Source organism: Aeromonas sp. 603607 (assembly GCF_049171595.1).
Classification (GTDB): Bacteria; Pseudomonadota; Gammaproteobacteria; order Enterobacterales; family Aeromonadaceae; genus Aeromonas; species Aeromonas veronii.
The window spans coordinates 1-56,752 of record NZ_JAAKOV010000013.1 but is presented as its reverse complement, the minus strand read 5'-3'; the positions used below and the strand labels follow the sequence as shown (position 1 = coordinate 56,752).

General features: G+C 59.7%; 52 protein-coding genes (1 of these 52 cut by a window edge). 33 read left to right on the top strand and 19 right to left on the bottom strand.

Translation table 11 applies throughout. The annotated features are described in order from the left end of the window. Positions 1 to 125, bottom strand: partial view of an RNA 2',3'-cyclic phosphodiesterase gene (gene thpR / locus G5315_RS13425; RefSeq protein WP_421333195.1) — the 5' end (the start) only. It extends 418 nt beyond the left edge of the window; the window shows 125 of its 543 coding nt (coding positions 1-125); its start codon is at positions 123 to 125; the stop codon falls past the left edge of the window. A 178-nt stretch (positions 126 to 303) separates the two neighbouring features. On the opposite strand from thpR, the gene hrpB reads away from it, so the two are divergent. The 3 genes from hrpB (at position 304) to G5315_RS13410 (ending at position 5,604) form a co-directional block, all read left to right on the top strand. Next, the gene (gene hrpB / locus G5315_RS13420; protein ID WP_421333194.1) at positions 304 to 2,751 is read left to right on the top strand and encodes an ATP-dependent helicase HrpB; all 2,448 of its coding nucleotides are present in this window, start codon (positions 304 to 306) and stop codon (positions 2,749 to 2,751) included. Positions 2,752 to 2,824: 73 nt separating this feature from the next. Next, positions 2,825 to 5,143, top strand: a complete 2,319-nt coding sequence (mrcB, locus tag G5315_RS13415) for a penicillin-binding protein 1B (protein WP_421222837.1) — start codon at positions 2,825 to 2,827, stop codon at positions 5,141 to 5,143. Between the two features lie 59 nt (positions 5,144 to 5,202). Continuing rightward, a complete protein-coding gene (locus tag G5315_RS13410; RefSeq protein WP_421333193.1) occupies positions 5,203 to 5,604 on the top strand; it encodes a VOC family protein in 402 nt (133 codons plus the stop codon). A 78-nt stretch (positions 5,605 to 5,682) separates the two neighbouring features. Here G5315_RS13410 and G5315_RS13405 read toward each other — a convergent pair whose 3' ends face one another. Continuing rightward, positions 5,683 to 6,003, bottom strand: coding sequence for an SMR family transporter (locus G5315_RS13405; RefSeq protein WP_421333192.1), 321 nt, complete (start codon positions 6,001 to 6,003; stop codon positions 5,683 to 5,685). Beyond that, a complete protein-coding gene (locus tag G5315_RS13400; protein ID WP_421333191.1) occupies positions 6,000 to 6,386 on the bottom strand; it encodes a DMT family transporter in 387 nt (128 codons plus the stop codon). Before G5315_RS13400 ends, G5315_RS13405 begins: the two co-directional genes overlap by 4 nt. Positions 6,387 to 6,544: 158 nt before the next feature. Between G5315_RS13400 and G5315_RS13395 the strand changes: the two genes are divergently transcribed. The 3 genes from G5315_RS13395 to ppa all read left to right on the top strand — a co-directional run bounded on the left by G5315_RS13395 (position 6,545) and on the right by ppa (position 9,864). Beyond that, positions 6,545 to 7,426, top strand: coding sequence for a LysR family transcriptional regulator (locus G5315_RS13395; protein ID WP_421333190.1), 882 nt, complete (start codon positions 6,545 to 6,547; stop codon positions 7,424 to 7,426). Between the two features lie 110 nt (positions 7,427 to 7,536). After that, positions 7,537 to 9,117, top strand: a complete 1,581-nt coding sequence (locus G5315_RS13390) for a DUF3369 domain-containing protein (RefSeq protein ID WP_421333189.1) — start codon at positions 7,537 to 7,539, stop codon at positions 9,115 to 9,117. Positions 9,118 to 9,333: 216 nt separating this feature from the next. Continuing rightward, positions 9,334 to 9,864, top strand: a complete 531-nt coding sequence (gene ppa / locus G5315_RS13385; RefSeq protein ID WP_005335667.1) for an inorganic diphosphatase — start codon at positions 9,334 to 9,336, stop codon at positions 9,862 to 9,864. Between the two features lie 26 nt (positions 9,865 to 9,890). On the opposite strand, the gene G5315_RS13380 is transcribed toward ppa, so the two are convergent. Then, positions 9,891 to 10,238, bottom strand: a complete 348-nt coding sequence (locus G5315_RS13380; protein ID WP_076492509.1) for a hypothetical protein — start codon at positions 10,236 to 10,238, stop codon at positions 9,891 to 9,893. 139 nt (positions 10,239 to 10,377) lie between these two features. Here G5315_RS13380 and G5315_RS13375 point away from each other — a divergent pair, with 139 nt between their 5' ends. The 12 genes from G5315_RS13375 (at position 10,378) to G5315_RS13320 (ending at position 21,263) form a co-directional block, all read left to right on the top strand. Further along, a complete protein-coding gene (locus G5315_RS13375) occupies positions 10,378 to 11,268 on the top strand; it encodes a hypothetical protein (RefSeq protein ID WP_047439570.1) in 891 nt (296 codons plus the stop codon). A 220-nt stretch (positions 11,269 to 11,488) separates the two neighbouring features. Beyond that, positions 11,489 to 12,031 (top strand): YtfJ family protein, encoded by a 543-nt coding sequence (locus G5315_RS13370; protein ID WP_005335681.1) that lies wholly within the window; start codon positions 11,489 to 11,491, stop codon positions 12,029 to 12,031. A gap of 44 nt (positions 12,032 to 12,075) precedes the next feature. Continuing rightward, positions 12,076 to 12,375: a DUF2607 family protein gene (locus tag G5315_RS13365; RefSeq protein ID WP_100645133.1), complete on the top strand. Its 300-nt coding sequence runs from the start codon at positions 12,076 to 12,078 to the stop codon at positions 12,373 to 12,375. Positions 12,376 to 12,407: 32 nt separating this feature from the next. Beyond that, complete coding sequence (locus G5315_RS13360; protein ID WP_421333188.1) at positions 12,408 to 12,998, top strand: DUF2796 domain-containing protein; 591 nt, start codon at positions 12,408 to 12,410, stop codon at positions 12,996 to 12,998. A 4-nt stretch (positions 12,999 to 13,002) separates the two neighbouring features. Then, positions 13,003 to 13,692 (top strand): ABC transporter ATP-binding protein, encoded by a 690-nt coding sequence (locus tag G5315_RS13355; RefSeq protein ID WP_005335686.1) that lies wholly within the window; start codon positions 13,003 to 13,005, stop codon positions 13,690 to 13,692. Continuing rightward, positions 13,686 to 14,933 carry an ABC transporter permease gene (locus G5315_RS13350; protein WP_323970186.1) on the top strand — a complete coding sequence of 416 codons (1,248 nt, stop codon included), beginning with the start codon at positions 13,686 to 13,688 and terminating at the stop codon, positions 14,931 to 14,933. The genes G5315_RS13355 and G5315_RS13350 overlap by 7 nt, the downstream gene beginning before the upstream one ends. Positions 14,934 to 14,964: 31 nt before the next feature. Next, positions 14,965 to 15,438, top strand: coding sequence for a DUF3299 domain-containing protein (locus G5315_RS13345; protein ID WP_026034852.1), 474 nt, complete (start codon positions 14,965 to 14,967; stop codon positions 15,436 to 15,438). Between the two features lie 104 nt (positions 15,439 to 15,542). Next, entirely contained in the window at positions 15,543 to 16,403 is an 861-nt protein-coding gene (locus G5315_RS13340; RefSeq protein WP_421333187.1) for a TIGR03899 family protein, read from the top strand. A gap of 276 nt (positions 16,404 to 16,679) precedes the next feature. Next, positions 16,680 to 18,317, top strand: a complete 1,638-nt coding sequence (locus tag G5315_RS13335; RefSeq protein WP_421333186.1) for a PAS domain-containing methyl-accepting chemotaxis protein — start codon at positions 16,680 to 16,682, stop codon at positions 18,315 to 18,317. A gap of 550 nt (positions 18,318 to 18,867) precedes the next feature. After that, positions 18,868 to 19,833, top strand: coding sequence for a hypothetical protein (locus G5315_RS13330; RefSeq protein WP_421333185.1), 966 nt, complete (start codon positions 18,868 to 18,870; stop codon positions 19,831 to 19,833). 423 nt (positions 19,834 to 20,256) lie between these two features. Further along, positions 20,257 to 20,664, top strand: a complete 408-nt coding sequence (locus G5315_RS13325; RefSeq protein WP_275057476.1) for a hypothetical protein — start codon at positions 20,257 to 20,259, stop codon at positions 20,662 to 20,664. 275 nt (positions 20,665 to 20,939) lie between these two features. After that, complete coding sequence (locus G5315_RS13320; protein ID WP_421333184.1) at positions 20,940 to 21,263, top strand: hypothetical protein; 324 nt, start codon at positions 20,940 to 20,942, stop codon at positions 21,261 to 21,263. Positions 21,264 to 21,559: 296 nt separating this feature from the next. On the opposite strand, the gene cysC is transcribed toward G5315_RS13320, so the two are convergent. The 6 genes from cysC to cysG form a co-directional block, all read right to left on the bottom strand. Continuing rightward, positions 21,560 to 22,150 (bottom strand): adenylyl-sulfate kinase, encoded by a 591-nt coding sequence (cysC, locus tag G5315_RS13315; RefSeq protein ID WP_204381558.1) that lies wholly within the window; start codon positions 22,148 to 22,150, stop codon positions 21,560 to 21,562. A gap of 248 nt (positions 22,151 to 22,398) precedes the next feature. After that, complete coding sequence (locus G5315_RS13310) at positions 22,399 to 24,123, bottom strand: SLC13 family permease (RefSeq protein ID WP_421333183.1); 1,725 nt, start codon at positions 24,121 to 24,123, stop codon at positions 22,399 to 22,401. Positions 24,124 to 24,127: 4 nt separating this feature from the next. After that, complete coding sequence (locus G5315_RS13305; protein WP_421333182.1) at positions 24,128 to 25,933, bottom strand: SLC13 family permease; 1,806 nt, start codon at positions 25,931 to 25,933, stop codon at positions 24,128 to 24,130. Positions 25,934 to 25,937: 4 nt separating this feature from the next. Beyond that, positions 25,938 to 27,380, bottom strand: a complete 1,443-nt coding sequence (gene cysN / locus G5315_RS13300; RefSeq protein ID WP_421333181.1) for a sulfate adenylyltransferase subunit CysN — start codon at positions 27,378 to 27,380, stop codon at positions 25,938 to 25,940. Positions 27,381 to 27,392: 12 nt separating this feature from the next. Beyond that, positions 27,393 to 28,325 (bottom strand): sulfate adenylyltransferase subunit CysD, encoded by a 933-nt coding sequence (gene cysD, locus G5315_RS13295; protein ID WP_339385037.1) that lies wholly within the window; start codon positions 28,323 to 28,325, stop codon positions 27,393 to 27,395. Between the two features lie 72 nt (positions 28,326 to 28,397). Beyond that, the gene (gene cysG / locus G5315_RS13290; RefSeq protein WP_421172720.1) at positions 28,398 to 29,834 is read right to left on the bottom strand and encodes a siroheme synthase CysG; all 1,437 of its coding nucleotides are present in this window, start codon (positions 29,832 to 29,834) and stop codon (positions 28,398 to 28,400) included. Positions 29,835 to 30,031: 197 nt separating this feature from the next. Here cysG and G5315_RS13285 point away from each other — a divergent pair, with 197 nt between their 5' ends. Then, positions 30,032 to 30,955 carry an SPFH domain-containing protein gene (locus tag G5315_RS13285; RefSeq protein WP_005335703.1) on the top strand — a complete coding sequence of 308 codons (924 nt, stop codon included), beginning with the start codon at positions 30,032 to 30,034 and terminating at the stop codon, positions 30,953 to 30,955. Continuing rightward, positions 30,952 to 31,407: an NfeD family protein gene (locus tag G5315_RS13280; protein ID WP_005335704.1), complete on the top strand. Its 456-nt coding sequence runs from the start codon at positions 30,952 to 30,954 to the stop codon at positions 31,405 to 31,407. The genes G5315_RS13285 and G5315_RS13280 overlap by 4 nt, the downstream gene beginning before the upstream one ends. Positions 31,408 to 31,476: 69 nt before the next feature. Here the strand turns inward: G5315_RS13280 and G5315_RS13275 are convergent, their stop codons facing one another. Further along, positions 31,477 to 33,582, bottom strand: coding sequence for a methyl-accepting chemotaxis protein (locus G5315_RS13275; protein WP_421333180.1), 2,106 nt, complete (start codon positions 33,580 to 33,582; stop codon positions 31,477 to 31,479). Positions 33,583 to 33,721: 139 nt separating this feature from the next. Between G5315_RS13275 and nadA the strand changes: the two genes are divergently transcribed. After that, positions 33,722 to 34,795, top strand: a complete 1,074-nt coding sequence (gene nadA, locus G5315_RS13270; RefSeq protein WP_005335706.1) for a quinolinate synthase NadA — start codon at positions 33,722 to 33,724, stop codon at positions 34,793 to 34,795. 70 nt (positions 34,796 to 34,865) lie between these two features. Here the strand turns inward: nadA and G5315_RS13265 are convergent, their stop codons facing one another. Together G5315_RS13265 and gap are read right to left on the bottom strand one after the other, a co-directional pair. Further along, positions 34,866 to 35,732 (bottom strand): D-hexose-6-phosphate mutarotase, encoded by an 867-nt coding sequence (locus G5315_RS13265; protein ID WP_421333179.1) that lies wholly within the window; start codon positions 35,730 to 35,732, stop codon positions 34,866 to 34,868. 86 nt (positions 35,733 to 35,818) lie between these two features. Continuing rightward, positions 35,819 to 36,814 (bottom strand): type I glyceraldehyde-3-phosphate dehydrogenase, encoded by a 996-nt coding sequence (gene gap, locus G5315_RS13260; RefSeq protein WP_005335708.1) that lies wholly within the window; start codon positions 36,812 to 36,814, stop codon positions 35,819 to 35,821. Positions 36,815 to 37,161: 347 nt separating this feature from the next. Between gap and malQ the strand changes: the two genes are divergently transcribed. The 4 genes from malQ (at position 37,162) to msrB (ending at position 44,222) form a co-directional block, all read left to right on the top strand. After that, the gene (gene malQ, locus G5315_RS13255; protein ID WP_266135428.1) at positions 37,162 to 39,351 is read left to right on the top strand and encodes a 4-alpha-glucanotransferase; all 2,190 of its coding nucleotides are present in this window, start codon (positions 37,162 to 37,164) and stop codon (positions 39,349 to 39,351) included. A gap of 82 nt (positions 39,352 to 39,433) precedes the next feature. Next, the gene (gene glgB, locus G5315_RS13250) at positions 39,434 to 41,611 is read left to right on the top strand and encodes a 1,4-alpha-glucan branching protein GlgB (protein ID WP_421333178.1); all 2,178 of its coding nucleotides are present in this window, start codon (positions 39,434 to 39,436) and stop codon (positions 41,609 to 41,611) included. Then, complete coding sequence (glgX, locus tag G5315_RS13245) at positions 41,611 to 43,767, top strand: glycogen debranching protein GlgX (protein ID WP_421333177.1); 2,157 nt, start codon at positions 41,611 to 41,613, stop codon at positions 43,765 to 43,767. Before glgB ends, glgX begins: the two co-directional genes overlap by 1 nt. A gap of 68 nt (positions 43,768 to 43,835) precedes the next feature. Further along, positions 43,836 to 44,222, top strand: coding sequence for a peptide-methionine (R)-S-oxide reductase MsrB (msrB, locus tag G5315_RS13240; protein ID WP_047439612.1), 387 nt, complete (start codon positions 43,836 to 43,838; stop codon positions 44,220 to 44,222). A 74-nt stretch (positions 44,223 to 44,296) separates the two neighbouring features. On the opposite strand, the gene chrA is transcribed toward msrB, so the two are convergent. Together chrA and G5315_RS13230 are read right to left on the bottom strand one after the other, a co-directional pair. After that, complete coding sequence (gene chrA / locus G5315_RS13235; protein WP_216949341.1) at positions 44,297 to 45,448, bottom strand: chromate efflux transporter; 1,152 nt, start codon at positions 45,446 to 45,448, stop codon at positions 44,297 to 44,299. Between the two features lie 82 nt (positions 45,449 to 45,530). Further along, a complete protein-coding gene (locus G5315_RS13230; RefSeq protein WP_421333176.1) occupies positions 45,531 to 45,977 on the bottom strand; it encodes a nucleotide triphosphate diphosphatase NUDT15 in 447 nt (148 codons plus the stop codon). Between the two features lie 207 nt (positions 45,978 to 46,184). Between G5315_RS13230 and G5315_RS13225 the strand changes: the two genes are divergently transcribed. Continuing rightward, on the top strand, positions 46,185 to 46,412 hold the full coding sequence (locus tag G5315_RS13225; RefSeq protein WP_335819967.1) for a hypothetical protein: 228 nt from the start codon (positions 46,185 to 46,187) through the stop codon (positions 46,410 to 46,412). Positions 46,413 to 46,557: 145 nt separating this feature from the next. Further along, positions 46,558 to 46,875 (top strand): hypothetical protein, encoded by a 318-nt coding sequence (locus G5315_RS13220; RefSeq protein WP_005343224.1) that lies wholly within the window; start codon positions 46,558 to 46,560, stop codon positions 46,873 to 46,875. A 134-nt stretch (positions 46,876 to 47,009) separates the two neighbouring features. On the opposite strand, the gene G5315_RS13215 is transcribed toward G5315_RS13220, so the two are convergent. Then, positions 47,010 to 47,486 (bottom strand): Lrp/AsnC family transcriptional regulator, encoded by a 477-nt coding sequence (locus G5315_RS13215; protein ID WP_005304871.1) that lies wholly within the window; start codon positions 47,484 to 47,486, stop codon positions 47,010 to 47,012. 311 nt (positions 47,487 to 47,797) lie between these two features. Beyond that, positions 47,798 to 48,421: a helix-turn-helix transcriptional regulator gene (locus G5315_RS13210; RefSeq protein ID WP_421333175.1), complete on the bottom strand. Its 624-nt coding sequence runs from the start codon at positions 48,419 to 48,421 to the stop codon at positions 47,798 to 47,800. A 106-nt stretch (positions 48,422 to 48,527) separates the two neighbouring features. Between G5315_RS13210 and G5315_RS13205 the strand changes: the two genes are divergently transcribed. Beyond that, entirely contained in the window at positions 48,528 to 49,757 is a 1,230-nt protein-coding gene (locus tag G5315_RS13205) for an MFS transporter (RefSeq protein WP_421333174.1), read from the top strand. A gap of 110 nt (positions 49,758 to 49,867) precedes the next feature. Continuing rightward, complete coding sequence (locus G5315_RS13200) at positions 49,868 to 50,686, top strand: Cof-type HAD-IIB family hydrolase (protein ID WP_111900214.1); 819 nt, start codon at positions 49,868 to 49,870, stop codon at positions 50,684 to 50,686. Positions 50,687 to 50,737: 51 nt separating this feature from the next. Here the strand turns inward: G5315_RS13200 and G5315_RS13195 are convergent, their stop codons facing one another. After that, positions 50,738 to 51,301, bottom strand: coding sequence for a DUF2799 domain-containing protein (locus G5315_RS13195; RefSeq protein WP_069554893.1), 564 nt, complete (start codon positions 51,299 to 51,301; stop codon positions 50,738 to 50,740). Between the two features lie 206 nt (positions 51,302 to 51,507). Between G5315_RS13195 and G5315_RS13190 the strand changes: the two genes are divergently transcribed. Next, complete coding sequence (locus tag G5315_RS13190) at positions 51,508 to 52,347, top strand: isopenicillin N synthase family dioxygenase (RefSeq protein ID WP_421333173.1); 840 nt, start codon at positions 51,508 to 51,510, stop codon at positions 52,345 to 52,347. A 211-nt stretch (positions 52,348 to 52,558) separates the two neighbouring features. Next, positions 52,559 to 53,872 carry a sodium-dependent transporter gene (locus G5315_RS13185; protein ID WP_064341676.1) on the top strand — a complete coding sequence of 438 codons (1,314 nt, stop codon included), beginning with the start codon at positions 52,559 to 52,561 and terminating at the stop codon, positions 53,870 to 53,872. 3 nt (positions 53,873 to 53,875) lie between these two features. Here the strand turns inward: G5315_RS13185 and G5315_RS13180 are convergent, their stop codons facing one another. Beyond that, positions 53,876 to 54,595, bottom strand: a complete 720-nt coding sequence (locus G5315_RS13180) for a substrate-binding periplasmic protein (RefSeq protein ID WP_201933481.1) — start codon at positions 54,593 to 54,595, stop codon at positions 53,876 to 53,878. 431 nt (positions 54,596 to 55,026) lie between these two features. Here G5315_RS13180 and G5315_RS13175 point away from each other — a divergent pair, with 431 nt between their 5' ends. Together G5315_RS13175 and G5315_RS13170 are read left to right on the top strand one after the other, a co-directional pair. After that, positions 55,027 to 56,340, top strand: coding sequence for a sodium-dependent transporter (locus tag G5315_RS13175; RefSeq protein ID WP_201907564.1), 1,314 nt, complete (start codon positions 55,027 to 55,029; stop codon positions 56,338 to 56,340). A 76-nt stretch (positions 56,341 to 56,416) separates the two neighbouring features. Then, positions 56,417 to 56,548 (top strand): hypothetical protein, encoded by a 132-nt coding sequence (locus G5315_RS13170; RefSeq protein WP_421333172.1) that lies wholly within the window; start codon positions 56,417 to 56,419, stop codon positions 56,546 to 56,548. Positions 56,549 to 56,752 lie beyond the last annotated feature (204 nt).

The window sequence follows — 56,752 nt, the reverse complement described above, 5'->3', positions numbered from 1 at the left end:
AATGCCAGGGTCAGGTGGAGGTTGGCTTGCTGCACCGGCTGACCGGGCCAGGGCTGCTGATCGCGCCAGGCGATGAGCTCAGGGGCGAGCTCCTTGACGGGCAGGGCAAAGAAGAGTTTGGCCATGTGGTGATAATGCCTTTTTCACGCTCATTGGATGAGCCCATTCTATGGCAGCCATCCGGCCATGTCTCGCCAGCCTCCCGCCCGAGTGGCCATCTGCGCACATCCACTCACGGTGGCGCGGGTGGCTGTGGCAGAATAGGCGCCGTTTTACCGGTTGCTACAGAAGGTGCTCATCGCGTTGTCCCAGCTCCCCATCGTTTCGGTATTGCCCGAACTCTTTGCCGCCCTCGACAGCCACACCAGCGTGATCCTGCAGGCGCCACCCGGCGCGGGCAAATCGACCCTGCTGCCGCTGGAGCTGGTGCGTCAGAACCGGCTGCCCGGCCGCATCATCATGCTGGAGCCACGGCGCCTGGCTGCGCGCAATATCGCTACTTTTCTGGCGCGCCAGCTCGAGGAGAAGGTGGGCGAGCGCATCGGCCTGCGGGTACGCGGTGAGAGCCGCACCAGCTCAGCGACCCGGCTCGAGATCGTCACCGAAGGGGTGCTGACCCGGATGTTGCAACAAGACCCTGAGCTGACTGGCGTCTCGCTGGTGATCTTCGATGAGTTCCACGAACGCAGTCTGCACGCCGATACCGCATTGGCCTTCGCCATCGAGAGCCAGCAGGGATTGCGCGATGATCTCAAGCTACTGGTGATGTCCGCAACCCTGGATGGCATGGCACTCGAGACCTTGTTGCCGGATGCCCCTGTGGTTCGCTCCGAGGGGCGCGGTTTCCCCATCGACTACCACTACCGCCCCGCCAATCGCCAGCAGTGGCTGGGGCCGCAGGTCGGCGCCGTGGTGCTCGAAGCGCTGGCCGAGCAAGATGGCAGCCTACTGGTCTTTCTGCCGGGACAGGGTGAGATCGAGCGACTGGCGCAATGGTTGGCAGACAAACTGCCGGACGACGTGACCCTCGCCCCCCTCTACGGCCGCCTCGACATGGCGGCGCAGCAGGCAGCCATCGAACCAGCGCCTGCCGGCCGCCGTAAGCTGGTGCTCACCACCAATGTGGCGGAGACCTCCCTCACTATTGAGGGGATTTCGGTGGTGATCGATAGCGGGCTGGAACGACGGGCCTCCTATGATCTGAAAAGCGGTGTCACCCGACTGGAGACCCGCCAGATAGCCAAATCCTCCGCCACCCAGCGGGCAGGCCGCGCCGGTCGTCTCGGCCCTGGTATCTGCTACCGGCTCTGGAGCAGCGAGGTGCAGGAGCGACTCGCCGAGCAGAGCCCGCCAGATATCCTCACTCAGGAGCTGACCGGCCTGCTGCTGGATGCCGCCCAGTGGGGGGCAAAGGTGGAAGATCTGCCGCTGCTGGACATGCCCCCCGCCGCTGCGGTGGCCAGCGCCCAGCGGCTGCTGGTGGATCTTGGCGCCATGAAGCCGGAGGGTGAGCAACAACTCACTGCCGCTGGCCGCGCCATGGCGGCCTTCGGTACCCACCCTCGGCTCGCCCGCATGCTGCTGCGCGCCCGCGAGCTGGAAGCTGAAGGTCTGACAGGGATTGTCGCCGATGCCGCTTATCTGGTGGCGTTGCAGGAAGAAGATCTGCGAGGATCGGAGCGCCTCTCTGTGCTGTTCCACCGCCGTCAAAACGCTCTGCGTCAGGGGGCGCTCCGCTGGTTTGAACGGCTTGGCGTGCGCCCTGCCAATGCACAGGGTCAGTGGCTGGGGCTGATCTGTGCCCTCGCCTGGCCGGATCGCATCGGCAAACTGCGTAGCGGCAGTCGCTATCAACTCAGTGGTGGGGTGAGCTGCGATCTGGTAGAAGGTCATCCCTGTCAGGGACAAGCCGCCCTCATCGCCATTGAGATGGGGCAGAACGATCGCGGCAGCCGCATCTTTATCGCCGAACCGGTCGATCTGGACGAGCTGGTACGCCTGCTGCCGGAACTGGTGAGCGAACGGCAGTGGTTCGACTGGGATGAACGTGAAGAGCGGGTGCGCGCCGAACGCCAGCAGGTGATCGGCGAGCTGGTGCTGAGCCAGCGACCGCTGACCGAACTCTCTGACGAGCAGAAAGGGCGCTGCCTGCTGCAAGGCATTCGCCGCAAGGGGCTGCATGTGCTGCCGTGGGACGAGAGCAGCGAAGGGCTGCTGGCCCGTCTACGCTGTGCCCGCGACTGGCTGCCCGATGAGGGGTGGCCAGCCATGGATGACGACAGCCTGCTGGCCACCCTCGAACAGTGGCTGCTGCCAGCGGTGAGCGGCATGACCCGGCTTGAGCAGTTGAAAAAGCTCAACCTCGGCGACATCCTGCGCCAATCTCTGCCCTGGCCACTGCCCAAACGGCTGGACGAGGCGCTGCCGAGCCACTTTGCGGCACCGACCGGCAGCCGGGTGCGGATCCGCTATCAACCGGGGCAGGCACCGGTAATCCCGGTGCGCATTCAGGAGATGTTCGGGCAAGGCTCGACCCCCTGCGTGGCCGATGGCCGAGTACCGCTGGTGGTGGAGTTGCTCTCCCCCGCCCAGCGACCGCTGCAGATCACTGCTGATCTGGCCGCTTTCTGGGCTGGCTCCTACGAACAGGTGAAAAAAGAGATGAAGGGGCGCTATCCCCGCCACTACTGGCCGGATAATCCGCTGGAGGCGATGCCGACCAAGGTTACCAAAAAGAAGATGGGCATCTAGGTTCGATGGGTTAATCCCGCTCGGACGTTCGCGAATGCGACATAACAAGTAGAAAGGAAAGCAAAGAGGATTTATGGCAACCCAACGACGCAAGCGTGCCCCCAAGAAGGCTGCGCCCAAACGCACCATCTGGCGCAAGCTGTTCTGGCTTGGCTTCAAGCTCTCCCTGGTGGTGGCAGCCTTTATGGTGGTGTTTGGCATCTACCTCGATACCAAGGTGCGCGAGCGCTTCGATGGCGAGAAGTGGCAGCTGCCGGTGATGGTCTACAGCCGCCCGCTGGAGCTCTACCCCAGCCAGCGCCTGTCGCGGGACCAGATGCTGCGCGAGCTCAATATGCTGAGCTACAAGCAGGTGCGCCAGCCTCACACGCCGGGTGAATACACCATCAACGGCAACCGCATCGAGCTGATTCGCCGTCCGTTCGAGTTCTATGATGGCGCCGACGGTGCCCGTGGCCTGCGCCTCACCTTCAACGGCCCGCGCCTTGAGGGGATCCAGTCGCTGGAGAACCAGCGCCAGCTCGGTTACGCCCAGATGGACCCGGTGCTGCTCGATCGCCTCAATACCGAAGATCGGGAAGATCGCCTGCTGGTGCGTATCGCCGAAGTGCCCGACAGCCTGCTGGTGACCCTGCTCACCACCGAAGATCGCGACTTCTACCAGCATGGCGGCGTCTCGCCAGTGGCCATCATGCGCGCCATGTTCGCCAACCTGATCGCGGGTCGCACCGTGCAGGGGGGCAGTACCCTGACCCAGCAGCTGGCCAAAAACTTCTTCCTGACCCGTGAACGCAGCCTGTGGCGAAAACTGCAGGAAGCCTATATGGCGGTGCTGATCGACTATCGCTACAGCAAGGACGAGATCCTCGAGTCCTACCTCAACGAGGTCTATCTGGGGCAGAACTTCTCGCAAGGGGTCTACGGCTTCGGCCTCGCCTCCTACTTCTACTTCGGCATTCCAGTCAACGAGCTGGATATCGATCAGGTCGCCCTGCTGGTCGGTCTGGTAAAAGGCCCCTCCTATTACGATCCCTGGCGCTTCCCGGAGCGGGCCAAGACCCGCCGTGATCTGGTGCTGAAGCTGCTGATGGATCACGGCAGCCTGACCCAGGCCGAGTATGAACTGGCCAGCCGTCAACCCCTCGGCATCATCGCCCGTGGCCAGATGAGTTATGGCCGCACCCCGGCCTTTATGGGACTGCTCAAGCGAGAGATCCAGAGCCGCTTCGGCGCCGATCTGCTCAAGCAGTCCGGCCTCAAGATCTTCACCAGTCTCGACCCCATCGCCCAGCACGCGGCCGAGCGGGCGGTCGAATCGGGCCTCGCCGATATCGAGAAACTGCGCGGCAAGAAAAAGCTGGAAGCGGCCATGGTGGTCTCCGACTGGCATAAGGGCGAAGTCGTCGCGCTGGTGGGTGGCCGCGATCCCCGCTACGCCGGGTTCAACCGGGCGCTGGATGCCCGCCGCCAGATCGGCTCTCTGGTGAAACCGGCGGTCTACCTCACCGGTCTCTCCAACGGCCTGACCCTGGCGACCCCGCTCAAAGATCAGCCGATCCGTATTCGCGGTCAGGATGGTCAGGTCTGGACGCCGCAGAACTACGATCGCAAGTTCCGCCAGAGCGTGCCGCTGATGGATGCGTTGGCCAGCTCCCTCAACGTGCCGACCGTCAATCTGGGTCTGCAGGTGGGGCTGGAGAAGGTAGTCGACACCCTGCACAAGCTGGGAGTCCAGCAGGAGATCCAGCCCTATCCGTCGCTGGTGCTGGGGGCGGTGGCCCTCTCCCCGCTGGAGGTGAACCAGATGTATCTGCCCATCGCCAATCAGGGACTGACCCAGCCGCTGTCGGCCATTCGCGCCGTGGTGAACGGGGATGGCAGCCTGCTCTATCAGCATGATCAGACCGCCAAGCGGGTCACCGACCAGCAAGCAAGCTGGCTGACCCTGTTCGCCATGACCAAGACGGTGAGTCAGGGCACGGCCCGCGCCCTCAGTGCCAAGTTCCCGGGCGCCACCATGGCGGCCAAGACAGGCACCACCAACGAGCTGCGCGACTCCTGGTTTGCCGGGATGGACAACAACGAACTGGTCAGTATCTGGGTCGGTCGCGACGACAACACCCCGGCGGGCTTGACCGGTGCCAGCGGTGCCCTGCAGCTCTTTAGCGGCTACATGAGCCAGCGCGGCGTCAACAGTCTGGGATTGAAGATGCCGGAAGGGGTCACCTGGGCCAACTTCTCCCGCGCCAGTGGCACCCGCGTCACCAGCGACTGCCCGGGCAGCCTGCAGGTACCGGCCAAGACCTCGACTATGGGCTCCCCGACCAGCTGCGCCGGCAGTACGACGCCACGCAGTGCCCTGGATGAGTGGTTCGGTGGATTCTTCAACTGACATCGCGAGAGGAGCTGCACGGGCGGCCCCTCTCCCCAGCCTGCTTACAAGGAGTCATCATGAGCCAGCCGTTGTTTGAGGCTATTCACCACATTGCCATTATCGCCAGCGATTACCCACGCTCGCGCCACTTCTACCACGAGGTGCTGGGGCTGCCCATCATCGCCGAGACCCTGCGCGAAGAGCGCCAGTCGTGGAAACTGGATCTGGCCCTGCCGGACGGCAGCCAGCTGGAGCTGTTCAGCTTCCCCTCGCCTCCCGAGCGTCCCTCCCGCCCCGAGGCGTGCGGCCTGCGCCATCTCGCCTTTCGGGTCAGCGACCTTGACCGGGTCATCACCCATCTGCATGCCCATCGAGTCGATGTTGAACCAGTGCGGGTGGATGAACTGACCGGCAAGCGCTTTACCTTCTTCGCCGACCCGGACGGTCTGCCGCTGGAGCTCTACGAAACGCCGCGCTGAGCCTGCATCGACCAAGCAATCAGCCAAACAAAAGCCTCCCGGTTGCTACCGGGCGGCTTTTCTTATTGCTTCAGGTTATCAGGCGGTCGTCAGCATAACGACAGCCAGCGCCATCACCATCATGCCGGCCCAACCGATGGGCTTGAGCCGCTCACCGAAGAAGAGCAAACCGCCCAGTGCCGTACCGACGATGCCGATGGCCCCCCAGGTGGCGTAGGCCACGGCAAGGTCAATCTTGCCGCCGCTTACCGCTTCCGAAAGCAGGGTAAAGGCGCCGAGTACCAGCATGATGCCGAAGACCCCCCACCCCTTGTAACGAAACCCCTTGGAGCGGTTGATGGCCATGTTGGCGCCGATATCGATCAGTGCTGCCCCCAGTACAATCACAAACGGACTCATGCTGTGGCCTCCGCTTCTACTGACTTGTCTGCGGGCTCATCATGGGTCTCCCCCATGGTCACCATAACAATCCCCACTATCGCGAGAGCCAAGCCAATCAGCTCCTGAACGGTCACATCGTAACCAAGGAACATGACCGACACTATGGTGATCAAGGTGATCCCGAGCCCCTCCCAGAGCGCAAACGCAATACCAATGGAGATTGTTTTGGCGGCTTTTGCCAGCAACCAGTACGAGAAACCGATCAACAGCCACATCGGGATGTAATTCATCCAGCCAGCCCCCTGCTCGGGGATCATGGTCATGCTGGAGGTGCCGGCGACCTCGGTCAAGATGGCGCCGGTCAAAAACAGCCGGGCCAGAAACATACGACTTAATAACATATAGGATGCCTTTGTTGCTTCGACGGGAGAGATGGTAAACGGGGAGAAGCAACTCGCGACAATCGCTCAGCGTCGATTATTCCGACGCCACAGGTTTGCCTTGCCTTGGTTCGGCACGCTAAGGTGATGGTGAAAAACTCCGCCATGGTCTGTAAAACATGAAGCTATATCAGATAGAACTCTTTGTAGAGTCAGCCAATAGCGGCTCTATAGCCAACACCGCCCGTCGTCTCGGCAAAAGCCGCAGCGCCGTCAGCACCGCCATCGCAGCACTGGAAGTTGAGCTTGGCGTCGAACTTTTCGAACGAGGAGCCAATCAGAGTCGTCTGACCGAGATCGGCGAGCTGGTACTTGATGATTGCACTCGCCTGCTTCAGGCGGCCAACAGCTTGCAGCAGAAGTGCAAACATTACGCCTCGGGTGCCGAAGTGGCGCTGCGGGTTGCCCGCGATGACGCCATCCCCGAGCAAGTGTGGCGCGAGATGCTGGCCAGCCTGCACAACCAGTTTCCCGGTACCAGTATCTCTCTGGTGCTCGCCTCTCCACCCGAACTGCCGGCGCTGGTTGAAGAGGGATTCGTAGATGCCGCATTTGGCCTTATTACCGAAGATCAGGAGCGCAGCGGCCTCAACATCGATCTGCTCAACCCGATCCGCACCCTGATGGTGGTGGCGCCCAGCCATCCGCTGGCCGGACTGAAGCGGGTCAAACAGCAGGATCTGACCGATCACACCCAGGTCACTCTCTCGTATGTAGATGAATTTTCTGTAAAAAGCCTGCTACCTGTGGGAGGCCAGCATATCGGTCTCTCCAGCTTCGAGTTGATGCGCAATGCGGTCCTCGATGGGCTGGGCTGGGCAGTTCTCCCCTCGCCACTGATCCAGAGCCAGCTGCGACAAGGCACCCTGCTGACCCTGAAGCACAAGTTCAGCCTGCAGTGGCGAGACTATGGCGTCTATCTGGCAGAAAATGCCTATCACGGCAAAGTATTGGCCTGGTTGAAAAAATCGATCCAGAGTTATCTTGAGCCTTTCGAGTAAAGATGAAAGAGGCGGTGCCAGCTCACGATATCTGCTTATCCTGATGCTCCTGACAGAGGTGATCGTGCATACTGTTCACATACTCATTGAGCGCCGGAGGCGTAACCGATATGAGCAGTGCCCAAGACAAGGACGATATCTGGCTGGATGACGACATCATCGAACTCGATGATGAAGAGGTCGTGGTCCCCAAGGCACTCAATCCCTGGCAAGTGCTGATCGTGGATGATGAGCCGGATATTCATCACGCCACCCGGCTTGCCCTCTCCAATATTCAGTACAAATCTCGCCCGCTCGAGCTGCTCAACGCCTACAGCGGTGCTGAAGCCGCCACCATGCTGGAGGCCAATCCCAAGATAGCCCTGATCCTGCTCGATGTGGTGATGGAGACCGAAGATGCCGGTTTGCGGCTGGTGCACCGGATCCGCAACGAGATGCGCAACTCGCTGGTGCGGATCGTGCTGCGTACCGGCCAGCCCGGTCAGGCACCGGAACAAAGGGTGATCCTCGATTACGACATCAACGACTACAAGACCAAGACCGAGTTGACGGTACAAAAACTCTTCACCACCGTCATCGCCTCCCTTCGCTCCTACGAAACCCTCAGCGCCATCGACAAGAGCCGACAGGGACTCGGCAAAATTCTGGAGGGCGCGGGCGATCTCTACCATCTCCATTCACTCAAGGAGTTTGCTTCCGGCGTGCTCAAACAGATCAGCGCCATTCTCGATGTGGGCACCGAAGGGGCCATCTGTGCCGAACGCCGCCCAGGCGAACATGGGCTTGAGATCCTGGCGGCAACCGGAGACTACGAGGCGCTGCTGGAGGAGAAGAGCCTTGATGAATTTTCTGCCCTGAAAGAGTCGGTCATGAAGGCGTTAAACGAGCGCTGCAACCGCTTTGAACACCCGCAGGACTCTCTCTATATTGCAGCCCAGAATGGCCGCGAGTTCGTGTTGAGCTTCACCCCGACCCAGCCTCTGGATCCTCTCGAGTGCGATCTGCTGGATGTCTTCTGCCAGCGCATCTCGGCAGCCTACGACAATCTCTACCTCTACAACCAGCTGCTTCGTGCCCAGGAGGCCACCGTGGTGGCGCTGGCGGCGCTGGCGGAGTTTCGTGATTCCGATACCGGCGAGCATGTCTTGCGGGTGCAGAAGCTCTCGGATGCCATCGTGGCCGAATTGAAGCAGATGGCGGTCTACCCGGAGCAACTGACTCCGGAGTTTGTCGAAATGATCGGTATGGCTTCCATCCTGCACGATGTGGGCAAGGTGGGCACCCCGGACCATATCCTGCACAAGCCCGGCCGTTTCGACCCGGAAGAGCGGGCCATCATGGAGCAGCACGCCGGCATCGGCGCCAATATCCTGCACAAGGCGGGCGAAATGGTGGAGGGAACCAGCTACCTCTCTCTCGGCGCCGAAATCGCCCGGGGCCACCACGAGCACTTCGATGGCAAAGGATACCCGCAGCAGCTGGCTGGTCAGCAGATCCCCCTGTCGGCGAGGATTGTGGCGGTGGTCGATGTATTCGATGCCCTGCTCAGCAAACGCCCCTACAAGGAGCCCTGGACGCTGGCACAGACCATGGAGTATATCCAGTCCCGCTCCGGCACCCAGTTTGACCCTCATGTAGTGACAGCCCTGTCGCGACTGGTCAACGAATCGAGACTCCCCTACTCGCTCTGACCCTCTTTGCTCGCAACTCCACATGCCCTGCCGGTGACCAAGGTCAGCTGCAGGGCATCAAAACAGCCATTTTGTTGCATCCCGCACACATCAACGCGCCGCAAAGCGGAAACATCCCCCTTCTTTGTTAGCGATGCCCGCTGAAATATGGTCATTTAACATCACATCGCTATAATATCGGCCTGCAAACCTGATACTAACAACGAAGGAATTATCATGAGCCTGAACCTGGTACCGGCCGGCAAGAGCCTGCCCGACGATATCTATGTCATCATCGAAATCCCGCAGAATGCCGACCCGATCAAATACGAAGTCGACAAGGACAGCGGTGCTATTTTCGTCGATCGCTTCATGTCTACCCCGATGTTCTATCCGTGCAACTACGGCTACGTGAACGCGACTCTCTCTCTGGATGGTGACCCCGTCGACGTACTGGTTCCGACCCCCTACCCGCTGCTGGCCGGTTCCGTCATTCGCTGCCGTCCGGTTGGCGTGCTGAAGATGACCGACGAATCTGGCGAAGATGCCAAGATCGTTGCCGTACCGCACTCCAAGCTGACCAAGCAGTACGACCACATCCAGGATGTGAACGATCTGCCGGAACTGCTGAAAGCCCAGATCCAGCACTTCTTCGAGCGCTACAAAGAGCTGGAAGCGGGCAAATGGGTCAAGGTGGAAGGTTGGGGCGACAAGGCTGCTGCCGAAGCCGAGATCAAGACCTCTGCCGAGCGTTACGCTGCCAAGTAAGCGTCACCCGGAATAAAAAAGGCGCCTTATGGCGCCTTTTTTGTCGGTGTTTGCGGCAGCTGACCTGCCGCATCTCCGGCAGGATTGCCCTGAATGTATATTTCACGACCATCTTTCTGGTAGGGACGATAGTAATCACCGCCACAGCGATAGCCACCGCCCGGCTGGCTCATCAGCTCGCAGTTGACCGGCAATACCTCCAGCCACTTGATAGCCTGCTGGTAGCGCAGCCACTCCTGCCATTCGTGTTCGCGCGCCAACTGATCGCGCAGGGCAAAGGTATCCGCAATGGACATCCCCTTGTTGACGATCACCTGACCCGCCATGGCTGGCAGGCTGAGCAGCCCAAACAGCACTATGATCCAAGGCTTCATAACCCCTCCAGAGTGACTTAATTTCACAATTAAATTAAAAGTCACATCAATCTGTTATCCAGATCACAAAACGAAACATCACCAAAGTGGTGCCGGCTCACCTAGTTGTTAATTATCGTCCACGGCAGGAAGCACCACCATGAAGCTGACCCCCGCGCTGTTGCTCAGCCTCACTCTCAGCACCACCCTTGGCGCCACAAGCAACGCCAGCGAGATCAACATGAGCTGGCAGTGGCAATCCACCGATGGCCAGCGCAAGCACTTCCAGCTGACCACCGACGATCAGGTGATGGCCGCCAGTCGCCACGAGATGAGCCTGCTGAAGGCCTCTCTCACCAATCCGCTGGAGACCCTTTACGCCTACATCAGCCCGCGGCTCTACAACAGCATCAACCTGATCAACCAGAGCAGCCCCGAGACCGCTACCAAGTTTCGCAATCTGGAGCAGGCCTTCACCCTGCGGGACGACAGCATGGAGTCGATGCTGTTCTGGCAAGCCTACCAGCAGTATCAGGAGGATGCCTTCTACCAGATGAGGGTGATCCCCTGCGTCCATCCGGCCAATCGCAAACTGCCTTGCGTGCGACCCGATTACTCCCAGCTCTTCTACCACTTCAAGGGGCATCTCAAGCCACTGGCGCAGCAGTTTGCCGCCAAGGATCTCGCCACCAGCGTCAGCCTGCTGCAGGAGTGGCTGAACGCCATCCCCACCCAGCCGGAGCAGCTGGATCACTTCGCGCCGCCGCTGCAGGCACTGCAGGATAACAAGGCCGACAGCGACGAGAAGGCGCTCTTGATGGCCAGCCTGCTGGCGGAGCTGGCGCCGCAATATGTGCTCAGCATCATCTATCCGGATATCAGCATCGGCAGCGTCTCCCCTGCCTGGCTGGCCATTACGGCAGACAGTGGCGTACCCGGTGATGTGGTGGTGATCAACAATCAGCGCCATGTGCTGCTGACCGGCTCGTCCCTGCTGGCCCAGCAGATGACCATGGCCAAGATCCCCCTCATCAGCGAATCGCTCTACTGACGCAGACAGCTCAGACCAGCAGCCAATTCATTGATTTTTATCGATGTCATGCCATCCTAGCCGCCCTTGCCAGCCAACCCCCTGACTGGCGGGGCGCCGACGCTTCTGAATTGCGATCTTATTTAACACTTTTTAAACAGATCCGATCAGTTTAGGATGAAGCTCGCCCATTCCCTCAATCCGAAACTCGTTATAACATAACAAATGGAGTGTCATCAGGATGAAACATCTCGTACTTACTTTGGCGCTGCTGCCATCTCTGGTCTTTGCTCACAACTTCAAGGATGGCAACCCGGTGCCTCTGGTCAATGTCAGCGACAAGGGTGAGCTGGTACTGAACGGCAAGGAGATCGGCTACCAGCCGTGGCAGAGCACCTCGCTCACCGGCAAGGTGTTCCTGATCCAGCATATTGCCGGTCGCTCCAGTGCCAAGGAGCTGAACGCCCCGATGATCGAGGCGATCAAGGCCGCCAAACTGCCGCAAGACAAGTACCAGACCGTTACCGTCATCAACAGCAATGACGCCATCTGGGGCACCTCCGGCTTCGTGAAGAGCAGTGCCGAGGACAGCAAGAAAGAGTTCCCCTGGTCCGCCATGGTGCTGGATGCCAAGGGCATGGCGCGCAACGCCTGGGATCTGACGCCGGAAAGCTCGGCGATCATCCTGCTGGATAAAGAGGGCAAGGTGCTGTTTGCCAAAGATGGCCAGCTCGATGCCAACAACATTGCTACCGTGATGGGGCTCATCAAGTCCCATCTCTAAGTCAGAGAGAAAGGGCGCTGATGGCGCCCTTTCCATAAGGGTCTATGGGTCGTATCAAGCTGAAAATCTGGATCTTGCTGCTGGGCTGGTTATGGCTGCAGCCTGCCCTTGCCCGGCACCAGTTTGAATCCGCCCTGCCCGGCCACGACGACCATCACTGTCTGGTCTGCGCCCTCCATTTGGATGGCAAACAGGTCATCACCGCCACCCCCTATTGTTTCCCCGGTTCGACCTCTGTTTTGCCCGCTGTTGCAACCATGCAACGCTCGGCGGATACCGCCACGCTTCACAGCTATGCCATCCGTGCGCCGCCCGCCTCTGCTTTTCTCTATCCCTTTGTTTAATTTCGCTATTTGTTTTGAAAAAAGGATTAAAGATGAAAGCAGTTACTCTGTTGCTGGCCGCTGCGGCCTTTGGCGCACACGCAAATCACGACGAACACGAGAGCCACAGCCATGGCGCCCACGAGCATGGCCACGGCCACCTCAATCTGGTGGTCGATGGCGACCAGCTGATGATCGAACTGCAGGCACCTGCCGCCGATCTGGTAGGCTTCGAGCACACAGCCAAGAGCGATGAAGAGAAGGCGCAATACGCCAAAGCCATCGCCCGCCTCCAGCAGCCTGATGCCCTGTTCCGCTTCGACCCGGCCGCTGGCTGCAAACTGACCCAGCAGGAGTTGCAAGCCGCCAAAGAAGAGCATGATCACGACCATGACCATGACCATGACCATGACAAGGCTGCCAGCGACAAACATGAAGACCACCATGATCATGACGAAGCGGGTCACGCCGATATGGGCGCCATGTACACCTACACCTGCGCCACGCCGACCAAACTGACCGGCCTTGAGGCGACCCTGTTCAGCGTCTATCCGAGCCTTGAGAAGCTGAGCGTGCAGGGGATCCTGCCCACTGGCCAGACCGCTGGCGAGCTGACCCCGTCCGCTAACAAGCTGAGCTGGTAACGCCATGAAAAAAGCCGTGGTTGAGATCCGCGATCTGGCCTTTGCCTGGCCAGGTGGCGACGCTGTACTCGATCTGCCCGCCCTCACCATCCGCGAGGGTGAGCGGGTCTTTATCAAGGGCCCGTCGGGCTCCGGCAAATCGACCCTGCTCGGGTTGCTGGCCGGGATCCAGACCGCCAACCACGGCACCCTGGAGGTGCTGGGCCAACCGTTGGCCCGGCTCTCTGGCCGTGCCCGTGACCACTTCCGGGCGGCCAATCTGGGTTATATCTTCCAGCAGTTCAATCTGCTGCCTTTTCTCTCGGTGCAGGACAACGTGACCGCGGCCCTCACCTTCTCGCCCGCCAAACGGGCCCGCCTGCAAGGGAGTCCGGAGCAGGAGGCGCGCCGTCTGCTGGCGGAGCTGCAACTGCCGGATGACGCACTGCATCGTCCCGTCCATGCCCTCAGCATTGGCCAGCAGCAGCGGGTGGCTGCCGCACGAGCGCTGATCGGCTCGCCGCCACTGGTGATCGCCGACGAGCCCACCTCCGCCCTCGATACCGACAACCGGGCGGCCTTTATCAAGCTGTTGTTCGAGGAGTGCGACAAGCAGGGCTCGACTCTGATCTTCGTCAGTCACGACCCTTATCTCGAACCCCTGTTCCCGCGGGTCGAAAACCTGCAACAGCTCAACCGGAGGGCATCATGCTAAAGCTAGCCCTGCAAAGTCTCTGGGCCCGCCGCCTCACCGCCGGGCTCACCCTGCTGGCCGTCGCCATCAGCGTCACCCTGCTGCTCGGGGTGGAGCGGGTGCGCACCCAGGCCCGTGAAAGCTTCTCCAACACCGTCTCGGGGACCGATCTCATCGTCGGCGCCCGCTCCGGCCAGGTGAACCTGCTGCTCTACTCGGTGTTTCGCATCGGCAACCCCACCAACAACGTGGGATGGGACTCCTATCAGGCCATCAAGCAGAAACCGGGCGTCGCCTGGACCATCCCGCTTTCCCTTGGTGACTCCCACAAGGGATTTCGGGTGCTCGGCACCAATGGCGACTACTTCACCCACCTGAAGTACGGTCAGCAGCAGTCGCTGCAACTGCGCGAAGGACGGCCTTTCGACACGCCGTTTGAAGCGGTACTCGGCGCCCAGGTGGCCGAGAAGCTCGGCTATCACCTTGATCAATCCATCGTCATCGCCCACGGCGCTGGCAACACCTCGTTCAGCCAGCACGACAATCTGCCATTCAAGGTGGTGGGTATTCTGGCGCCGACCGGTACGCCCATCGATCGCACCATCCATGTGCCGCTGGCGGGGATAGAGGCGATCCATCTGGGCTGGGATACCGGCCGCCACAGCAAGAACGTAACACCTGAGCAGGCGCTGGCGCAGGATCTCACCCCGAAAACCATCACCGCCTTTATGGTGGGCTTGAGCAACCGGATCCTGGCGTTCCAGCTGCAACGCAGCGTCAACACCTATCCCAAGGAGCCGCTGATGGCGATCCTGCCGGGGGCCGCCCTGCAGGAGCTGTGGAGCCTGATGAGCGTGGCGGAAACCGCGCTGTCGGTGATCGCCGGTTTTGTGGTAGTCGCGGGCCTGATCGGCATGCTGACTACCCTGCTGGCGGGGCTTAACGAGCGGCGCCGGGAGCTCGCCATCTTGCGATCCCTCGGCGCAGGCCCTGCCCACCTGTTCCTGCTGCTGGCGCTGGAGGCGATGGCGCTGACCACGGTCGGCATTACTCTCGGGGTCGCCGTGCTCTATCTGGGGCAGGGGCTTGCCTCGCCCTGGCTGCTCAGCCACTATGGCCTGCAACTGAGTCTGGGGCTTCCGAGCGCCTACGAGTGGCAGTTGCTGGGGGTAGTCTGGCTGGCAGGCATGGTGATTGGCCTGCTCCCTGCTGCACGCGCTTACCGCTACAGCTTGAGCGATGGCATGAGCATTCGCGTCTAGCGAGACGCCCAAAATCGAAACAGAAGGACAGATGATGAAGTGGAAAATTGTGGCGCTGCTCGCCAGCCTGCTGGTGCTGCCCGCCCTGGCCGCCGATTACAAGACCATCGACTGGGATGTGCTCATCCCGGAAGGGGAGAAACTGCTGCCACCGCCCCAGGTCAATCACGAAGATCCCATGTCGGTTCCGCAACCGGTGGGTGGGGTAAACAAGAAGCTGGACAACCAGGATGTGCGCATTCCGGGCTTCGTAGTGCCGCTGGAAGGGGATGCCAAGAAGATCACCGCCTTCCTGCTGGTACCCTACTTCGGCGCCTGCATCCATGTGCCGCCGCCCCCCACCAATCAGGTGATCTATGTGAGCTACCCCAAGGGTGCGCCGGTGGATGATCTGTGGGATGCCATCTGGGTAAAGGGCAAGATGCGCACGGTCAGCTCCAGCCACGAGATGGCCACCGCCTCCTATTCGATGGAAGCGGTCGAGGTGAGTGTCTACGAGGAGTAATCCTCCCGTTGCAAAAAAAGCGGCCTCCACGGAGGCCGCTTTGTTATCTTGGCATCCCGGTTGGAGTAACATTCAGCTCCAGAACCTGTGCGAATGGAGTCAGCATGGCAGACCTCCCCCCCCCGAAAAAAGAGAGTTCGATCCTGAGCAGCCAGGAGCAGACCCTGCGCCTGGCCCGCAGCCGCGGCATCGACGGCATGCTCACCCGCAATACCGACAGCACCTTCGAGCAGCGCGCCACCTTTCGCCATCTGGCGGATCAGGCCGCCCGCCAGCGCAATCTGGAAGCCATCATGGTGATGGCCTCCCGCCACTGCGAAGAGACCGCGGCTGGCGGCGAGATGGACAGTGATTGGCTGACCCGCTTCCTGCAACTGGCGGAAGATATCAGCATGGTGCCGATGCAGCAGCTGTGGGGGCGGATCTTCGCGCTGGAAGTCGCCACCCCGGGCCGCTTCTCCATTCGGGCGCTCGCCACCCTCAAAGAGATGACCCAGCGCGAGGCCCAGCTGTTCCAACGTATCTGCTCACTGACTTGCCACTACACCGGCAGCGACGAGCAGCGACTGCTGCTGGGGCTGCACAAGGGGGCCAGCCTGCTGAGTCGTGCCAAGGCAACGCGCCTTGGCCTTGGCAAATACCGACTGCCCTACAACGCCCTGCTGCAACTGTTTGAGCTCGGGCTGCTGCATCGCGCGGAGCTGGAGTCCGGCCCGCTGCCCGCCGATGGGGTCGAGCTGGAGTTCGGCAACCAGCGCTGGCGACTGCAGTGCAAGCAGAACAACATCACCCTGCTCTACTACCGCCTCACCCCGGTGGGCAACGAGCTCGCCCAGCTGCTGCAAGAGTCGCCACTGGAGGAGTACCTGCAGGATCTGAAAACCGTGCTGGTGCAGGGGATCCAGATTGAAGTGATGCAGCTCGTCAGCGCCCCCTCCTCACCCGCTCCCGACACTCTCCCCTGATCTCTGGCGGGGCAGCGGATGCCCCGTCGGTTCGTGGCTCCTTCGCATCAAGCTGCTGGCTCCAAGCTTATGGGCTTGTCCAGAATAGGTTGCAAATTGCAGATGCCGCAGAGGCACACCCCGTCTGCTCCGTTGCATATTGCAAACAGCAACGATCTTTTCCTGCCAAAACGGCACTAATAACACATCAATCATTAGTTTTTGCCAGCTGGCCCGCCCCTTGCACATGTCTTGATGCAGATCAAAATTTAACCACCACAGCTCGGGAGCAAGGCCATGAGAATCAATCAACCGGTTACCCAAAGAGAACGTCTCTATCCAGACCACCAGAGCCTGATCTCCACCACGGATCTGGAGAGCCGCATCACCTACGCCAACGATGAGTTCTGCGATATTGCAGGCTTCTCGCTCGACGAGCTGAAGGGGGAACACCACAATCTGGTGCGCCATCCTGACATGCCGAAACAGGCCTTTGCCGATCTGTGGGGTCACATCAGGGATGGCAAGAGCTGGATGGGACCGGTGAAAAATCGCTGCAAGAACGGTGATCACTACTGGGTCAGCGCCTTTGTCACCCCCATCAAGGATGCCAGCGGCCGGGTGGTGGAGTATCAGTCAGTGCGCACCGCCCCGAGCGAGGAGATCAAACAGCGGGCCGAGAAGGTCTATGCCGACCTTCGCAACAACAAGCTGCCGCTGGCGCTCAAGTTGCCCACCTTCTCCCATACCCTGGCCATCAACCTCTGTCTGCTGCTGAGCCTGCTCGCCATGTTTGCGCTGGGCTACAACCACGACATGAACTGGCAACTGGCGCTGGTCGCCCTGCCGCTGGCGATAGCGGCCATCACCCTGAATGCCCTCTCCCGCCGGCTCGGCAAGCTCAACAAGATGGCCCGCAGCCGCTTTGACAACCCGCTGATGCAGCTGCTCTACACCAACAAGGTGGACAACATCGCCGCCATCGAACTCTCGATGGTGATGAATCAGGCCGAGTTCAACGCCGTGCTGGCCCGCACCCAGCAGACTTGCAGCAAGATCCTGCAAGCCGCCGAAGGGGATCTGCGCAACGCCGAATCCATCACCGACAACCTGCAACAGCAGCAGGCCGAAACCAATCAGGTCGCCACTGCCGTGACCGAAATGTCGGAATCCATTCGCGAGGTGTCACAAAGCTCGACTGACTCCTCCAGCCTGCTGGATGAAACGGCCGTGCTGTTCAAAAGCGGCAACAGTAGCGTGGCCGAAACCGTGGCTGCCGTGGCAGGCATGAACAGCGAGCTGATCACCTCCAAGAGCGTGATCAGTGCGCTGGTCGGCCACTGCCGCGATATCGACGGCATCCTCGATGTGATCAACAACATCGCCAACCAGACCAACCTGCTGGCCCTCAACGCCGCCATCGAAGCGGCCCGGGCTGGCGAAGCGGGTCGCGGCTTCTCGGTGGTGGCTGACGAGATCCGCACCCTCGCCATCAAGACCCAATCCTCGACCAGCGAGATCCAGAAGATGATCACCGAGCTGCAAAACAGCTCTGGCGAGGCTGAGCAGGCGATGGAGAAGGGCTGCCAACTTGCCGACAGTTGCCAGCAGAAGGCCACCGCGACCGGCACCATACTCCAGCAGATCAATAACATGTTGCAGCAGGTCGCCTCCGGCAGTAGCCAGATTGCCCAGGCGGTGCAGGAGCAGTCCCACGTTACCGCCGAGATCAACCGCAACGTGCTCAGCATCAAGACCCTGGCCGATGACTCCAGCGTCGGCAGCCAGCACGCCGTACACGGCATCACCCAGCTGGTCAACCAGTTAAGCGATCTCGACCGGCTGGTACGCCAGTTCCAGAAAGGGGCTCCGACAAGCCAAAGCCGCTACGAAGTGGCCGCTACCCGCGCCGTGCCGGTTCGCCAAGCCAGATAACCACTACCCAAACAATCACCGCAGAAAAACCCTATGGGCCTTTGGGCCCATAGGGTTTTTTAATGCCCGCCAGCAAAAGGCGACACTGCCGTTTCACTGTCCGATTTCCCTCTGCACTGATAGGCGGCTGTTCTTGCACGAGCACATCGCTGCCCGTTATTGATTAATTTATTGATCTTGCTCAGGAAACGGCCCGCTTGCGCTTTTCACCCCAGCCCCGTTCGGTAACATAGCCGCTTGGCAACCTCTCGCAGGAGTCAGCCATGAGCCAAGCCAGTACCAAAACGCAGGTAACAAGCAGCAGACTGGAGGCTGAAATTCAGGGGCGGTAGCGTGGTTTTTGTAAGTTGGCACAGCGCGTAACTAAGTCCAACAAACGAGAATTATTACGCCAACCTGAGCTAGATATATTTGGATTGGGTTGTTCGGTAAAAAGATTTAGAGATACGTTTCACGGTAAACGTTGGGCTTCACTTCGTTCAGCACCAACCTACGATGTTTAGCCCAACATACTAGATAAAATAAAGTATTATGTTTTCGGAGGTGCATCATGAGTAAGTGGCTATTAGATAGACTATTTGAAACTGGTGACCAAGCAGAACCCCGTTTTGCGTTTCAGGGAACTGTAAATTGGATGAGAGCTCTTGCTGAGGTCGTTAATAATGGTGCTTGTGCGGATGGTGAATTAAATAATTTATATGCTCGGGTACAACGTAGACCCGTCAATCGTGAAGCGGATACACTTGTGTTCGAGAATACATTAATGGCTTTACATAATCTATCATCCTTGAAGAGCATGAATGAAAATATCGAAGATAAATATGACATATGTCGCTCCGCAATTGTTTCTTGGTATTACAGCATCTATTTTTCCGCTAGTGCGATGGTTGCAGCATCTTCTGGTTCTATTCAAGAAACACATACAGCCACCGCAAAAGTTTGGCATTCGGATATAGCTGAGAAAGAACTGATTCCATATCCATTCAACCTTATTTTAACTAGTTTGGTTACCAACACTGCTGATACTGAGATCGCTGCTTATAGAGGCGAAAACTCGTTCGATTTAAATGACAGAGCTTATGATAATGAAACTGCTCATGGTGCACTGGTTTCCTATCTTAAGGGAACCCATGGCTATCAAAAGGGGGAAACAGAAAAGAGAGTAAGGACTTCTCGTGAATTCAAAGCTCTTGGTGTTGATAACTTTCGCACAAGAGCTGCTCGTGAAGTTCGCGATCATGCACTAGAAAAAGGACAAGTTAATTTCCTTATTCAGTCTTTTAGATACCGTGGCAAAGCGAATTATCGTGACTCTATATTTTTATCGTACGGCGATAATAACAAAGCTACGATAGAAGAGTTTATCCAAGATTTATACGACGTAGCCACAGGATTCATTAGAGCCGCTTCACATTATTGCAGTCGAAGAGTCGAGAGAGGTTCTTGGGCTGAGTTGGTAGATGATATTTCCAATAACTCAAAGTTGTCTATTGACCCTATAGTGCTTGAAATATAATGGACGACTTAAGAACCCGTAGGTTCGAATAGCGCAACGTATTCGGACAATCGCGAATAACCCCGCCGCGATATAAGCAAGGACCGGAATATCCTCTTGTGGGGTTGCACTCGGCAGCCGTGGAGAGGCTCTCGTCAGCGCTACTATAAGTTGGATTTATGGGGTTTCCGATAATAACCCAATATTTGCTTATAGTGGCTCCCGCCAGCTCACAAGCGCTTGTCATGACGGTCAACTAAATCCGTCTATTTTTCTGACTTGACGAATGAGTCATTGCCACTGGTGGCACTTTATTGCGACCTCCATTCGGATTATATGAGGCAACAATGGCTGGCAGCAAAAAGCCTATCAGAATGAAAGTAGTGATAGCCTGAGTTTACTACGGATCCAATAAATTAATTAATTATTTATCATGGAACAGATATGATAATTGAATGCCCAAAGTGTTCTAAAAAAAATGATTTACATATAGAAGCAAAGGTAAAATGTGGCCATTGTCAAGAGGAACTAACAGGGCACACTTTCAAAAAAAAGATTATGTCAGGTGGCACAATATTAGCGATTGGCCTCATAGGTGGGCAAGTTGCTGATTACGCTTTACTTGATAATCGCTACCCTATGTCAGTAGAGTATTCTATTGTTGATTCATGCACAAACGCAGATCAGGAGTTGGTAAGTAAAACTATTTATCTTCACAGAAAAGACGTTTGTTTATGCGCAATGAAAGATACCATGAATGAAATTTCATACATTCGATACAATGTTGATAAAAAAAGTTTCTTATCAGCTTTTCAAAAAAATACTAATGAGTGTATAAGGCGGGAAGGCTAGCTTCACCGCCCCTTTTTATTTAGAGTTACTTGCCACTTTTTGAGGGTGCGTTTCCTCTTCCTCCCCCAGAGGGGTTACCAGTCGTTGAAGGCCAATTACCACCGGTTCCTGTGTGTGAAGAAGGACCTCGACTACTACCGCCCTTACCTGAATTACCTGTATGTGAAACACTACCTTTTGCCATTTTTAAACACTCCATATATTAGTTAACATATCCAGAATCAGTCTGGACATGTAAATGTTAGCGATAATTGGGGGGACATTTGGGGACAAAGATGAAACCAGATAACTTCGCCATAATAATCAAAGCGGAAATGTCAAAAATCGGATGGAGTCTTAATGATTTCGTTATAGAGTATGATAAGCACCACTCATATAAATCAAAGCTGACGGTTGAGTCACTAAAAAAGCAGCTGTCAAGAAAAACAACCAACCAAGCTTTACTTAAAAACTATCTTGATTTCATCTATAAACATGATGCATGGAGGAAATCAGATAATATCAAACCCTCGTTTTTAAATAATCATCTTGAGAAAGAATTTGTTTTCGAAATGACTAAAATATCTCAAAGCATTACAAATAAACTCAAAAAAATCTGATTTTCGCCCCATAGTCTTGGGCGCAATACAGTCAACGACTTCGAATAGTGCCACACATTCGGATAATCGCGAATAACCCCGCCGCGATATAAACAAGGATCAGAAGATCCCTTTGCGAGGTTGCTATCGGAGGCTTTGGAGTGGTTCAAGGCTCGCCGGTGCCACTATAAGCTGGATTTATGGGTTTTCCGATTATGATCCAACTTTTTCTTATAGTGGCTGCCGCCTGCCCAGCAGCGCCCGTGGTAGCCAACTGACCGGCTGCCGGGCGCTTGTTATAGGTTCTTCCGATCCAATTACAGATAGTTCCCCTGCCGCAGGGCGGTCAGCAGCTCATCCACCAGTGCAGCGACCGGCTTGCCGGCGTTAAGCAGATGGATTTCCGGCTGTTCCGGCGCCTCGTAGGCAGAGTCGATACCGGTAAAGTTGCGAATTTCCCCTGCCCGCGCTTTTTTATAGAGCCCCTTGGGGTCGCGCTCTTCGCAGATTGCGAGCGGCGCATCGACAAACACCTCGACAAACTCACCTTCACCCAAGAGGCTGCGCACCAGCGCCCGCTCGGCACGAAATGGCGAGATAAAGGCGGTGAGCACGATAAGGCCCGCATCCACCATCAGTTTCGCCACTTCGCCGACCCGGCGGATATTCTCCTGCCGCGCTGCATCATCGAAACCGAGATCCCCGCACAGGCCGTGGCGCACATTGTCCCCATCCAGCAGATAGGTGTGCTTGCCTTGTGCCGCCAGCGCCTGCTCCAGCGCCCCCGCCAGGGTCGATTTACCCGCCCCGGAGAGCCCGGTAAACCAGATCACCAGCGGTTTTTGCCCTTTCAATTCGGCCCGGCTCTGTTTGTCGACGGCATGTTTGTGCCACACGATATTGCTCATCCCACACTCCTTGATTGGCGCTCACGCCTCAAAACTAAAACTGTCCGGCACCACTGGGAGCCACCTCGGACTATCAGCCGACAACGTGCTGGTGCCATGGCATTGCTCATCCCACACTCCTTGCTTGGCACTTACGCCTCAAAACTTAAACGGTCCGGCACCACGGGGAGCCGCCTCGGACTATCAGCCGTCAGCTTGCTGATGCCATGGTATTGCTCACCCAACACCCCTTGATTGGCGCTCACGCCTTAAAACGGAAACAGCAGGGGCACCATCACAATCACCCCGAGGCTATAGGCCAGCGAGACCGGCAGGGCCAGCTTGAGGTAGTCCGGCATCTTGTAGTTGCCCGCGGCATAGACCATCAGGTTGGTCTGGTAGCCGTAGGGCAGGATAAAGCTGGAGCTCGCCCCGAACAGCACCGCCAGAATAAACGGCATGGTCGAGACATCCATGCTGAGCGCCAGCTGGTAACCCATGGGGAAGGCCAGCGCGGCCGCTGCGTTGTTGCTCATCAGCTCGGTCAGCACCAGCGTAAACACATAGATACCGATAAAGGCGATGATGGGGCTGGCACCGTTGAACTCCCCCATCAGCCAGTCGGCGATAAGCTTGGCCAGCCCGCTCTTTTCCAGCTGATCGGCGATGGCCAGCGCCCCACCCACCACCAGCCAAATATCGAGCGGGAAGCGGCGGCGGATCTCGTCCAAGGTCAGAATGCGGGTGAGCAGCAGCGCCACCAGCATCAGCAGCAACCCCTTGAACAGCGGCACCAGATCGAATACCGAGAGCGCCAGCACCCCGAGAAACCCCAGCACCACGGCGGCGCTGCGCTTGCCATCGAGGCGGGTAGAGGCTTCCAGCCCGCTCACCACCACAAACTCCCGTCCCAGCGACTTGTTGCGGGCAAACTGGGGGCCGGGGGCCAGCAGCAGGGTATCGCCGGCGTGCAGTTCAATCTGGCCGAGGCCACCGGTGAGCTGGGTTTCGCCTCGGCGCACCGCCAGCACCACCGCATCGAAGTGGGTGCGAAATTCGGCATCCTTGATGGTCTGACCCACCAGCCGCGAGCTGTGGCTGACGATCACCTCCACCAGATGCTGGCCGTTGAGGCGGTGCTGACCGTAGAGATCCAGCCCCTTCATCTCCTGCAACACGCCGACGCTCTCCACATCGCCGCAAAACAGCAGCACATCCCCTTCGTGCAGCTCGTGTTCCGGCTGCACCGGGCAGATCACCTGATCGCCGCGAATGATTTCCGCCAGATAGAGGCTTTTCAGGCTGCGCAGGCCGTTCTCCTTGACGCTGCGCCCCGCCAGCGGTGAACCGGCGCCCACCTTGGCTTCGAGAAAGTAGCCGGATTCGCGGCTCATCTCGGTATCCTGCACCGGCAGGTGACGGGCAAACAGCAGCACGGCCACCAGACCGGTCAGCAAAGTGCCCGCCCCCACCATAAAGAAGTCGAACATGCCGAGCGGCGGCGCCCCCATCTTGATGAGGAAGCTGTTGACGATAAGGTTGGTGGAGGTGCCGATCAGGGTCAGCACCCCGCCAAAGGTGGCCGCGAAGCACATGGGCAGCAGCAGTCGCGACGGCGCATGGTTGGGGTTGCGTTTGATCGCTCCCAGCATGGAGGCCACCACGGCGGTGTTATTGACGAAGGCAGACAGGAAGGCGGTGGAGAACCACACCTTCACCAGCACCTTGTTGAATGAACCCGTGCCCACCAGATTGGCGAACCAGCTCATGATGCGGGTCTTCTCCACCGCCAGCGACACCAGCAGCAACAGCACCAGCGTCAGCAGGGCACTGTTGGTGTAGCCCGCCGCCACGGCGTTGATATCCGCCAACCCGCTCAGGTAGGTGATGAGCACGGCGCCCGAGAAGAGCAGCGCCGGGCGGAGTTTGCCCTGGATCAGCAGGGCCACGAGAGCAGCCAGCAGACCCAGCACCAGGAATTGTTGCCAGGTCATGGGCTTACTCCTTGCTTGTGTCGTTACCGATGGCAAGGGCTTGCCAGTGCGGGAAGTGCTTGCGCACCAGCGCATTGAGCTCGATTTCAAACTCGCTGTAGTGCCCTGCTCTACCCGCAAGATTTACCGCTTTGGCGGCCAAGCCTTCCACTATCATGCCGGCGCCGACGGTGACGTTGGTCAGCCGGTCGATCAGGATAAAGCTGCCGGTATCACGGATCTCCTGATACGGGTCGAACGCCACCGGGTCGGTGAGGCTCAGCTCGCACAGGCCGATCTCGTTGAGCTTGAGCTCGCTTGCGTCCAACTCATCCAGCTTGTTGATCTCGATGCGGTGGCGGATGGCCTCCACCTGACCGCGACTCTTCTTGGTGGCCAGTTTGACGTCGTAGACCCGACCCGGTTGCAGGGACTCCTCCCCCATCCAGACGATATGGGCCAGCAGATTCTGGGTCACTTGCGGCTGCTTGGCGGCATCCACCAGCAGGTCGCCGCGGCTGATGTCGATCTCGTCGGCGAAGGTGACCGTGATGGCCTGACCCGGCAGGGCGTACTCCAGATCGCCGTCGAAGGTGACGATGCGGGTCACTGTGCTCTCCTTGCCCGACGGCAGCACCGCCAGCTTGTCGCCCACCCGCAGGATGCCGGAGGCGAGCGTGCCTGCGAAGCCGCGAAAATCGAGATTGGGGCGGTTCACATACTGCACCGGCAGGCGCACCGGATGGCGCTCCAGCTCGCGCTCCACCTCGGCGGATTCCAGCAGCGCAAGCAGGGTATCGCCGGCGTGCAGTTCAATCTGGCCGAGGCCACCGGTGAGCTGGGTTTCGCCTCGGCGCACCGCCAGCACCACCGCATCGAAGTGGGTGCGAAATTCGGCATCCTTGATGGTCTGACCCACCAGCCGCGAGCTGTGGCTGACGATCACCTCCACCAGATGCTGGCCGTTGAGGCGGTGCTGACCGTAGAGATCCAGCCCCTTCATCTCCTGCAACACGCCGACGCTCTCCACATCGCCGCAAAACAGCAGCACATCCCCTTCGTGCAGCTCGTGTTCCGGCTGCACCGGGCAGATCACCTGATCGCCGCGAATGATTTCCGCCAGATAGAGGCTTTTCAGGCTGCGCAGGCCGTTCTCCTTGACGCTGCGCCCCGCCAGCGGTGAACCGGCGCCCACCTTGGCTTCGAGAAAGTAGCCGGATTCGCGGCTCATCTCGGTATCCTGCACCGGCAGGTGACGGGCAAACAGCAGCACGGCCACCAGACCGGTCAGCAAAGTGCCCGCCCCCACCATAAAGAAGTCGAACATGCCGAGCGGCGGCGCCCCCATCTTGATGAGGAAGCTGTTGACGATAAGGTTGGTGGAGGTGCCGATCAGGGTCAGCACCCCGCCAAAGGTGGCCGCGAAGCACATGGGCAGCAGCAGTCGCGACGGCGCATGGTTGGGGTTGCGTTTGATCGCTCCCAGCATGGAGGCCACCACGGCGGTGTTATTGACGAAGGCAGACAGGAAGGCGGTGGAGAACCACACCTTCACCAGCACCTTGTTGAATGAACCCGTGCCCACCAGATTGGCGAACCAGCTCATGATGCGGGTCTTCTCCACCGCCAGCGACACCAGCAGCAACAGCACCAGCGTCAGCAGGGCACTGTTGGTGTAGCCCGCCGCCACGGCGTTGATATCCGCCAACCCGCTCAGGTAGGTGATGAGCACGGCGCCCGAGAAGAGCAGCGCCGGGCGGAGTTTGCCCTGGATCAGCAGGGCCACGAGAGCAGCCAGCAGACCCAGCACCAGGAATTGTTGCCAGGTCATGGGCTTACTCCTTGCTTGTGTCGTTACCGATGGCAAGGGCTTGCCAGTGCGGGAAGTGCTTGCGCACCAGCGCATTGAGCTCGATTTCAAACTCGCTGTAGTGCCCTGCTCTACCCGCAAGATTTACCGCTTTGGCGGCCAAGCCTTCCACTATCATGCCGGCGCCGACGGTGACGTTGGTCAGCCGGTCGATCAGGATAAAGCTGCCGGTATCACGGATCTCCTGATACGGGTCGAACGCCACCGGGTCGGTGAGGCTCAGCTCGCACAGGCCGATCTCGTTGAGCTTGAGCTCGCTTGCGTCCAACTCATCCAGCTTGTTGATCTCGATGCGGTGGCGGATGGCCTCCACCTGACCGCGACTCTTCTTGGTGGCCAGTTTGACGTCGTAGACCCGACCCGGTTGCAGGGACTCCTCCCCCATCCAGACGATATGGGCCAGCAGATTCTGGGTCACTTGCGGCTGCTTGGCGGCATCCACCAGCAGGTCGCCGCGGCTGATGTCGATCTCGTCGGCGAAGGTGACCGTGATGGCCTGACCCGGCAGGGCGTACTCCAGATCGCCGTCGAAGGTGACGATGCGGGTCACTGTGCTCTCCTTGCCCGACGGCAGCACCGCCAGCTTGTCGCCCACCCGCAGGATGCCGGAGGCGAGCGTGCCTGCGAAGCCGCGAAAATCGAGATTGGGGCGGTTCACATACTGCACCGGCAGGCGCACCGGATGGCGCTCCAGCTCGCGCTCCACCTCGGCGGATTCCAGCAGCGCAAGCAGGGTTTCGCCTTCGTACCAAGCCAGCTTGTCGCTCTGGTTAACCACGTTGTCACCGTCCAGCGCCGAGACCGGCACGATATGGATGGTGTCGACGCTGAGCTTCTTGGCGAACTCGCGGTAATCGGCACTGATGCGCTCGAACACCTCTTGGCTGAACTCCACCAGATCCATCTTGTTGACCGCCACCACGAACTGCTTGATGCCCAAGAGGCTCGCGATAAAACTGTGGCGGCGGGTCTGATCCAGCACCCCTTTGCGGGCATCGATCAGGATAATGGCCAGATCGCAGGTGGAAGCGCCGGTGGCCATGTTGCGGGTGTACTGCTCGTGGCCCGGGGTATCCGAGATGATAAATTTGCGCTTGGCGGTGGAGAAATAGCGGTAGGCCACGTCGATGGTGATGCCCTGCTCACGCTCCGCCTGCAGGCCGTCTACCAAGAGCGCCAGATCCAGCTTCTCGCCGGTGGTGCCGAGCTTCTGGCTGTCGGACTCCAGCGCTTTGAGCTGATCTTCATAAATCTGCTGGGAGTCGTGCAGCAGGCGACCGATAAGGGTGCTCTTGCCGTCATCCACGCTGCCGCAGGTGAGAAAACGCAGCAGACTCTTGTGCTGCTGGGCGTGCAGATAGGCTTCGATGCCCTGTTCGGTGATGGCGGTCTGAATATGGCTGTTCATGCTGACGACTCCTTAGAAATATCCCTGACGCTTCTTCTGCTCCATGGAGCCGGCCTGATCGTGGTCAATCAGCCGCCCTTGCCGCTCGCTCGAAGTGGTGAGCAGCATCTCTTCAATAATTTCCGGCAAGGTGGTGGCATCGGATTCGATGGCCCCGGTCAGCGGGTAGCAGCCGAGGGTGCGGAAGCGCACCAGCTCCTGCTTCACTTCGTCTTCCGGGCCGATGGGCATACGCTCGTCATCCACCATGATCTTGATGCCGTTGCGCTCCACCACCGGACGGTAAGCGGCGAAGTAGAGCGGCACTATGTCGATCTTTTCCAGATAGATGTATTGCCAGATATCCAGCTCGGTCCAGTTGGAGAGCGGGAACACCCGGATGCTCTCCCCCTTGTTGACCTGGCTGTTGTAGACGCGCCACAGCTCCGGGCGCTGGTTTTTCGGATCCCAGCGGTGGGACTTGTCGCGGAAGGAGTAGACCCGCTCCTTGGCGCGGGACTTCTCCTCGTCGCGGCGGGCGCCACCGAAGGCGGCGTCGAAGCCGTATTTGTTGAGCGCCTGCTTGAGCGCCTCAGTCTTCATGATGTCGGTGTGCTTGCCGCTGCCGTGGACGAAGGGGTTGATGCCCATGGCGAGCCCTTCCGGGTTCTTGTGGACGATCAGATCCAGCCCGTACTTTTTGGCGGTCTCGTCGCGGAACTTGATCATCTCCTTGAACTTCCAGTCGGTATCGACGTGAAGCAAGGGGAACGGGATCTTGCCCGGATAGAAGGCCTTGCGGGCCAGATGCAGCATGACGGAGGAGTCCTTGCCGATGGAGTACATCATCACCGGGTTTTCAAATTCGGCAGCCACCTCGCGGATGATATGGATGCTCTCGGCTTCCAGCTGCTGCAAGTGCGTCAATCTTTCACGGTCCATGTTGGTCCTCGGGTCATTGCTTATGCGCCTGCTCAAGGCGCTGGGTGGTTCAGTGCGCGGCCGCACCGGCAGCCGCATCAAATATCTCTTTCCGGGTCAGGCCAGCTGCACCAGCTTGAGGTCGCAGCCGTCGAGATCCGGGTTAGCGCGCTGCTGATCGCCGCCCTGTTCCCCAAACCAGGCGAGCCGATCGCGCAGGGCAACCACTTCGCCGATGACGATAAGGGACGGGCTCACCGCCTGTTTGGCCAGCTCGGCCAAGTCGGCCAAGGTGCCGGTCAGCACCCGCTGGCGGGATGTGGTGCCGCGCTCGATGATGGCGATGGGAGTGGCTTGGCTTCGGCCGTGATCCACCAGCTGCTGCTGGATATGCTCGGAGCGCATCAGCCCCATGTAGATGACCAGGGTCTGACTGGTGGCGGCGAGCTGCTGCCAGTCAGGCTCCTTGCCATCGATCTGGCAGTGGCCGGTAATAAAAACAGCGCTCTGGGCGTAATCACGGTGAGTGAGCGGAATACCGGCATAGGCGGTGGCACCGGCAGCGGCCGTGATGCCGGGCACCACCGTGAAGGGGATGCCTTCATCGGCCAGCACTTCCAGCTCCTCGCCGCCCCGGCCAAACATAAAGGGATCGCCCCCTTTCAGCCGCACTACCCGGTTGCCCGCCTTGGCGTATTCCACCAGCAGGCGATTGGTCTCCTCCTGCGGCACGCTGTGGGCACCCGCCTTCTTGCCGACCGACACCAGAGTGGCGTCGCGGCGCACCAGATCGAGGATCTCGGCGGAGACCAGCTGGTCGTAAAGCACCACTTCAGCCTGTTGAATCTGTTGCAGCGCCTTGAGGGTCAACAGGCCCGGATCGCCGGGGCCCGCCCCCACCAATACCACCTCGCCCACTTCGCTTTTCGCCTGGTCGAGGCCATCACTCAGCCACTGCTCGGCACCTTGCCAATCCTCTTTTTCAATCAGGCTGGCGAGGGTGTTGGAGGCAAAGGCACGCTCCCAGAAGCGGCGACGGTCGGATATGGAAGAGAGCACCCGCTTGGCCTTGTCACGGACCCGGCCGGAGAGCTCGGTCAGCCCGCCGAGATGGCGCGGCAGCAGGCTCTCCAGCCGCTCGCGCAGCAGGCGCACCAGTACCGGCGCCTTGCCGCCGCTGGAGACCGCCACCATCAGCGGCGAGCGATCGATGATCGAGGGGAAGATAAAGCTGGAGCGCTTGGGGTCATCCACCACGTTGACGAACAGACCCAGCTGGTTGGCACTCTGATAAACCAGCGCATTGACTTCGAGGTTGTCGGTCGCCGCCACCACCAAAATCTGACCAGCCAGATGGGCCGGAGTGAAGTGCTCGGCAAGATGGGTGAAACGACCGGTGAATTCCGCAAATTCCGGTTCAAGCTCCGGGGAGACCAGGGTCAGCCGGGCACCGGCCGCCAGCAGCAGGCGCGCCTTGCGCAGGGCAACCTCACCCCCGCCCACCAGCAGTACCGGGCGGCCTTCCAACTTGGCAAACATAGGTAAATAATCCATTTCGGCCCATCCCTCGGAACACGACTAATATGGGGCGACTATAGGCAGGGCAGCTTATCCCTCAAAATAATAAAAAATGCTTTTTAATGTGTTTTGGTAATTAGCAAAGCCAATTCATGACAAAGGCGTACGAAGTCACTTGTGGTACCTGACGCCAGACCATAGGCTAGGGGCTGTGTTTCATAAGGAGCTAAATGATGAACGAATCATTGATTGTGCTAGGGATTTTCGTGTTCCTGGTGCTCGCCACCCTGAGCGCGGGCATCAAGATCGTGCCCCAGGGCTACAACTGGACGGTGGAGCGCTTCGGCCGCTACACCCGCACCCTGACCCCAGGCCTCAACCTGTTGATCCCCTATGTGGATAGGGTCGGCCACAAGATCATCATGATGGAGCAGGTGCTGGACATCCCGGCACAAGAGGTGATCTCCCGCGACAACGCCAACGTCACCATCGACGCCATCAGCTTTGTGCAGGTGGTGGATGCCCGCAAAGCGGGCTACGAGGTCAACGATCTCACCAGCGCCATCCGCAATCTCACCATGACCAATATGCGGACTGTGCTCGGCGCCATGGAGCTGGACGAGATGCTCTCCCAGCGCGACACCATCAACGAGAAACTGCTGCGCACCATGGATGCCGCCACCGCCCCCTGGGGCATCAAGGTGACCCGCATCGAAATTAAAGATGTGCGCCCGCCGCTGGCACTGGTCGAGGCGATGAACGCCCAGATGAAGGCCGAGCGCCAGAAACGGGCCGAGGTACTGGAGGCCGAAGGGGTGCGCCAGTCCAAGATCCTGAAAGCGGAAGGGGAGAAGCAGTCCCAGATCCTCAAAGCCGAAGGTGAGCGTCAGGCCGCCTTCCTCGCCGCCGAAGCGCGGGAGCGTGCTGCCGAGGCGGAAGCAAAGGCGACCCATATGGTTTCCCAGGCAATTGCGGAAGGAGACCTGCAGGCCATCAACTACTTCGTGGCTCAGAAATATACCGAGGCACTGGCCCGCATCGGTGAAGGCCCCAACAGCAAGATCATCATGATGCCGCTGGAAGCGGGCAGCCTGATTGGCTCTGTGGCTGGCATGGCCGAGCTGTTCAACAAAGATGGCAAGGGCAGCAAGTCATGACTGCCCTGTTAGAGGGGCTGACCCACTGGCACTGGCTGGGGCTCGGCTTCATTCTGCTGGCCATCGAGGTGCTCGGCTCGGTGGGCTTTTTGCTCTGGACCGGCATCGCCGCGCTGGAAGTGGGCCTGCTGCTGCTGATCTGGCCCTTTGGCTGGCAGGCGCAGTTGCTGCTATTTGCGGTGCAATCCCTGCTCACCACCTGGGCCTGGTGGCGCTGGCAACACCAGCGTGACAACTCGGGTCAGGATGCCGCCAGCACCATCAACGAGCGGATGCAGAGCTATATGGGCCGCGAGCTGACCCTGCTGGATGATGTCACCCAGGGCACCAGCCGGGTGCATCTGGACGACACAGTCTGGACGGTGCGCTGCGACGAGTCGCTGCCTGCGGGCAGCAAGGTCAGGGTGGTGGGGGCCGACTCCCACATCCTGCTGGTTGAACCCCGCAACTGACGCAACTCTGCCATCGAGTCATAAAAAAGCCCGCGATCGCTCGCGGGCTTTTGTCTCTCTGGCGGCTACTCAGGTACGCAGCCGATCGAGCTGACTGGCCAACGCCGTGGCCGCTTGCTCCAGCGCTTCGCTCAGTTGATGGCTGGAGCTGGCCTCCTGCCCAATCACGTTGGCGGTATCACCAATCCGCATCAAATTCTTGTTGATATCGTCACTGACGGCGCTCTGCTGCTCGGCGGCGGTGGCGACCTGACTGATGTGGTCGTGGATCTGCTGGATCTGGGCCACCACCCGATTGAGCGCCTCGAACGCCTGCTCGGTGCCCTGCACCGTGGTGGTGGAGCGCTCGATGCCGGTATTCATCAGACGCTGACTGCTGCTCACCTCGGTCTGCAGGCTACCAATCAGCTGGCCGATCTCGTCGGTCGATTCACGAGTCTTGTTGGCCAGCGCCCGCACCTCGTCTGCCACCACTGCAAAGCCGCGGCCCATGTCCCCTGCCCGTGCGGCCTCGATGGCGGCGTTGAGGGCCAGCAGATTGGTCTGCTCGGCAATGGCGCGGATCACATCGAGGATCCGGCTGATATTGGTGCTGCGCTGGGCCACCAGCGCCACCGCCTTGTCCGCCTCATGCATATCGCCGACCAGAGTATGGATCTCGTTGCGGGCATTGCTGAGGGTCTGCTGGGCGGTATTGATGTGGTGGGTCGCCGCTTCCGACTCCTGCGCCGCCTGCTCGGCATAACCCGCCACGCTGACTGCCGTGGTGCTCATCTGATGCATGGCGCTTACCACGCTCTCCAGCTCCAGATTCTGCTCGTCCAGACTGTTGCGCATGGTGTCGGCGGTATGTTTCATCTCCCGCGCCTGCTGGTAGACCTGCTGGCCAATCCCCTTGCTCATTTGCACCATGCCCCGCAGCTTGCCGAGGAAGGCATTGAGCTGAGAACCCAGATCGATCAGCTCCTGATGGGTGTCGATCTCCATCTGCTGGGTCAGGTCACCCTCGTTGCTGGAGAGATGACCCACATGGCGGCTGATAAGAGAAAGTGGCGCAGTAATGGTCTGGATAAACCAGACCAGCAGCCCCAGCACCAGCAGGGTGATACCGCCCATGGCGATGATCTGCTGCCGCTGGCCATCCACCAGCAGGGCGCCCAGTTCATTGCTGATGGCGTGCGCCTTGCCGAGCGCCAGCGCCTTGGGCACCTTGATCATCAACCACCACTGGGTATTGGCTGCTTCAACCCGAATGGGCTGATGAAGAATGAAGTCACTGTCGCTGCTGACCGGCCGACCGTCAGGCAGGGTCAGGCCCACCTCCTTGAGTGGACGGCCCAGCTTGTCGGCATAGCGGTTGCTGCCCACAATCAGCCCCATCTTGCTGACCAGGGTCACATCCGCCTTGTTGTCATAGAGGCTCTTGCCAAGGTTTTCAGCCAGTTGCTGGAAGATGGGCAGGTTCATATCCACCCCGGCCAGCCCGACAAACTTGCCGTCACGCAGCACGGGCACCGTGAGACTGGTCATCAGCATCTTGTTTCCCGGACTGATTTCGTAAAGGTAAGGCTCCATCAGGCAGGGCTGACGGGTATCGCGACCACAGAGATACCACTCGCTGTTGCGAATGCCGAACTCGTTGAGGGAGGTATCAAACTTGGCCTCGCTGGCGGCGGCGTCCACCGCTTGCTGGGCGATGGCCCCTCCCTGATCCTTGGTGAAATAGACCTCCAGACTCCCCTTGCCTGCCACCGAGTGGCTGGCCCCGCCCAGCCAGTTGCCATCCTCGCCATCGTAGCCGTTCGGTTCAAACTGGGCATAGATGGAGCTGATCCCGCTCGCCTGCTGCAGGCTGCTGCCGAGCAACGACTCCACTTGAGGCCGCGACAAGCGCTGTTCCGGTTTGGCCATGGCTGCTTCAATCTGGGCGGTCACGTTCAGGGGGATCTGATAGGAGTTCTGCATCAGCGAAGCAATCTGGATGGCATAGCGCTCTGCCTGATACTGCAGACTGCGGGAGACCTCCTCTTCCAGTGCATCGCTGGTCTGGGTCATCACCATATTGCGAAGGGAACTGAAAGAAGCCGATTGCAACAGGGTCATGGCCAGCCCGGTCAACAGAAACAACCCCATGGTCAGAGACAACAACTTGAACTTGAGGGAACGTTGCTTCATACGACAACTCCTTATGGCAATATGACAACGAATAAGTTGAGTATATTCGTCCACTTGCAGCACACCGGATTTGTGATGGGTTTGTCACCGGCTTCTGGTTATAATTTTGGCCTTCCCGAGCGTTGATGGAACAGTCGCAATGAGCAATGCACTGAGCAGTGTCCCGCCGGTAGTCGCGATGGACTACCCCTTTCCGGCCAAACCTCTTCCCCTGAGTGCCGAGCAGAGAACGACCTTGACCACAGAAATCAAGGCGCTACTCAAGGAGCGCAAAGCGGTACTGGTCGCCCACTACTACACGGATCCCGAGATCCAGGCGCTAGCCGAAGCCACCGGCGGTTTCGTCGGTGACTCGCTGGAGATGGCCCGCTTTGGCCGCGATCACGAGGCGCAGACCCTGATCGTCGCCGGGGTGCGCTTCATGGGGGAGACCTCCAAGATCCTGAGCCCCCACAAACGGGTGCTGATGCCGACTCTGGAGGCCGAATGCTCCCTCGATCTGGGCTGTCCCATCGAGCAGTTTTCCGCCTTCTGCGATGCCAATCCCGACCATACCGTGGTGGTCTATGCCAATACCTCGGCCGCCGTCAAAGCGCGGGCGGACTGGGTGGTGACCTCCAGCATCGCGCTGGAGATCGTCGAGCACCTCGACAGCCTGGGTCACAAGATCATCTGGGGCCCGGATCGCCATCTGGGTGCCTATATCGAGAAGAAAACCGGGGCGCAGATGCTGCGCTGGCAGGGCCACTGCATCGTCCATGACGAGTTCAAGGCCCGTGCCCTGCGCGAGCTGAAAGAGCAGAATCCGGACGCCGCCGTGCTGGTTCATCCGGAATCCCCCGCCTCGGTGATCGAGCTGGCCGATGCGGTGGGCTCCACCAGCCAGCTGATCAAGGCGGCCAAAGAGCTGCCCCAGCAGAAGCTGATCGTGGCGACCGATCGGGGCATCTTCTACAAGATGCAGCAGGCCTGTCCGGAGAAAGAGATGGTGGAAGCACCGACCGGTGGCGATGGCGCTACCTGCCGCAGCTGCGCCCACTGCCCCTGGATGGCGATGAACGGTCTGGTGGCGATCAAGGAGGCGCTCACCGACGGTGCCGAGCGCCACGAGATCCATGTCGATGAAGATCTGCGGGTCAAAGCCTTGATCCCCCTCGATCGCATGCTCAATTTCGCAGCCGAACTCAAGCTCAAGACCCAGGGCAACGCCTGATTGCCGCCGTCATGAGATGCAAAGAGGGCTCCCGCGGGAGCCCTCTTTATTTATCTGAACCTCATCCTGCTCAGATGATCACGGTGGAGAGACTGTGCTCTTCATCCGGCGCAACGGTCACTCCCGTATCACCGGCGATGGCCGCTTCAACGCAGAGCATGGTGCGATAGCCATCGTCGCTCATGTCGGCCATGGCGGTAGCCCCTTCCAGCCAGGGGGTCCAGACCACCACGCTGTCGTGGTTGCCACTGACAACCCGAGTCTCGCGCTCACCATCCTGCACGCTCACCAGCGCCTCTGGCTGCCAGTAAACCCGATCCAGCGGCCCGCTCAGGGTCAATGCCCCCTGCTGCTTGGCATCCTGTCCGGTCAGCTTGTCGGCATAGGGCTCGCCCAGGCCGGTGACGCTTACCGCCTCCGGTGCGCTGATCTGCAAATAGGTGTGCAGCGCACCGCTATAGGTCAACGGCTGAGCACCTGTGTTGCGAGTGGTCAGCACCAGCGAAAGCTCTTTGCCCACCAGCACGTCCAGTTCCAGCTCGAAGGAGTGATCCCACAGGGCACGGGTTGCGTCGCTGTCGCGCAGGGAGAGATGAACGAGCGTGCCATCGGCGTGATCGGAGACCCCGTCCAGCATCCAGAGGGTGGTACGGGCAAAACCGTGGGAGGGTTTGCCGCTACCGACGCGGGCGGGCGCCGGGCCAAACCAGGGCCAGCAGATCGGGATACCACCGCGAACAGGCTTGCTGCCATCCAGCACCGCCTTGTCACTCAACCAGATGGAGGCCGGCTCGCCATGACGCTGATAGCTCAGCACATGGGCGCCAAACAGGCTGATTTCGGCCTTGGCATAGTCGTTATTAATGGTGAGAACCGGCAGACCGGCCGCATTGTTGGCAAGCCTGCAATTGGCTGTCAGGGGACGAATGGATTGCATGTGGACTCCTGTCATCAGGGGAAACCGAAAAACAAAAAGGCGGCCAATGGCCGCCTTTTTCAAGCTACGCGATTGCGCATCCCAAATTACTTGGAGATGTGAGCGATCAGGTCCAGAACTTTGCTGGAGTAGCCCATTTCGTTGTCGTACCAGGATACAACTTTAACGAATTTGTCGTTCAGCTGGATACCAGCCTTGGCGTCGAATACGGAGGTCTGACGCTCACCCAGGAAGTCGGTAGATACAACTTCGTCTTCGGTGTAGCCCAGAACGCCTTTCATAGCGCCTTCGGAAGCAGCTTTCATCGCTTCGCAGATTTCTGCGTAGGTGGCAGCTTTCTTCAGGTTAACGGTCAGGTCAACAACAGACACGTCCGGAGTCGGAACACGGAAAGCCATACCGGTCAGCAAGCCTTTCAGTTCCGGGATAACTACGCCAACAGCTTTGGCAGCACCGGTAGAGGACGGGATGATGTTCTGAGCCGCACCGCGGCCACCGCGCCAGTCTTTGGCAGACGGACCATCAACGGTCTTCTGGGTAGCAGTGGTAGCGTGAACGGTGGTCATCAGGCCAGACTCGATACCGAAGGTATCGTTCAGAACCTTGGCGATCGGTGCCAGGCAGTTGGTGGTGCAGGAAGCGTTGGAAACGATGTCCTGGCCAGCGTAGGTAGAGTCGTTAACACCCATTACGAACATCGGGGTAGCGTCTTTGGACGGGCCAGTCAGAACAACTTTCTTGGCACCAGCAGCGATGTGCTTACGAGCAGTCTCGTCGGTCAGGAACAGACCGGTAGCTTCAGCAACAACGTCAACACCGATTTCGCCCCACTTCAGGTTGGCCGGGTCACGCTCAGCGGTAACACGTACGGTTTTGCCGTTTACAACCAGGTTGCCGTCTTTAACTTCAACGGTACCGTTGAAACGACCGTGAGTTGAATCGTACTTCAGCATGTAAGCCATGTAGTCAACATCGATCAGGTCGTTGATACCAACAACTTCGATGTCTGCACGCTCGCAAGCCAGACGGAATACGAAACGACCGATACGGCCAAAACCGTTAATACCTACTTTGATAGTCATATTTAGTTACCTAACTGTTCAGTAGTCAAAGAAAATTCCGCTTGTAAATTTACTAGAACTCTCCGGTGAGTCAACCAACATTCTGTCTGAAATTGCGCTATATCATGAAAAACTGTGAAATTAATTTTCTGTTTATGTAACTGATTACCACGTTTTGACGAAAAAAGTGCCAGATCGTGGCATCGCGCAGATATCAACAATAGTGCCTACTCGGTCACACAACCATTCACAGAGATATGTAAAAATGTGCGCGGTTTAGCATGGCCAAAGAGCCACTGTTCAAGTACCACCCCATAAAAATCAAACAAAATAGTATAGATAGAATCCACAGCGGGAATTCTCAAACTATGACCACCCTGATTGAACAGCTGGCTGCCGCAAAAGGTATCGCCAGCGAGTATGTCGATGCCTGGGGCCACCCGGCCCAGGTATCAGAAGAGAGCAAGGCCGCCATGCTGGGCGCCATGGGCTACCGCGTCGATGACGAGGCCGCACTGGTGCAGCAGCTGGAAGAGGAGCATCGCCAGCACTGGCTGCGGGCGCTGGATCCTGTGATGGTGGTTCGCACCGGCGACGCCGTTACCCTTGAGGTTCGCCTCCCCATCGAATTCGTCAACGACGCCCTCACCTGGCAGCTCCAGCAGGAGCAGGGTGCAGTGCTGTCCGGTCAATTCACCCCCATCGAGGGTGAGCTGGTCGGCGTGGCCGAATTTGAAGAGATGGAGTGCCAGGCCTATCGCGTCACGCTGGATATGGCCCCGGAGCTGGGTTATCACCAGCTGGTGTTGCTGGAAGAGGGCAATGACGAGCCGCTGGCCACCATGCGCCTCATCGTTGCCCCCAAGGCCTGCTACAAGCAGGCGCCGATTGCCGATGGCCGCAAGGTATGGGGTCCGAGCGTGCAGCTTTACTGCCTGCGCAGCCGCCATAACTGGGGTATCGGTGACTTCAGCGATCTGGGCCAGCTGGTCGAGAAAGCGGCCGCCTGGGGTGCCCACTTCGTCGGCCTCAACCCTATCCACGCCCTCTATCCGGCCAATCCGGAGAGCGCCAGTCCCTACAGCCCCTCTTCCCGTCGCTGGCTCAACGTGGCCTATATCAATGTGGAAGCGGTGCCCGAATTCCAGCAGAGCGATCGCCTGAAAGCGGAAGTGGCAAGCCCTGCCTTCCAGCAACATCTGGCCGATCTGCGCGTCAAAGAGAACGTCGATTACACCGGCGTGCTCCAGACCAAACTCGGCATGCTGCGTCAGGTGTTCGACGAAGCCACCCTGAGTGTCGAGCGTCAGGCCGCCTTTGATGCCTTCGTGGCCGCCGGTGGCGACAGCCTGCAACAGCAGGCAGCATTTGATGCCCTGCAGGCCCACTTCTATGCCAAAGGCGAAAATGCCTGGGGCTGGCCGGTATGGCCGCAGGAGCTGCGCGATTACCACAACCCTGCCGTTGCCGCCTGGATGGCCGAGCACCCGCAAGATGTCAACTTCTACCTCTATCTGCAGTTCCTGGCTGACGAACAACTGGCGCAAGCCGATGCCCGCGCCAAGGCTGCCGGCATGGTGATGGGGATCTATCGGGATCTGGCGGTGGGCGTCTCCGAAGGCTCCACCGAGATCTGGGCCAACCAGGATCTCTACTGCCCGAAAGCCTCGGTCGGTGCGCCGCCCGATATCCTCGGCCCGCTTGGTCAGAACTGGGGCCTGCCCCCGATGAACCCGAACAAGCTGTTTGAAGCGGCCTATCAGCCGATGGTGGACTTGTTCCGTGCCAACATGCGCTCCTGCGGCGCACTGCGCATCGACCACGTGATGGCCTTGCTGCGCCTGTGGTGGGTACCGCCCGGAGCGTCTGCCGCCAAGGGCGCCTACATCTACTATCCGGTCAACGATCTGCTGGGTATTCTGGCACTCGAATCCCACCGCAATCAGTGCCTACTGATCGGCGAGGATCTGGGCACCGTGCCGGAGGGGATCGACGTGACCCTGAAAGAGAACGGCGTTCACTCCTACAAGGTGTTCTTCTTCGAACGCTCCAAGGAAGATGGTGGCTTTATCTCCCCGGCGCACTACACCGAGCAGGCGATGTCGGCCCTGACCACCCACGACATGCCGACCCTCAAAGGCTTCTGGCACTGCGATGACTTGGCGCTCGGCCGTCAACTGGGTCTGTATCCGGATGAAGATGTATTGAAGACTCTGTATGCTGATCGTCACCAGGCCAAACAGCGGATCCTCGACAGCCTGCATGCCCACAAGGTCATCTCTGACAACATCAGTCATGACGTCAACTGGGTCGGCATGAACACCGAACTCAACCACGGTCTGCAGATCCACATGTCCCGCGGCAGCTGCGCCCTGTTCAGTACCCAGCTGGAAGACTGGCTGGAGATGGACAAGCCGGTCAACGTACCGGGCACCAGTTACGAATACCCCAACTGGCGCCGCAAGCTTTCCGCTGATCTGGAAGATATTTTTGCCAATGAGGCACTCAAGGCACTGGCTGGCAAGATGAGCCAAGCCCGTGATGAGGCCAGTCGTTGAGACGCTGTCTCCCACAGCGCTCTCACCTAAATCCACTCCGGCTTCGGCCGGAGTGGATGCTCTGTCATGAAAGGAAATCTCGATGCTCGTTGAACGTTTGGTTGCTGCCCGCTGTTCCGATCCCTTCTCTCACTTAGGCCTGCAGGCCAATCCGGATGGGCCCGGCCTCAAACTGACCGCCTGGTTGCCTGATGCCCTCGAAGTCCGCGTCAAGGATCTCAAGTCGGGCAAAGTCGTTGCCACCCTGGCGCCCACCGATGAATCGGGTCTTTTTGAAACTGTTTTCACCCGCCGCAAAAACTCCTTCCCCTATCAGCTGATCGCCAGCTACCAAGATGCCACCACCGAGGTCATCGACCCCTATCAGTTTCAGGATGCCGCCTGGGCAGGCCTGGCCGAACTGACCGCCCAGCCGGAAAACCTCTACCACACCCTTGGCGCCCAGCTGCGCACCGTGGAGCATCTTGGCCAGCAGGTGGAAGGGGTGCGTTTTGCGGTCTATGCGCCGAGCGCCACCGCCGTGAGCCTCATCGGCGATTTCAACTTCTGGGATGGCCGCCGCCACCCGATGCAGCGCAGCCTGTGCGGTCACTGGGTGCTGTTTGTGCCGGGCCTCAAGGCCGGGGATCGCTACAAGTTCGAGCTCAAGGACCCCATGGGCAACCGGCTGCCCCACAAGAGCGATCCTGTCGGCTTCTATTGCGAGCAGTATCCGTCGTTCGCCTCCGTGGTCTATGACCACGCCCAGTACCAGTGGCAGGATGCCGAGTGGATTGCCAACCAGCACAACGACAAACGCGAGCAGCCGCTCTCCATCTATGAGCTGCACGTCGGCTCCTGGAAGCGCCACCCCAACGGCGACAGCCTGAGCTGGCGCGAGCTGGCAGTGGAGCTGGTCGCCTACGTCAAGGAGATGGAGTACACCCACATCGAGCTGCTGCCGGTCTCCGAGCACCCCTTCAGCGGCTCCTGGGGCTACCAGCCGGTGGGCATGTTCTCCCCCACCAGCCGCTACGGCACCGCAGATGATTTCAAATACTTCGTCGACCAGTGCCACCAGGCCGGGATCGGCATCATTCTGGACTGGGTGCCCGCCCACTTCCCGTCCGATGCCCACGGCCTGGCCCGTTTCGATGGCACCCCGCTCTACGAATATGAAGATCCGCGCCGTGGCTGGCACCCGGACTGGAACTCCTACATCTACGACTTTGGCCGCGACACAGTGCGCCAGTTCCTGGTGGCGAGCGCCCTGTTCTGGCTCGACAAGTTTCACATCGACGGCCTGCGGGTGGATGCAGTCGCCTCCATGCTCTATCTGGACTACTCCCGCAACGCCGGTGAGTGGGTACCGAACGTCGATGGCGGCAACCACAACTACGAGGCGATCAGCCTGCTCAAGTGGACCAACGAGGAGGTCTACGGCAAGTATCCCCACGCCATGACCATAGCCGAAGAGTCCACCGCCTTTGCCGGTGTCTCCCGCCCCACCTTCCTCGGCGGCCTCGGCTTTGGCTTCAAGTGGAATATGGGCTGGATGCACGACACCCTAACCTACATGCAGAAAGAGCCGATCCACCGCCGCTACCACCACAACGACATGACCTTCTCCATGGTTTACCACTATGACGAGAACTTCATCCTATCGCTCTCCCACGACGAGGTGGTGCACGGCAAGCACTCCATGCTCTACAAGATGCCGGGCGACGAGTGGCAGCAAGCCGCCAACCTGCGGGCCTACATGGGCTTCATGTACGCCCACCCGGGCAAGAAGCTCAACTTCATGGGCACCGAGATCGCCCAGAGCAACGAGTGGAACCACGATGCCCAGCTGCCATGGCATCTGCTGCAATATCCCAAGCATGCCGGTCAGCAGCGGCTGATCCACGATCTCAACCACCTCTACCGTCATGAGCCTGCCTTGTATCAGGCCGATTATGAGCAGACCGGCTTCCGCTGGCTGGATCATAACGATGCCGACAACAGCATCTTTGCCTGGCTGCGGGCGGACAAAGAGGGCAAGCAGACTATTGTGGTGGCTTGCAACTTCACCCCGGTGCCCCGTCTCGAATATCGGATCGGCGTCCCTGCGGCGGGCCACTATCGGGTGGTGCTCAACACCGACAGCGAGTATTACTGGGGCAGTAACTATGATGTAGGTCTGGTGTTCGCTGCCGAGCCGACCCCCTGGCAGGGGATGGCGCACAGCATAGTGCTGGATCTGCCGCCGCTGGCGACCTTGTTTATCAAACAGGAGTCTTGATGCTTGTAATGGAAAAAGGGGTGGGCCACCCGCTGGGGGCCCGCCTTGACGAGAACGGTTGCCACTTCTGCGTCTGGGCCCCCCAGTCGGACAAGGTGGAGATCTGCCTGTACGACGAGCAGGAGCAGGAGCTGATGCGGCTGGAGTTGCCCGGCCGCCGTGGCCAATATCGCTTTGGCTACGTGCGCGGTGTAAAGGCCGGTCAGCGCTACGGCTATCGGGTCTATGGCACCCCGCAGGAGGGGATGCTGTTCGATCCGCAAAAACTGCTCATCGACCCCTACGCCAAGGCGCTCAGTCGTCCCACCTACTGGGATGAAGCCCTCTATCAGGGGGACAGTGCCGGGATGATTGCCAAGTCGGTGGTGGTGGATGACAGTTTTGACTGGCAAGGGGTTGGCAAAGCCGGGATCAGTCCGGCCCGCACCATTATCTACGAGACCCACGTCAAGGGCTTTACCAAGCAGCACCCGGGGATCCCCAAAGCGCTGCAGGGCACCTACCTTGGCATCAGTCACCCGCTGGTCATCGAGCACATGAAGAGCCTCGGCATCACCTCGGTGCAGCTGATGCCGGTGGCCGCCTTCATGTCGGAACCGCGGCTGGAACAGCTGGGACTGACCAACTACTGGGGCTACAACCCCATCGCCTTCTTCGCCCCAGAGCCGCGCTACAGCACCAAGGCCGACGAGGCGGTGACCGAGTTCAAGACCATGGTGCGCGAGCTGCACCGGGCCGGGCTCGAGGTGATCCTGGATGTGGTCTACAACCACACTGCCGCCTCTGGCTTCGACGGTCCCACCCTCTCGTTCAAGGGCTTTGACAACGCTGGTTACTACGCCTTCGAAGCGGGCCCCCACGGCCCGGACTACACCCGTCACGCCAACGTGACCGGCTGTGGCAACAGCGTCAATCTGGATCACCCCAACACCCTGCGACTGGTGCTCGATGCCCTGCGCTACTGGGTCACCGAGATGCAGGTGGATGGCTTCCGTTTCGATCTGGCGGTGACGCTGGCGCGGGAAGCGGGGGAGTTCGAGCCAATGGGCGCCTTCTTCAAAGCCGTGATGGCCGACCCTGTGCTGTCACAGGTCAAGCTCATCGCCGAACCCTGGGATATCGGTCCCTTCGGCTACCGGCTGGGTCAATTCCCGAGCCAGTGGCAGGAGATCAATGACCGCTACCGCGACACGGTGCGCGCCTTCTGGCGCGGTGATGCGGGCAAGATGGGGGACTTTGCCACCCGTTTGGTAGGCTCGCGGGATATCTTCCCGAAGAACTGGCGCTCGCCTCACACCAGCGTCAACTACCTCTGCTATCACGACGGTTTCACCCTGGAGGATCTGGTCTCCTACAACCAGCGCCACAATCAGGCCAACGGTGAAGACAATCGGGACGGCCACGGCAACAACCTCTCCTATAACCACGGGGTTGAGGGGCCGACCCTGGATCCGCGAGTCAACAGCCTGCGCCAGCAGCAGAAACGCAATCTGATTGCCACCCTGCTGCTCTCCCAAGGCACTCCCCACTTCCTCGCCGGCGACGAGATGGGCCGCAGTCAGCTTGGCAACAACAACGCCTACTGTCAGGACAACCAGATCAGCTGGGTCAACTGGCAGTGGCGACCGGAGGATGAGCGGCTGTTCGCCTTCACCCAGCAGATGATGGCGCTGCGGGCGGAGTCCTGCGTCTTCTCCAACCTGCAACTGAGCGACGACAGTTGGAATGGCACCCCGTCCAGCTGCCATCAGGTCAACTGGTATCACCCGGACGGCCACCAGCTCACCGATCAGGATTGGCACGCCCCCATGGGGCAGGCATTCGCCATGGATATCGGCATGATCAACTGTGTTGGCGAGCGCTGGTACGTGCTGTTCAACGCCAGCGACTACGATATCCAGTTCCGCCTGCCGCCTCCGGGGGAAGGGCTGGAGTGGATCCAGACTATCGACACCGCCACCAACGATGGGCTGCCCTTCCTGCCCGATGACATCAAACGGCAGGTGGCAGTCGGCCGGGCCCACTCCCTCAAACTGCTGGAGCGGGTGGCGCTGGCCAGCACGGCGGAGGATGCCCAACCACCGCAGCAGGAAATTCTCCCTGCATCCGGTGAGGAGATGGTTGCCACCTCGATCACAGATACAGGCAAACCATAACAGGCATGCTGGAGTCAGCTTTACGGAGCCGCTATGCTGGGCTCCGGTATGGATGGCAAGGAGTCGGTATGAGCAGTAACAATCCGGAACAGTGGCGCAGCAAACTGACCGCCGAGCAGTTTCACGTCTGCTGGGAGAAGGGCACCGAGCGCCCCTACAGCGGCGCCCTGCTCCACAATCGCAAGAGCGGCGACTACCTCTGTGTCTGCTGCAAGAGCGTGCTGTTTCACTCAGGAGCCAAGTTTGATTCCGGCTGCGGCTGGCCCTCGTTCGACAAGGCCATCGAGGGGACGGTGGAGTACACCGAAGACAACAGCCACGGCATGAAGCGAGTGGAGATCACCTGCCGCCAGTGCGGCTCTCACCTCGGTCACGTCTTCCCCGACGGACCGACCGAGACCGGCCAGCGCTACTGCGTCAACAGCCTGAGTCTGGATTTCGATCCCGAGGTCTGAACGTCTTGCCCATTGCAATAAAAACGGCGCCTCCGTTATGGAGGCGCCGTTTTTTTATCGGGATTTCACCGCATTCACGCCAGCAGGATGGCGGCCATCACCAGCAGGGCCGCAATGGCCGGTATCGGCAGCTTCACCACCCGCAGCAGATAAAAGCCGATGGCCGCCAGCGCCAGATCGGTCGGCGCCAGCACCGCGCTCTGCCACACCGGCTGATAGAGGGCCGCCAACAACAAGCCCACCACGGCGGCGTTGATTCCGGTGACGGCCCCCGCCAGACGGGGCTGGGCCAGCCACTGTTGCCAGCAGGGGCCCACCGCCCAAAGCAGCAGAAAGCCGGGTGCAAAGAGCGCCAGGGTCGCCAACAGGGCCCCGATCATCGGCATCTCGGGCTGCAGCTGGGCGCCAAGATAGGTGGCAAGGGTAAACATGGGGCCCGGCACCAACTGGGCCAGGCTGTAACCGGTCAGAAACTGCTGCTCGTTGAGAGTGTGTCCCACGCTCTCTTGCAGCAGCGGCAGCACCACATGGCCACCGCCAAACACCAGACTACCGGCGCGATAGAAGTCGGCAACCAGCTGGCCAAGCGGGCTAGCGAGCAGCGGCAGGCCGATAAAAAAGATGCCAAACAGCAGCAGGGTCGGCCAATGAGGCTGACTGGCAGCGGCAGCAGGCAGCTCGGCGGTGGCAGGGCGACTACCCGCCCCGCGCTGGCTGCGGGCGCAGATCAGCGCCGCTCCCGCCAGCATCAACAGTTGAGTCAGCAGACTGGGCTGCCACCAGAGTGCAGCAGCGGTCACCACCATAATCCCTTGGGTCATTCCCGTGGCACAGAACTGACGACTCATGGTGAGCACCGCATCGGCCACCACGATAAGCGCCAGCAGTTTAAGGCCATGCAGCGCCGCATCGAGCCACAAATTGCTGCCCAGCTGACCGATACCGATCGCGGCCGCCAGTAGCAGCAGAAATGAGGGCAGCGTGAAGCCAACAAAAGCAGAGAGCGCCCCGCCCAGACCGGCGCGATGACGACCGATGGCGAAACCAAGCTGGCTGGAGGCGGGTCCCGGCAGCAGCTGGCACAGCGCCAGCAAGCGGGCAAATTCGGCCTGTGTCAGCCAGCCGAGCCGCTGGACGAAGGTGCGCTGGAAATAACCGATATGAGCGGCCGGACCACCAAAACTGATGCATCCCAGCCATAAAAACTGAATAAATACCTGTCCCACGCTCTTCTCCCTCATCCCTCTCCTCCCGATGGAGAGGAGATATTATGACAGCGCGATGATCGTTTTATGACAATCAGACTGATTAGGCCGACACCATGGGCACATCACCCGGCAGATAGCAGCGTCCCGCCAGCCAGCAGGCGATGGACTGACGGCTGGCGTCGAAGTGGGGCTCGGGCAACGCGCGCGGATCGCACCAGACCCAGCCTTCGCACTTCTCCGGCTCCAGCAGTTGCGGCTCACCATCGGCCTTAGCGTGCAGCGTCACCGAGATATAGTGCAGCCCGCTCTCGCGCCAGGTCTCCAGGTTGTTGGTCACCGCTACCACCTCGGGCCCATGGATCCCAAGTCCCGTCTCCTCGGCCACCTCGCGGATCGCCGCCGACTCGAAGCTCTCCCCCAACTCCAGATGACCACCCGGGATCGACCAGTAGGGGGCATGGCTCCCTTTGCGTTTGCCAAACAGCACCTGGCCTTGGGCGTTGGTCAGGATGACGCCGACCCCGACGCGGGGATAGAGAGTGGACATGAAAACGCTCCTTCAATCAGGCAGTAAAACGGCCCCACCTTAGGCCCAAGGAGGGCACAGGGCAAGCCCCGGCTGCACGGCACCTGCACCTGTCGGTGACCTCTCCCCTTGCCCCTTAACCGGTTATCACTGATGCTGGGGGAGTGAAGCCCGGATGGAGAGGTCATCCCAATCCTCTCAGTCCCCCATCACCCCGAGGAGTCCGCCATGAAAAAATTGCTCCCCCTGTGCGCCCTGCTGCTCACGGCTTGCCAAACCACGCCGCCCCCCAACTCGCTCGCCATCGATGATGCCGACGCCTGGCAGGCCATTTGCAAAGATGGCACCCGGGTTCGCGCCGTGGTAGCAGAGGGGATCTGTGGGGATCATCGCGGGGTAGCCATGTGGATGAATAAGCCAAGAGCTGAACGGATGGCAGAAGAAGCCGCCAAATAGTGTGATCCAGGCACCATAAAATGACACTACCGGCCAATTGGCCGGATTTTTTCGCGATCTCGCCAGCACTTTGCCACCTTGTTCATGGTGCGCTCAGTTTTCTGTTCCCATACTGGCCCTACAGTTCCAAAAGAGGAGAGACAAGATGCAAACATCCATCGTCGGGCTCTCCATTCTGTGGGGGCTAGCCAGTTTTGGTGTTCAGGGGGATTTCATCGAGAGCCGTGATTCCGTTGCGCCATCCTGGCAAGCCGAGTCCAGAGTGGAGATGGAAGGTTATCTGATTGAATCGCTTGGCGAAGATCGCTGGTTGTTCGACAACGGCAGCGAGAGCCTGCTGGTCTCCCTGCCCGAGGGGCAGTGGGTGCCGACCGGCGAGCGGCTGCGGGTCAGCGGCGAACCGCAGCAGGAGCAGAGCGGCTGGCTGCTGCAGGTGGAAGATATCAGCCAGGTCAGCGTCTGACCACAGCAGTCGCCATTCCCCGTCACCGCGACAACTAATCCAGAACCGAATAACCAATACCGCATAACAGAAAGAGGAGGCCACTGGCCTCCTCTTTCTGTTTCTATAAGCGGTTTGAAGCGGTTTGCGCAGCCTCAACCCAGATGGTTGAGCGGCAGCGCCGTCTTGTGCTTGATGCGGCGCAGCACGAAGCTGGAGCGCACCCCGGTCACCCCCGGAATATGGGTCAGCTTGTCCAGCAGGAAGTGCTGATAGTGCTCCATGTCGCGCACCACCACCTTGAGCTGGTAATCGGCATCATTGCCGGTGATGAGGTCACACTCCAGCACTTCGGGCAGTTCGCTGATGGCGCGATCGAAATTTTCGAACCGCTCGGGCGTGTGTCTGTCCATGGAAATGTGAATGTAGGCGGTGAGGGTGAGGCCAAGCTGGCGGGCGTTGAGCAAAGTAACGTGGGTGTCGATGAGACCGGCATCCTCCAGCGCCTTGACCCGGCGGGAGCAGGGGGACGGCGAGAGCCCGACCAGCTCGGCCAGTTCCAGATTGCTGATGCGGCCATTCTCCTGCATCAGCTCGAGAATATGTCTGTCTATGCGATCAAGTTTCAGCATTTACCCTTCCTCGTTGCAATGACTAATCCACTTTTCCTAGATTAAGGGTGAACTATTGCAAAAACAACCGAAATAAGTGGTTACTTTGCAACCACTCACCGGCACGGGAGGGATACTATGGTTACATCTTCCGGTGGCAAAGCAGATACCTGACCGGGTCTCTGCGGTGAAGGACCTTACCGGGTCAAGAGCCCCATCAGCCGTCTTACCTTATCGGGAAATGACGGGCTGGAACGAGAGAACCCCCTCCCCGAAGGCAACAAAGCAGGCATCCCGGCGCCTGCTTTGTTGTTTTTGGGCGTTTGGCGCAATCAGAACGCGGGCGGCGTGATGCGATAGAGGCAGCGGTGCGCCCCCTCCAGCAGATACTGCTCCCGCTCCACCGTCGCCGGTGCCAGCAGCTGGCGAAACAGCGCCAGTTCGCTGCGACAGAAACCGCGGCAGGTACGCGCTGCCGCACAGATGGGGCAGTGGCTCTCCCACAGCAGCCAACTGCCATCCTCTTCGCGAAGGATCTCCGCCATATAGCCCTCGCGAGTACGCAGCTCCTTGAGCGCCGCCAACCGGCCAGATAAGCCATGGAACCCCAGCGCCTCCTGATAGCGAGCAAGCATCTGCTGCTCCCGCTGCTGGATCAGCCGTTCCATCCCCTCCTCGCCAAACAGCTCGCGCACGTTGTCGATCAGCTGCACGGTCAGGTCGCTATGGCTATCGGGGAAGCGCTGCCAAGCCTGCTCGGTGAGCTGCCACAGCCGCACGGGACGACCGCGCCCGCGCGCCTCGTCGCTGAATGTGACCCACCCCTCCTGCTCCAGTGCGAACAGGTGCTGGCGGGCGCCCATGGAGGTCATCTGCAACTGCTCCCCCAGCGCGGCGGCGCTCTGCGGGCCATGGCTCTTGAGCAGAAACAGGATCTTGTCGGTGCTTGCGTTCATGATCTCATTATGGGGAGCCACCTTTATTAAATCAATAATTCACTTTACTTAATCCCGTCTATGAACCAGCATAAATAAACCAATAACTTTACTTAATGGGTGCAACATGGAGAAACACGGGCACAAAAATCCCCTCTGGGTGCTGGTCATGACGGTCACGCTGGCAGTTGCAGGCTTCAGTCTCCCCTCCCCGGTGTTGGCTCCTTTGCTGCTGGATCCGGCCCACGGCATGCTGACGCCGGAAGCCTCCGACTGGAGCCGCAAGGTGTGGCTGGGGGTCATCATGGGGCTCTATCCCCTGTTCCAGCTAGTGGGCAGCCCCTGGCTCGGTCGCCTCTCCGACCGCTATGGCCGCAAGCCACTGCTGTTGCTATCGCTGGCGGGAGTGCTGGCAGGCTATGCCCTGATGGCACTCGGTATCGCCTGGCGCTCCCTCCCCCTGTTGCTGCTCAGCCGGATTGTGGAGGGGCTATGCAACGGCAACATCGCCATCGTGCAGGCGATGGCGGCGGATCTCGCTGGCAAGGAGCACAAGACCCGCAGCTTCGCCTGGATCAACATCGGCATGAATCTGGGCTGGGTCGTGGGGCCGATGATCGGGGGCTACGCCGCGGTGATCTCGGGGGATTACAGTCTGGCCGCCTGGCTGGCGGTAGGAATGACCCTGCTCAACCTGCTGCTGGTCTACTGGTTGATCCCCTATCGTCCGCCGGTGGCGGCCGCCCGGCAGGCCCCGACCCTCTCCAGCCGCCAGCTGTTGCTGCAACCGGCCCTGCTCCCCTACTTCGCACTCACCCTGATCAGCTATGGCGCCGTGCAGCTCTATTTCACCTACTTCAATATCTGGCTGGTGGAGCGGCTGTCTTGGGATCCGACCCAGCTGGCGCAGGCGGCGGTGCTGGTGAGCCTGCCCATGATGGCGGGCTCCTGGCTCGGCTCTCGCATCGCCCGCCACTGGCGCGGCAGCTCCCTCGGGATTGTCGGCCATCTGGTGATGGCGAGCGGCATGCTGCTCTTTATCCTGCCCGTGCACTGGTGGGGGCTGGCGCTTACCTTCGTTCCCGCTGGCATCGGCATGAGTCTGGGGGAGCTGGCCACTTCGGTGGCGATCTCCAACCGCAGTCACCCGGAGCAGCAGGGGCAGGCGATGGGGCTCTACCGCGCCCTCGCCGTGGGCAGCGAGATCCTGGCGGTGCTGCTCGGCAGTCTGGTGCTGCTGGCCGGTACCGAGTGGCCCTTCTATCTCGCCACCCTCTGCTCCCTTGCCAGTGCCGCCGGTTTCTATCTGCTGCGCCGCCGTGCCGACCGTCGTCAACAGCTGGCCAGCTGCACCTGAGCCACGAAGGGATCACAGTTCGGTGCTTCGGCCGCGGGCAAGACTTGCATCGGGGCGCTGGGTCTGGGACGGTAAGGCTCTTTGCGGATTTGTTCGATGCTGGAGGAGCTATGAGTGAGTACAAGGCCATCGCGCTCGATATGGATGGCACCCTGCTGACCCGGGATCACAAGATCTCGTCGGCCACCCGGGCAGCCCTGGCGCAAGCCCGCGCCCACGGCATCAAGGTGCTGCTGGTCACGGGGCGCCACTACATGACGGCGCGTCCCTTCCACCACGAGCTGGCCCTCGACACCCCCCTCATCTGCAGCAACGGCGCCTATCTCTATGATCCGGTGCAGAACCGGATCCTCAGCGGCGACCCGCTGGCGGCCGCCCCGCTTACCGAGCTGCTGGCCGCGGTCGAGGCGCAGCAGATGGGCGCCCTGTTCCACCTGAGCGAGGGCATTGGCTACATCGGCTGTGAAGAGCATGTCACCCGCATCCGCCACTGGTCGGCCAATCAGCCGGACCACCTCAAGATCGCCCTCCACCCGGTCGAGGAGCTGGCAGGCTGGCTCGACAACCCGGTCTGGAAGCTGGAGTTGTTCAATCAGGATCCGGCACGCCTGCACACCTTTATGGGCGAGGTGGTCGAGCAGATGCCCTTTACCCGTGACTGGGCGGCCCCCTATGCGGTAGAGCTGGTACAGCCCGGTTGCAGCAAGGGCAACCGGCTTGCCCAGTGGGCCGCCAGCGAAGGGATTGCGATGGAGCAGGTGGTGGCGTTTGGTGACAACAACAACGACATCAGCATGTTCGAGCAGGTGGGGCTGGCTGTGGCCATGGGTAATGCGGCCCCGCAGATCCAGAGCCATGCCCATCGGGTCACGGCCGACCACAACGAAGATGGTATCGCACTGGCGCTGCAGCGCTGGGTTCTGCCCTGAGCTGACAAGATGCAACATGGCCAGCACGCGGGCTGGCCATGAAGAGAGGGATTAACCGCCGAAGGAGAACTGGATCACCCGATCCGGATAACGCAGACGGTTGTACTCCCGGCGCAGGGATTCGTAGTGGCGAATGGCCCGATCGCGCTTGGCACGGTAGTAGTCGCGCTGTTCCGTGTTGGTTTCGTTGCGGATGCTGCGCTCCAGCGTATCGATATCACGCTCGGTACGCTCCAGCTCGTCGCTGATCTCCCGCATGCGGGCAGCCAGTTTGTACTCTTCGTAGCCACGCTGATACTGCTTGAGGAAGCTGGCGTCATTGGGGCATACCCCCAGATAAGCCTGCCCCTCCTTGCCCTTGCTGTAAGCCAGCTCGGGAATGCAGTAGAGCTCCAGCCCCTTGTCGTAGCCACGTTTCCACTCGGCTTCATCCACTTTGAGGCCATATTCGCTGCAAGACGAAACGTAATCGCGGGTCGCCTGACGGGTTTTGCCTTCCGATCCATCCTGATAACCTAGGTTGTACCAACTCATGGTGCGGCACTCATCTTCTGACAGGGCACTGCATCCCGCCAGCAATACCGGCAGGGTCAGCAACAGGATTTTGGGGGACATGAACAGACTCCGGAAAAGATAGTGAGCGGCATTCTAGAGAGGATAAAAGGCCATAACAAGGGATGCGCTCCCGTGCGGTCTGGTGCGGTTTATTTGATGCTTTTGTCACTATTCAACGCCGTGCCAGACGGGCGGCCAACCCGCTTTCCTTGTTATCAGGCGCAAGGTAAACTGCGCCATCTTTTAACTGGCGCGCAACAAAAACAATGAAAGTCCTGACCGTCGATTACCGCTCACCCGATGCGGCCCAACGCTTCACCGAATCCCTGCGAACCACCGGCTTTGGCGTGCTGACCAACCACCCCATCCCGAAAGAGCTGGTGCAGTCCATCTACGACAACTGGTATCGCTTCTTCATGAGCGAGCAAAAGCAGGATTTCCTGTTCAACCGCGAGACTCAGGATGGCTACTTCCCGCCGTCGGTCTCCGAGGTGGCCAAGGGCCATAGCCAGAAAGACATCAAAGAGTACTTCCACATCTACCCCTGGGGCCAGATGCCGGAAGAGCTGAAAGAGCAGGCGATGGAGTACTACCGTCTCGCCAACGGTCTGGCCGCCGAGCTGCTGGGCTGGGTGGAGCAGTACACCCCGGCCGATATCGCCGCTCACTACAGCTGCTCCCTCTCCTCGATGATCGAAGAGAGCCAGAAGACCCTGCTGCGGGTGCTGCACTATCCGCCGTTCGATGGCACCGAGGAGCCGGGCGCCATCCGTGCCGCCGCCCACGAAGATATCAACCTGCTCACCATTCTGCCCGCCGCCAACGAGCCAGGGCTGCAGGTGAAGGGTTCCGACGGCGAATGGATGGATGTGCCGTGTGACTTTGGCACCCTCATCATCAATATCGGCGACATGCTGCAGGAGGCCTCTCGCGGCTACTATCCCTCCACCACTCACCGCGTCATCAACCCGACCGGTGGCAGTGCCGCCAAGTCACGTATCTCCCTACCGCTGTTCCTCCACCCGCGCCCAGATGTGGTGCTCTCCGAGCGTCATACCGCCCACAGCTACCTGATGGAGCGGCTGCGGGAGCTCGGGGTGATCTAGTCCGCCGACGAGCAGTTGTCAGAGACCAAACCGGAGCAATCTCGCTCCGGTTTTTATTTGGTGGCAGGATTGGGCAAAAAACAGAATTAAATTAGCCAATCGTGCCAATAAATCGCATTTATGCCTGATAACCGTAGTAGTGATTGCGCCGTGACCTCCGTAACATGAGCGCCATTCTGCCCCTGCCAAGGGGCGCGCGATTGGAGTTCTTATGAAGCAGTCCCAATGGTCATCCCGACTCGGCTACATCCTCGCCGCAGCGGGTTCCGCGGTCGGTATCGGCGCAATCTGGAAATTCCCCTATGTCACCGCCGTCAACGGCGGCGGCGCCTTCCTGCTGGTCTTTCTGCTGTTCAGCTTCACGCTGGGGGTTGCGGTACTGATGGGGGAAACCCTGCTCGGCAGCATGAGTCGCCGCGGGGTAGTGGGAGCCTTCTCCGATCTGCTCGGCAAACAGTGGCGCTGGGTTGGGGTAATGGGGGTGATCTCTACCCTGCTCATCTACTGCTTCTACAGCGTGGTGGGCGGCTGGACCCTGGGTTATACCGGCATGGCCATCTCCGGTCAGCTCAACCATGGCGATGCGGCGGCCCTCACCGCCCGCTTCAATGACTATGTCAGCGGCGACGTCTGGCCCATTCTCACCCATCTGCTGTTTGCCGCCCTCACCTGGATGGTGGTGCAAGGCGGCATTCAGAAAGGGGTGGAGCGCACCCTGCGCTGGATGATGCCGGCCCTGTTCCTGATGATCCTGATGCTGGTCGCCTTTGGCCTTACCCTGCCCAATGCGATGGCGGGGGTACGTCACTTCCTGATGCCCGACTTCAGCAAGCTGGGGATGTCCGGCGTGCTCGATGCCATGGGGCTGGCCTTCTTCTCCCTCTCCATCGGTCTTGGCATCCACACCACCTACGGCGCCTATCTGCCGACCAGCGAAGGGGTTGGTCGCTCCAGCCTCTGGGTGGTGCTGCTGGCCAGCATGGTGGCCGTACTGGCGGGGCTGATGATTTTCCCGGTGCTGGCCTCGACCGGTATCGACCCGGCATCCGGTCCCGGTCTCACCTTTATGACCATGCCGGCAGTATTTCAGCTGCTGCCCTTCGGTCAGGTGCTTGAGGTGATCTTCTTCGCCCTGCTGGTCTTTGCGGCGCTCTCCTCGGCCATCTCCCTGCTGGAGCATTTGCAGTGCTTCCTGTGCGAGACCTGGGGCTGGTCACGCCGCACGGCCTGCAGCGCCATCACTGGATTCGTCATGGTTAGCGGTGTTCCGGTCAGCCTGTCGTTTGGTTCGCTGCAACACGCCACCCTGTTTGGCAAAACCATTTTCGAGCTGCTGGACTTTGTCACCTCCAACCTGATGATGCCGCTGTTCGGCCTGATGCTGACGCTGCTGCTGGGCTGGAAGCTGGGACGCAAGGCGTTGCCGCAGGGGATTGCCAGCCATTGGCATCACCTGCTGATGAACTGCTGGCGCTGGATTGCCCCCTTGCTGATCGGCGGGATCTTGATTCGCGGTCTGGTGTGACGGTTACTCTTCGCGGGTGGGCCCATCGGCCCGCCCCTGTGCGGCTCTGACGGCATCCAGGGCATGCTGCCAGCGGGTGATCTCGGCATCATCCGTTCCCTTGGAGAAGACGATATAGAGACCGGCCTGATGGAGCAGCACGTCACTGCTGACGATGCTGCGCCGGGATAACCCCATCTTGTCGAGGGTGGCCTCCATCACCAGCTCCGCCATCGGCAAGGCATCGATCTTGCCCAGCATCAGCCGCTCTATCGCCTCCCCGACTGTCTTGTAGCGCACCAGATTGGTGTAGCCCTCATGGGTCAGCCGCACATCATCGGCATTGCCCAGCACCACCCCCACTCTGGGCAGATCTCGCAACTGTGCCAGCGAGGTCAGCGGGTGGCGACTATCTGGCGCCTGATAGATAAAGACCCGATTGATAAAGAGCGGGCCAACCCATTTGAAATGGGACTCCCGCTCCGGGAGCCGCTGTACCACGAACAATCCATAGCCGGGCTCGACCCGTGCCAACGCCAGCGCCCGCTTGAGCGGGTAAATCCGCACCGGATAACGGGTGCCAAGCTCCTCCTGCACCTCATCGATCAGGCGAATGGCAAATCCGTCGAGCTTGCCGTCGCGGTATTCGGTAAAGGGGGGTAAATCGTGACTCAGCAGGGTTAATCCGGGCTGCGCCGACACACTCAGGCTGATCAGTAACCAGGGCAGCACCATCCATCTCATACGACATCCTGTCTCATCGTTGTCCCCGTCAGTGCCATGTCGCGGTCACTAGTTCCAGAAGAAGCTACGTCGATTATCGCCCAGTAAATAGCCACAAGGTAGAAAAGATGCTGCCCTGCGAGGTTCCCCACATTGAGTTGTACGTACAGTCAGAGTGGTGACAGCGGCACACATAAAAAATTTTTGATTTTATGTGTCAATTATTCTTTCCATGGTTTAGGCTGTTCCCTCATTCATTAGTCAGGTTGCCACCTCATGTCTGTCATCCTCGTGCTGTTTGGTCGATTTTTTAGCTCGCAAGAGAGGTGACCTTGCACGCACAGTTTTTCTGAATGTTCATTGCAAAGGTCGCCTCAGGCGGCCTTTTTTATGGTCTGTCGTTTATTGCTACAGAGGAGTATTGCTTCGATGTCGTGTTACCCGGAGGTTGTATGAGCCAGGTTCAGTGGTCTTCCCGTCTCGGTCATGTGCTGGCCGCAGCAGGCACAGCGATTGGCCTTGGTGCCATCTGGAAGTTTCCCTATGTGACCGCCACCAATGGCGGTGGCGCCTTTCTGCTGGTGTTTCTGCTGTTCAGCTTCACCCTGGGGGTAGCGGTACAGGTCGGCGAAACCCTGCTCGGCAGCCATAGCCAGCGCGGGGTGCTCGGCGCTTTTCGCAAACTGGTGGGGCCGAACTGGCGCTGGATGGGGTATATGGGGATCGCCTGCGGCTTCTTTATCTACAGCTTCTACAGCGTGGTGGGCGGCTGGACCGTGGGTTACGCCGCGCTGGCGATGGCTGGCAAGCTCAACCTGAGCGAGGGGAGTGCCCTCACCGCCCTGTTCAACGGCTATGTCAGCAACCCCTGGTGGCCGGTGCTGACCCATCTGATTTTCGCAGGCCTGACCTGGTGGTTCGTGCAGGGGGGTATTCAGAAAGGGGTTGAGCGGGCACTGCGCTGGATGATGCCCGCGCTCTTCATCATGATGTTGCTGCTGGTTGGGGTCGGTCTCTCCATGCCGGGCTCCATGGCGGGTGTACGCCAGCTGCTGCTGCCGGACTTCTCCATGCTGACCGGCCAGAGCGTGCTGGACGCGCTGGGACTGGCCTTCTTCTCCCTCTCCATCGGGCTAGGGGTACACACGACCTATGGCGCCTACCTGCCCAATAGCGAAGGGGTACTGCGCTCCGGGGTCTGGGTCGTCACCCTGGCAAGCCTGATCTCGGTACTGGCTGGGCTGATGATCTTCCCGGCGCTGGCCTCCACCGGTATCGACCCTACCGCAGGGCCCGGGCTCACCTTTATGACCATGCCTGCCGTGTTCAGTCATCTGCCGTTCGGTCAGGGGCTGGGGGTGGTCTTCTTCCTGTTGCTGCTGGTCGCTGCCCTCTCCTCCTCTATCTCCATGCTTGAGCATCTGGTGCGCTTTACCACCGAGGAGTGGGGCTGGTCGCGTCGTGGCGCCTGCCGGGTGTTGACCCTGCTCATCATGGCCTCCGGCATTCCGGTGAGTCTGTCGTTCGGCCCCTGGAGTGATCTGACCCTGTTTGGCAAGACCATCTTCGAGCTGCTCGACTATCTCACCTCCAACCTGATGATGCCGCTGTTTGGTCTGGTGCTGACCCTGCTGCTGGGTTGGCGACTGGGTGATGCCATATTGCCTGCGGGCCTGTCACCCACCCTGCGTCTGGCGCTGCTCTGGTGCTGGCGCGTGGTGGCGCCGCTGCTGATCAGCGGGATCCTGATCCGCGGGATCATGTAACGCTTTGCGAATCCGTGCGGGCAGGCCTTGGCCTGCCCTTTTTATTGCTGGCGTTTGCTTTATTACAGGCGTTCATATGAGCAGCATCACGATGGACAGGAGTGAAGTCAGTGGCCGTCGAACAATCTCGGAAGAGCAGGATGAAGAAGGATCGGAGTGGCAGAGTGGCAGAGTGGCAGAGTGGCAGAGTGGCAGAGTGGCACAATAAGAGGTGGCGTTCGGCTCGCCACAACGGCAACAGAAGAAGCTGGAGTACTGAATTGAGGGCAAAAAAAAACCCCATCTTAGTGGGGACTTTCTCTGCAACCGCAGCTGATATCTCAGGCTCGCTTGCGAATATGGTGGTCGTTACTGGGATCGAACCAGTGACCCCCTCCTTGTAAGGGAGGTGCTCTCCCAGCTGAGCTAAACG

Excerpts from the sequence above, each read along its gene's own strand:
- cysN (WP_421333181.1), bottom strand. The coding sequence starts at position 27,380 with ATGAACAGCCATATTCAGACCGCCATCACCGAACAGGGCATCGAAGCC.
- G5315_RS13225 (WP_335819967.1), top strand. The coding sequence starts at position 46,185 with ATGAAAAAATTGCTCCCCCTGTGCGCCCTGCTGCTCACGGCTTGCCAA.
- G5315_RS13395 (WP_421333190.1), top strand. The coding sequence starts at position 6,545 with ATGAAGCTATATCAGATAGAACTCTTTGTAGAGTCAGCCAATAGCGGC.
- glgX (WP_421333177.1), top strand. The coding sequence starts at position 41,611 with ATGCTTGTAATGGAAAAAGGGGTGGGCCACCCGCTGGGGGCCCGCCTT.
- G5315_RS13220 (WP_005343224.1), top strand. The coding sequence starts at position 46,558 with ATGCAAACATCCATCGTCGGGCTCTCCATTCTGTGGGGGCTAGCCAGT.
- G5315_RS13400 (WP_421333191.1), bottom strand. The coding sequence starts at position 6,386 with ATGTTATTAAGTCGTATGTTTCTGGCCCGGCTGTTTTTGACCGGCGCC.
- G5315_RS13210 (WP_421333175.1), bottom strand. The coding sequence starts at position 48,421 with ATGAACGCAAGCACCGACAAGATCCTGTTTCTGCTCAAGAGCCATGGC.
- G5315_RS13305 (WP_421333182.1), bottom strand. The coding sequence starts at position 25,933 with ATGACCTGGCAACAATTCCTGGTGCTGGGTCTGCTGGCTGCTCTCGTG.
- G5315_RS13355 (WP_005335686.1), top strand. The coding sequence starts at position 13,003 with ATGAAAAAAGCCGTGGTTGAGATCCGCGATCTGGCCTTTGCCTGGCCA.
- G5315_RS13405 (WP_421333192.1), bottom strand. The coding sequence starts at position 6,003 with ATGAGTCCGTTTGTGATTGTACTGGGGGCAGCACTGATCGATATCGGC.
- nadA (WP_005335706.1), top strand. The coding sequence starts at position 33,722 with ATGAGCAATGCACTGAGCAGTGTCCCGCCGGTAGTCGCGATGGACTAC.
- G5315_RS13350 (WP_323970186.1), top strand. The coding sequence starts at position 13,686 with ATGCTAAAGCTAGCCCTGCAAAGTCTCTGGGCCCGCCGCCTCACCGCC.
- G5315_RS13175 (WP_201907564.1), top strand. The coding sequence starts at position 55,027 with ATGAGCCAGGTTCAGTGGTCTTCCCGTCTCGGTCATGTGCTGGCCGCA.
- G5315_RS13390 (WP_421333189.1), top strand. The coding sequence starts at position 7,537 with ATGAGCAGTGCCCAAGACAAGGACGATATCTGGCTGGATGACGACATC.
- G5315_RS13370 (WP_005335681.1), top strand. The coding sequence starts at position 11,489 with ATGAAACATCTCGTACTTACTTTGGCGCTGCTGCCATCTCTGGTCTTT.
- G5315_RS13310 (WP_421333183.1), bottom strand. The coding sequence starts at position 24,123 with ATGACCTGGCAACAATTCCTGGTGCTGGGTCTGCTGGCTGCTCTCGTG.
- G5315_RS13200 (WP_111900214.1), top strand. The coding sequence starts at position 49,868 with ATGAGTGAGTACAAGGCCATCGCGCTCGATATGGATGGCACCCTGCTG.
- G5315_RS13180 (WP_201933481.1), bottom strand. The coding sequence starts at position 54,595 with ATGAGATGGATGGTGCTGCCCTGGTTACTGATCAGCCTGAGTGTGTCG.
- G5315_RS13195 (WP_069554893.1), bottom strand. The coding sequence starts at position 51,301 with ATGTCCCCCAAAATCCTGTTGCTGACCCTGCCGGTATTGCTGGCGGGA.
- G5315_RS13185 (WP_064341676.1), top strand. The coding sequence starts at position 52,559 with ATGAAGCAGTCCCAATGGTCATCCCGACTCGGCTACATCCTCGCCGCA.
- G5315_RS13320 (WP_421333184.1), top strand. The coding sequence starts at position 20,940 with ATGAAACCAGATAACTTCGCCATAATAATCAAAGCGGAAATGTCAAAA.
- G5315_RS13340 (WP_421333187.1), top strand. The coding sequence starts at position 15,543 with ATGGCAGACCTCCCCCCCCCGAAAAAAGAGAGTTCGATCCTGAGCAGC.
- G5315_RS13265 (WP_421333179.1), bottom strand. The coding sequence starts at position 35,732 with ATGCAATCCATTCGTCCCCTGACAGCCAATTGCAGGCTTGCCAACAAT.
- cysG (WP_421172720.1), bottom strand. The coding sequence starts at position 29,834 with ATGGATTATTTACCTATGTTTGCCAAGTTGGAAGGCCGCCCGGTACTG.
- G5315_RS13410 (WP_421333193.1), top strand. The coding sequence starts at position 5,203 with ATGAGCCAGCCGTTGTTTGAGGCTATTCACCACATTGCCATTATCGCC.
- G5315_RS13170 (WP_421333172.1), top strand. The coding sequence starts at position 56,417 with ATGAGCAGCATCACGATGGACAGGAGTGAAGTCAGTGGCCGTCGAACA.
- msrB (WP_047439612.1), top strand. The coding sequence starts at position 43,836 with ATGAGCAGTAACAATCCGGAACAGTGGCGCAGCAAACTGACCGCCGAG.
- gap (WP_005335708.1), bottom strand. The coding sequence starts at position 36,814 with ATGACTATCAAAGTAGGTATTAACGGTTTTGGCCGTATCGGTCGTTTC.
- ppa (WP_005335667.1), top strand. The coding sequence starts at position 9,334 with ATGAGCCTGAACCTGGTACCGGCCGGCAAGAGCCTGCCCGACGATATC.
- G5315_RS13190 (WP_421333173.1), top strand. The coding sequence starts at position 51,508 with ATGAAAGTCCTGACCGTCGATTACCGCTCACCCGATGCGGCCCAACGC.
- G5315_RS13335 (WP_421333186.1), top strand. The coding sequence starts at position 16,680 with ATGAGAATCAATCAACCGGTTACCCAAAGAGAACGTCTCTATCCAGAC.
- G5315_RS13275 (WP_421333180.1), bottom strand. The coding sequence starts at position 33,582 with ATGAAGCAACGTTCCCTCAAGTTCAAGTTGTTGTCTCTGACCATGGGG.
- G5315_RS13230 (WP_421333176.1), bottom strand. The coding sequence starts at position 45,977 with ATGTCCACTCTCTATCCCCGCGTCGGGGTCGGCGTCATCCTGACCAAC.
- G5315_RS13345 (WP_026034852.1), top strand. The coding sequence starts at position 14,965 with ATGATGAAGTGGAAAATTGTGGCGCTGCTCGCCAGCCTGCTGGTGCTG.
- cysC (WP_204381558.1), bottom strand. The coding sequence starts at position 22,150 with ATGAGCAATATCGTGTGGCACAAACATGCCGTCGACAAACAGAGCCGG.
- glgB (WP_421333178.1), top strand. The coding sequence starts at position 39,434 with ATGCTCGTTGAACGTTTGGTTGCTGCCCGCTGTTCCGATCCCTTCTCT.
- G5315_RS13325 (WP_275057476.1), top strand. The coding sequence starts at position 20,257 with ATGATAATTGAATGCCCAAAGTGTTCTAAAAAAAATGATTTACATATA.
- G5315_RS13215 (WP_005304871.1), bottom strand. The coding sequence starts at position 47,486 with ATGCTGAAACTTGATCGCATAGACAGACATATTCTCGAGCTGATGCAG.
- G5315_RS13375 (WP_047439570.1), top strand. The coding sequence starts at position 10,378 with ATGAAGCTGACCCCCGCGCTGTTGCTCAGCCTCACTCTCAGCACCACC.
- G5315_RS13360 (WP_421333188.1), top strand. The coding sequence starts at position 12,408 with ATGAAAGCAGTTACTCTGTTGCTGGCCGCTGCGGCCTTTGGCGCACAC.
- G5315_RS13205 (WP_421333174.1), top strand. The coding sequence starts at position 48,528 with ATGGAGAAACACGGGCACAAAAATCCCCTCTGGGTGCTGGTCATGACG.
- mrcB (WP_421222837.1), top strand. The coding sequence starts at position 2,825 with ATGGCAACCCAACGACGCAAGCGTGCCCCCAAGAAGGCTGCGCCCAAA.
- G5315_RS13380 (WP_076492509.1), bottom strand. The coding sequence starts at position 10,238 with ATGAAGCCTTGGATCATAGTGCTGTTTGGGCTGCTCAGCCTGCCAGCC.
- malQ (WP_266135428.1), top strand. The coding sequence starts at position 37,162 with ATGACCACCCTGATTGAACAGCTGGCTGCCGCAAAAGGTATCGCCAGC.
- G5315_RS13280 (WP_005335704.1), top strand. The coding sequence starts at position 30,952 with ATGACTGCCCTGTTAGAGGGGCTGACCCACTGGCACTGGCTGGGGCTC.
- G5315_RS13365 (WP_100645133.1), top strand. The coding sequence starts at position 12,076 with ATGGGTCGTATCAAGCTGAAAATCTGGATCTTGCTGCTGGGCTGGTTA.
- G5315_RS13330 (WP_421333185.1), top strand. The coding sequence starts at position 18,868 with ATGAGTAAGTGGCTATTAGATAGACTATTTGAAACTGGTGACCAAGCA.
- G5315_RS13285 (WP_005335703.1), top strand. The coding sequence starts at position 30,032 with ATGAACGAATCATTGATTGTGCTAGGGATTTTCGTGTTCCTGGTGCTC.